This window comes from Sphingobium sp. HDIP04, from assembly GCF_000445085.1.
GTDB lineage: Bacteria > Pseudomonadota > Alphaproteobacteria > Sphingomonadales > Sphingomonadaceae > Sphingobium > Sphingobium indicum.
Map to the genome: position 1 here is coordinate 1 of NZ_ATDO01000050.1, position 56,727 is coordinate 56,727.

54 protein-coding genes and 4 pseudogenes are annotated in these 56,727 nt (G+C 63.7%); 13 read left to right on the forward strand and 45 right to left on the reverse strand.

Annotation, left to right across the window (positions count from 1 at the left end; genetic code table 11):
• Positions 1–109 precede the first annotated feature (109 nt).
• From L286_RS47755 to L286_RS28580, 4 genes are read right to left on the reverse strand one after another with little or no spacing between them, the layout of a single operon-like run.
• Entirely contained in the window at positions 110–568 is a 459-nt protein-coding gene (locus tag L286_RS47755; protein WP_020819456.1) for a hypothetical protein, read from the reverse strand.
• Positions 552–2,360, reverse strand: a complete 1,809-nt coding sequence (locus tag L286_RS28570) for an integrase (RefSeq protein ID WP_025160958.1) — start codon at positions 2,358–2,360, stop codon at positions 552–554. Before L286_RS28570 ends, L286_RS47755 begins: the two co-directional genes overlap by 17 nt.
• A 4-nt stretch (positions 2,361–2,364) precedes the next feature.
• Entirely contained in the window at positions 2,365–4,182 is a 1,818-nt protein-coding gene (locus L286_RS28575) for a site-specific integrase (protein WP_020819454.1), read from the reverse strand.
• A complete protein-coding gene (locus tag L286_RS28580) occupies positions 4,175–5,317 on the reverse strand; it encodes a tyrosine-type recombinase/integrase (RefSeq protein WP_025160957.1) in 1,143 nt (380 codons plus the stop codon). Before L286_RS28580 ends, L286_RS28575 begins: the two co-directional genes overlap by 8 nt.
• A 203-nt stretch (positions 5,318–5,520) precedes the next feature.
• Here L286_RS28580 and L286_RS28585 point away from each other — a divergent pair, with 203 nt between their 5' ends.
• From L286_RS28585 to L286_RS0124240, 3 genes are read left to right on the forward strand one after another with little or no spacing between them, the layout of a single operon-like run.
• The gene (locus L286_RS28585; protein WP_020819452.1) at positions 5,521–6,009 is read left to right on the forward strand and encodes a TIR domain-containing protein; all 489 of its coding nucleotides are present in this window, start codon (positions 5,521–5,523) and stop codon (positions 6,007–6,009) included.
• Positions 6,010–6,014: 5 nt separating this feature from the next.
• Positions 6,015–7,175, forward strand: a complete 1,161-nt coding sequence (locus tag L286_RS47760; protein ID WP_020819451.1) for a toll/interleukin-1 receptor domain-containing protein — start codon at positions 6,015–6,017, stop codon at positions 7,173–7,175.
• Positions 7,176–7,177: 2 nt separating this feature from the next.
• Entirely contained in the window at positions 7,178–7,834 is a 657-nt protein-coding gene (locus L286_RS0124240; RefSeq protein ID WP_025160956.1) for an SLOG domain-containing protein, read from the forward strand.
• A gap of 16 nt (positions 7,835–7,850) precedes the next feature.
• Here L286_RS0124240 and L286_RS0124245 read toward each other — a convergent pair whose 3' ends face one another.
• The 8 genes and pseudogenes from L286_RS0124245 to L286_RS28630 all read right to left on the reverse strand — a co-directional run bounded on the left by L286_RS0124245 (position 7,851) and on the right by L286_RS28630 (position 13,187).
• Positions 7,851–8,405: a toll/interleukin-1 receptor domain-containing protein gene (locus tag L286_RS0124245; protein ID WP_021224402.1), complete on the reverse strand. Its 555-nt coding sequence runs from the start codon at positions 8,403–8,405 to the stop codon at positions 7,851–7,853.
• 46 nt (positions 8,406–8,451) lie between these two features.
• Complete coding sequence (locus L286_RS28600; protein ID WP_020819448.1) at positions 8,452–8,949, reverse strand: TIR domain-containing protein; 498 nt, start codon at positions 8,947–8,949, stop codon at positions 8,452–8,454.
• A 241-nt stretch (positions 8,950–9,190) separates the two neighbouring features.
• Positions 9,191–9,574 (reverse strand): annotated as a pseudogene (locus L286_RS28605) (hypothetical protein); the annotation flags it as partial.
• A 412-nt stretch (positions 9,575–9,986) separates the two neighbouring features.
• Entirely contained in the window at positions 9,987–10,769 is a 783-nt protein-coding gene (arsH, locus tag L286_RS28610) for an arsenical resistance protein ArsH (protein ID WP_021223100.1), read from the reverse strand.
• A complete protein-coding gene (arsB, locus tag L286_RS28615) occupies positions 10,766–11,839 on the reverse strand; it encodes an ACR3 family arsenite efflux transporter (RefSeq protein ID WP_025160954.1) in 1,074 nt (357 codons plus the stop codon). Before arsB ends, arsH begins: the two co-directional genes overlap by 4 nt.
• 13 nt (positions 11,840–11,852) lie before the next feature.
• Positions 11,853–12,299: an arsenate reductase (glutaredoxin) gene (gene arsC / locus L286_RS28620; RefSeq protein WP_020819444.1), complete on the reverse strand. Its 447-nt coding sequence runs from the start codon at positions 12,297–12,299 to the stop codon at positions 11,853–11,855.
• Positions 12,296–12,832: an arsenate reductase ArsC gene (locus L286_RS28625; protein ID WP_020819443.1), complete on the reverse strand. Its 537-nt coding sequence runs from the start codon at positions 12,830–12,832 to the stop codon at positions 12,296–12,298. The genes arsC and L286_RS28625 overlap by 4 nt, the downstream gene beginning before the upstream one ends.
• 10 nt (positions 12,833–12,842) lie before the next feature.
• Positions 12,843–13,187 carry an ArsR/SmtB family transcription factor gene (locus tag L286_RS28630; RefSeq protein WP_025160953.1) on the reverse strand — a complete coding sequence of 115 codons (345 nt, stop codon included), beginning with the start codon at positions 13,185–13,187 and terminating at the stop codon, positions 12,843–12,845.
• 231 nt (positions 13,188–13,418) lie between these two features.
• On the opposite strand from L286_RS28630, the gene L286_RS28635 reads away from it, so the two are divergent.
• From L286_RS28635 to L286_RS28665, 7 genes are all read left to right on the forward strand, one after another.
• Complete coding sequence (locus tag L286_RS28635) at positions 13,419–14,027, forward strand: TetR/AcrR family transcriptional regulator (RefSeq protein WP_020819441.1); 609 nt, start codon at positions 13,419–13,421, stop codon at positions 14,025–14,027.
• Positions 14,024–15,055 (forward strand): secretion protein HlyD, encoded by a 1,032-nt coding sequence (gene hlyD, locus L286_RS28640; protein WP_020819440.1) that lies wholly within the window; start codon positions 14,024–14,026, stop codon positions 15,053–15,055. The genes L286_RS28635 and hlyD overlap by 4 nt, the downstream gene beginning before the upstream one ends.
• Position 15,056: 1 nt before the next feature.
• Positions 15,057–16,829 (forward strand): ATP-binding cassette domain-containing protein, encoded by a 1,773-nt coding sequence (locus tag L286_RS28645; RefSeq protein WP_020819439.1) that lies wholly within the window; start codon positions 15,057–15,059, stop codon positions 16,827–16,829.
• Complete coding sequence (locus L286_RS28650; RefSeq protein WP_021223102.1) at positions 16,826–17,983, forward strand: ABC transporter permease; 1,158 nt, start codon at positions 16,826–16,828, stop codon at positions 17,981–17,983. The genes L286_RS28645 and L286_RS28650 overlap by 4 nt, the downstream gene beginning before the upstream one ends.
• A gap of 111 nt (positions 17,984–18,094) precedes the next feature.
• Positions 18,095–19,114: an ABC transporter permease gene (locus L286_RS28655; protein WP_238559299.1), complete on the forward strand. Its 1,020-nt coding sequence runs from the start codon at positions 18,095–18,097 to the stop codon at positions 19,112–19,114.
• A gap of 98 nt (positions 19,115–19,212) precedes the next feature.
• Positions 19,213–20,637, forward strand: a complete 1,425-nt coding sequence (locus L286_RS28660; protein ID WP_237229880.1) for an efflux transporter outer membrane subunit — start codon at positions 19,213–19,215, stop codon at positions 20,635–20,637.
• Complete coding sequence (locus L286_RS28665) at positions 20,634–21,494, forward strand: class I SAM-dependent methyltransferase (protein ID WP_020819435.1); 861 nt, start codon at positions 20,634–20,636, stop codon at positions 21,492–21,494. Before L286_RS28660 ends, L286_RS28665 begins: the two co-directional genes overlap by 4 nt.
• 7 nt (positions 21,495–21,501) lie before the next feature.
• Here the strand turns inward: L286_RS28665 and L286_RS28670 are convergent, their stop codons facing one another.
• From L286_RS28670 to L286_RS28735, 16 genes are all read right to left on the reverse strand, one after another.
• Positions 21,502–22,749, reverse strand: a complete 1,248-nt coding sequence (locus tag L286_RS28670) for a TolC family protein (protein ID WP_020819434.1) — start codon at positions 22,747–22,749, stop codon at positions 21,502–21,504.
• The gene (locus tag L286_RS28675) at positions 22,746–23,045 is read right to left on the reverse strand and encodes a DUF3240 family protein (protein ID WP_020819433.1); all 300 of its coding nucleotides are present in this window, start codon (positions 23,043–23,045) and stop codon (positions 22,746–22,748) included. Before L286_RS28675 ends, L286_RS28670 begins: the two co-directional genes overlap by 4 nt.
• Positions 23,038–26,109 (reverse strand): efflux RND transporter permease subunit, encoded by a 3,072-nt coding sequence (locus L286_RS28680; RefSeq protein WP_020819432.1) that lies wholly within the window; start codon positions 26,107–26,109, stop codon positions 23,038–23,040. Before L286_RS28680 ends, L286_RS28675 begins: the two co-directional genes overlap by 8 nt.
• Positions 26,110–26,118: 9 nt before the next feature.
• Positions 26,119–27,243: an efflux RND transporter periplasmic adaptor subunit gene (locus L286_RS28685; RefSeq protein ID WP_020819431.1), complete on the reverse strand. Its 1,125-nt coding sequence runs from the start codon at positions 27,241–27,243 to the stop codon at positions 26,119–26,121.
• A 53-nt stretch (positions 27,244–27,296) separates the two neighbouring features.
• Positions 27,297–28,313, reverse strand: coding sequence for a sensor histidine kinase (locus L286_RS28690; RefSeq protein WP_020819430.1), 1,017 nt, complete (start codon positions 28,311–28,313; stop codon positions 27,297–27,299).
• Positions 28,310–28,987: a winged helix-turn-helix domain-containing protein gene (locus L286_RS28695; protein WP_020819429.1), complete on the reverse strand. Its 678-nt coding sequence runs from the start codon at positions 28,985–28,987 to the stop codon at positions 28,310–28,312. The genes L286_RS28690 and L286_RS28695 overlap by 4 nt, the downstream gene beginning before the upstream one ends.
• A gap of 85 nt (positions 28,988–29,072) precedes the next feature.
• Positions 29,073–29,807 carry a cytochrome b/b6 domain-containing protein gene (locus tag L286_RS28700; protein WP_020819428.1) on the reverse strand — a complete coding sequence of 245 codons (735 nt, stop codon included), beginning with the start codon at positions 29,805–29,807 and terminating at the stop codon, positions 29,073–29,075.
• Between the two features lie 71 nt (positions 29,808–29,878).
• Entirely contained in the window at positions 29,879–30,580 is a 702-nt protein-coding gene (locus L286_RS28705; RefSeq protein WP_020819427.1) for a VIT1/CCC1 transporter family protein, read from the reverse strand.
• 78 nt (positions 30,581–30,658) lie between these two features.
• The gene (locus L286_RS0124250) at positions 30,659–30,991 is read right to left on the reverse strand and encodes an energy transducer TonB family protein (RefSeq protein WP_021223103.1); all 333 of its coding nucleotides are present in this window, start codon (positions 30,989–30,991) and stop codon (positions 30,659–30,661) included.
• 372 nt (positions 30,992–31,363) lie between these two features.
• Entirely contained in the window at positions 31,364–33,508 is a 2,145-nt protein-coding gene (locus L286_RS28710) for a TonB-dependent receptor (RefSeq protein ID WP_020819425.1), read from the reverse strand.
• A 63-nt stretch (positions 33,509–33,571) separates the two neighbouring features.
• Positions 33,572–33,967, reverse strand: coding sequence for a hypothetical protein (locus L286_RS28715; RefSeq protein WP_020819424.1), 396 nt, complete (start codon positions 33,965–33,967; stop codon positions 33,572–33,574).
• A gap of 81 nt (positions 33,968–34,048) precedes the next feature.
• Entirely contained in the window at positions 34,049–35,389 is a 1,341-nt protein-coding gene (locus L286_RS28720) for a ferredoxin reductase family protein (RefSeq protein WP_020819423.1), read from the reverse strand.
• 192 nt (positions 35,390–35,581) lie between these two features.
• Positions 35,582–35,848 (reverse strand): hypothetical protein, encoded by a 267-nt coding sequence (locus L286_RS28725; RefSeq protein ID WP_025160949.1) that lies wholly within the window; start codon positions 35,846–35,848, stop codon positions 35,582–35,584.
• Positions 35,849–35,946: 98 nt separating this feature from the next.
• Positions 35,947–36,117 (reverse strand): hypothetical protein, encoded by a 171-nt coding sequence (locus L286_RS48885; protein ID WP_020819421.1) that lies wholly within the window; start codon positions 36,115–36,117, stop codon positions 35,947–35,949.
• A gap of 4 nt (positions 36,118–36,121) precedes the next feature.
• Positions 36,122–36,397, reverse strand: coding sequence for a hypothetical protein (locus tag L286_RS48355; RefSeq protein ID WP_025160948.1), 276 nt, complete (start codon positions 36,395–36,397; stop codon positions 36,122–36,124).
• The gene (locus L286_RS28735; RefSeq protein ID WP_020819419.1) at positions 36,390–36,629 is read right to left on the reverse strand and encodes a hypothetical protein; all 240 of its coding nucleotides are present in this window, start codon (positions 36,627–36,629) and stop codon (positions 36,390–36,392) included. Before L286_RS28735 ends, L286_RS48355 begins: the two co-directional genes overlap by 8 nt.
• Positions 36,630–36,701: 72 nt before the next feature.
• On the opposite strand from L286_RS28735, the gene L286_RS28740 reads away from it, so the two are divergent.
• Positions 36,702–37,700, forward strand: coding sequence for an IS110 family transposase (locus L286_RS28740; protein WP_020819418.1), 999 nt, complete (start codon positions 36,702–36,704; stop codon positions 37,698–37,700).
• A 233-nt stretch (positions 37,701–37,933) separates the two neighbouring features.
• On the opposite strand, the gene L286_RS0124255 is transcribed toward L286_RS28740, so the two are convergent.
• The 3 genes from L286_RS0124255 to L286_RS28750 form a co-directional block, all read right to left on the reverse strand.
• Positions 37,934–39,280, reverse strand: coding sequence for a hypothetical protein (locus L286_RS0124255; protein WP_025160947.1), 1,347 nt, complete (start codon positions 39,278–39,280; stop codon positions 37,934–37,936).
• A 259-nt stretch (positions 39,281–39,539) separates the two neighbouring features.
• Positions 39,540–40,184 carry a hypothetical protein gene (locus tag L286_RS28745; protein ID WP_020819416.1) on the reverse strand — a complete coding sequence of 215 codons (645 nt, stop codon included), beginning with the start codon at positions 40,182–40,184 and terminating at the stop codon, positions 39,540–39,542.
• Between the two features lie 61 nt (positions 40,185–40,245).
• The gene (locus L286_RS28750; protein ID WP_020819415.1) at positions 40,246–41,280 is read right to left on the reverse strand and encodes a deazapurine DNA modification protein DpdA family protein; all 1,035 of its coding nucleotides are present in this window, start codon (positions 41,278–41,280) and stop codon (positions 40,246–40,248) included.
• A 28-nt stretch (positions 41,281–41,308) separates the two neighbouring features.
• Here L286_RS28750 and L286_RS28755 point away from each other — a divergent pair, with 28 nt between their 5' ends.
• Positions 41,309–41,803, forward strand: coding sequence for a hypothetical protein (locus tag L286_RS28755; RefSeq protein ID WP_020819414.1), 495 nt, complete (start codon positions 41,309–41,311; stop codon positions 41,801–41,803).
• 35 nt (positions 41,804–41,838) lie between these two features.
• On the opposite strand, the gene L286_RS28760 is transcribed toward L286_RS28755, so the two are convergent.
• The 6 genes and pseudogenes from L286_RS28760 to L286_RS28785 form a co-directional block, all read right to left on the reverse strand.
• Positions 41,839–42,345, reverse strand: a complete 507-nt coding sequence (locus L286_RS28760) for a thermonuclease family protein (RefSeq protein WP_020819413.1) — start codon at positions 42,343–42,345, stop codon at positions 41,839–41,841.
• Positions 42,346–42,398: 53 nt separating this feature from the next.
• Positions 42,399–42,878, reverse strand: a complete 480-nt coding sequence (locus L286_RS28765; protein ID WP_020819412.1) for a hypothetical protein — start codon at positions 42,876–42,878, stop codon at positions 42,399–42,401.
• Between the two features lie 118 nt (positions 42,879–42,996).
• Positions 42,997–43,203, reverse strand: a complete 207-nt coding sequence (locus tag L286_RS28770) for a hypothetical protein (RefSeq protein ID WP_020819411.1) — start codon at positions 43,201–43,203, stop codon at positions 42,997–42,999.
• A 32-nt stretch (positions 43,204–43,235) separates the two neighbouring features.
• Positions 43,236–43,577 (reverse strand): annotated as a pseudogene (locus tag L286_RS28775) (DUF6927 domain-containing protein); the annotation flags it as partial.
• A gap of 20 nt (positions 43,578–43,597) precedes the next feature.
• Positions 43,598–45,520: a reverse transcriptase domain-containing protein gene (locus L286_RS28780; RefSeq protein ID WP_020819409.1), complete on the reverse strand. Its 1,923-nt coding sequence runs from the start codon at positions 45,518–45,520 to the stop codon at positions 43,598–43,600.
• Positions 45,521–46,132: 612 nt separating this feature from the next.
• Positions 46,133–46,402: pseudogene (locus L286_RS28785) on the reverse strand (DUF6927 domain-containing protein); the annotation flags it as partial.
• Positions 46,403–46,566: 164 nt separating this feature from the next.
• On the opposite strand from L286_RS28785, the gene L286_RS28790 reads away from it, so the two are divergent.
• Positions 46,567–47,493 carry a PLP-dependent cysteine synthase family protein gene (locus L286_RS28790; RefSeq protein ID WP_020819407.1) on the forward strand — a complete coding sequence of 309 codons (927 nt, stop codon included), beginning with the start codon at positions 46,567–46,569 and terminating at the stop codon, positions 47,491–47,493.
• On the opposite strand, the gene L286_RS49740 is transcribed toward L286_RS28790, so the two are convergent.
• The 8 genes and pseudogenes from L286_RS49740 to L286_RS28825 all read right to left on the reverse strand — a co-directional run.
• Positions 47,382–47,786 carry a zincin-like metallopeptidase domain-containing protein gene (locus L286_RS49740; RefSeq protein ID WP_377266453.1) on the reverse strand — a complete coding sequence of 135 codons (405 nt, stop codon included), beginning with the start codon at positions 47,784–47,786 and terminating at the stop codon, positions 47,382–47,384. The genes L286_RS28790 and L286_RS49740 overlap by 112 nt on opposite strands.
• Positions 47,787–48,112: 326 nt before the next feature.
• A complete protein-coding gene (locus L286_RS28800; protein ID WP_020818728.1) occupies positions 48,113–48,976 on the reverse strand; it encodes an ArdC family protein in 864 nt (287 codons plus the stop codon).
• 169 nt (positions 48,977–49,145) lie between these two features.
• Positions 49,146–51,308 (reverse strand): integrase, encoded by a 2,163-nt coding sequence (locus L286_RS28805; RefSeq protein WP_020818727.1) that lies wholly within the window; start codon positions 51,306–51,308, stop codon positions 49,146–49,148.
• The gene (locus L286_RS28810) at positions 51,305–53,092 is read right to left on the reverse strand and encodes a hypothetical protein (RefSeq protein WP_020818726.1); all 1,788 of its coding nucleotides are present in this window, start codon (positions 53,090–53,092) and stop codon (positions 51,305–51,307) included. Before L286_RS28810 ends, L286_RS28805 begins: the two co-directional genes overlap by 4 nt.
• On the reverse strand, positions 53,089–54,438 hold the full coding sequence (locus L286_RS28815; RefSeq protein WP_020818725.1) for a tyrosine-type recombinase/integrase: 1,350 nt from the start codon (positions 54,436–54,438) through the stop codon (positions 53,089–53,091). Before L286_RS28815 ends, L286_RS28810 begins: the two co-directional genes overlap by 4 nt.
• A 157-nt stretch (positions 54,439–54,595) precedes the next feature.
• Positions 54,596–54,724 (reverse strand): annotated as a pseudogene (locus tag L286_RS48360) (zincin-like metallopeptidase domain-containing protein); the annotation flags it as partial.
• A 109-nt stretch (positions 54,725–54,833) separates the two neighbouring features.
• Positions 54,834–55,826, reverse strand: a complete 993-nt coding sequence (locus L286_RS28820; RefSeq protein WP_020818724.1) for a tyrosine-type recombinase/integrase — start codon at positions 55,824–55,826, stop codon at positions 54,834–54,836.
• A partial coding sequence (locus L286_RS28825; RefSeq protein ID WP_021223108.1) for a tyrosine-type recombinase/integrase occupies positions 55,823–56,727 on the reverse strand: 905 nt, incomplete at its 5' end. The genes L286_RS28825 and L286_RS28820, both read right to left, overlap by 4 nt.

Genomic DNA, 56,727 nt, shown 5'->3' on the forward strand with positions numbered 1-56,727 from the left:
CGAGCATTAGGTCTGGACGGGCCTGTCTCCTTTGCCTCACAAAGCCCGCATTTCCAGCGTTCCTCATCCCCCTTTCCTTTCGGGACGCCCGATTAGGGCGTGACCGACGTCAGACAGCGGAAGGATCGTGCGCTTCAGCGCTGGGGCGGATCGGGATTGGTCTACGTATCCGATCGAGTTCCTGCACGAGTTGGGCATTGCGCCGCTCAAGCCTCTCGGCACGTTGCTCGGCGTCGACGGCGCGTTTCAACAGGCTAGCGTTATGTGTCGCGAGGGCGGCGCTTCGAGCTTCGGCATCCCGAAGAGCCGAGCGTGTGCGATCGGCCTCTCTGGCGGTCGTCTCGTTCGCGCCGGCACGCTGCGACTGAAGCGCGCGGAGGCCGTCGAGAACGCCGGCATGATGGGTATATATGATGTTGCGGCCGACCCCGGCTGCCCGTGCGAGCGCAGCGACTGTGGGTTCTGCGGAGGGATTGCCGGCGAGGCCTGCAAGGGCTTCACGCAGGCGCGCATCCGTCTTTGCCCGCCGTCGAGCTTGCGGGCTGGACAGGTCAATTTCGGTCGCCATCGGTATTTCCTTCGTCTAACTGGTCCAGGATACGGCGAGATTCCTGGATGCGGGCTTCTGCAAGCGCACGGCTCTCGGAGTCGAGGTCATCGCGCTGGAGCAAAGCGCTGTTGCGCTCAAGGCGCGCTTCCCAGACCGGCTTATGCTTGCCGGTCACGGCGAAGTTGGCGCAAGTCGAGCAAGTGCTTTGCGTGCGGAGCACCGGGTTCGGCTCGCGCTCGCCGCCGAGGCATGCCGAGGTTTCCCGGCGGTAGAGGCAGTAGCCCCAGTCGCACACGCCGAGGCGCATATCCGTTTCGGCGAGGATATCGGTGATATAGCCATCGACGTCGCCCGATAGCGTGCGCCCGCGGAACGGCGATCGCTCGGAGAGCATGACGCCCGCCTTCCCGGCGACGTTCGGCGCCAGGAGCAGGTCTTCCAGCGCCTTGCGGGTTTCTTCGGCGGCTTGGTCGTCGATCAGCTGGGCAAGCTCGAAGTCGGTGCCCACATAGGCCCGGTCGGTCATCGCGCGGTGGACATGGCCGAGATGGCGTTGCAGCGCCGTCAGGCCGGTGCGGTCGCGCCGCCCGATGAACCGCGAGAACGTCTTGCGACCCTGATAGGTGGTCAGGTGCCAGGTGCCGCCTTGGTGTTCCGGCAAGGCAAGGAACGGCGCAAGTCGTTCGTTCAAGCGGATATTGACCATGGGTGATCGCAGTAGGGCGACGGGCATCATCGTCGGAAGCGGCGAGCGTCCCCGGCCGAGCTGGTGGAGCCAGAGGTTCCTCTTCCCGCTAAGTTCGCGAAGCGGTGCGGAGAGACGTTCGAGGATGTGGATCGCCCGCCGGACCGGCTCGGGCGCAAGCCATCGATGGATGTCCCCATGTTCCGTCAGCGACGTCTTCGTGATCGTGCCGACCAGATAGACGTGTTCCTCACCGTCTCCATCGGCCGCGCGCCGTTCGAGGCAACCCTCCTCAAGCCTGAGTATTTCGGAGGCTCTCGCGCCAACGAGATAGGCGATGACGACGAAGCAGGCGTCGCCAAGCCGATCCAGCATGAACGTCAGGCGGCGCAGCGGCCATTCCGGATTCGGATACAGATCCGCGTAGGGGCATGGCTCAGCCAACATGGCGCGTCTGATATGCCAGTGGAGCCTTCGCCCCTGATGCTGTGGTCGGAACTGCTCATACAGATCTTCGAGACGGTCGCGCAGCGCGAGTATCTGGTCCGCTGGGTCACCGAGCAGTTCCATAGCGCCGCTGATGAGAGGCACGGCGATCTCGTCGGGCGTATAGGGATGGCCGCCATAAGGTTTCCAGTGCCGCTTCCCAACCGAACCGGCGCGAGGCGGCGCCATCAGCGGCGCGTCGTCCAGCTTGTCGCGCTGCATGTGGAACGTGCGGATCGTGCCGAGATAGCCTTCGGCGGTGCTGAGGGAGAGCCGTGAAGCGTTCCTGCCGGGACGAGCGCGCAACATGGCCACGAACCGGTCGACGGCGTCTTGATCGAGATCCTTGAAGCATCGGACGTTCTCGGCTGCCATCCATCGAACGAGGAAGCGGATGTGGCTGAAGTGACCATCGATCGCTTCCTTGCGAAGTGGCCTCCGCCCTTCGGGCGGATCGGCCCGCAGCGAGAGCAGGAACAGTTCGGCGGCGTGCCGGAGCGGCGTCCACCGATCGTCCCGGAACCGGCTCCCGTCCGGCATTTCGAAGCCCCAGTTGAACGTCGTGGCGGCGGGGATGCCTTCGTTTCCGAGCAATGGCGCCGGAAGTTGGGTAGGCGTGGATGTCGGGACGGAGGCCATGAGGCTATTCCAGGTCCGGCAGCGGCGGCAAGGCGGGTATGTGCCGTTCCGCGTCCGGCATCATTTCGGGCGGGAACGCCGGCAGCAGGTCTTGTGTCAGCACCCGAAGGCTGGGGGCATAGAAGAGGCTGAACCGGATCGGGTCGATGCGTTCCCGCGCCGCTTCAAGATGCATGGTGGCCTGGACAATGCGCGCCAGATGATCCGGGTCGATCGGGACGATCAGGCCTGGACAGGCAAGGCAGCCTCCCAGTTTCGGGCACACGCGGCCAGGCTGTGCCTGCCCGCCGTCGACCGGTCGAAGGCAGTCGTGGCCGAACAGCGCCGTCACCCGCGCGCTGGTATCTGGCCCTTGATGTTGCGAGTCATGGGCGGGCGTCTCGCCGGTGACCCATGTGATCATCAGCGACTGGAGCCGAGCGATCGTATCGCGTTCGAGGCGGCGGACGGCCTCGCCATCGACATAGATGTCGGTGGTGGCGACATTCGCATGATTGAGGACCGCTTTGGCCGCCATGATATCGCCCTGCGACGCTGTGTAATGGGCGCTTGCCATGCTGCTGCGGAACAGCTTGGGCGAGAAGTCGGGAAGCAGGGAACGGGACTTGCCGGGATGCGCTTCGTTCCAGGAAGCGATCGCGCCATTGTGCCGCTCGTAGAAGCGCAACATTGCCGATCGCAACGTGGCCTGCACGATATGACCGGCGCGATGCTCACGCTCGAGGCGTCCTGTCGTCATGAGGAAGCGGTGGAGGAACAGTCGGTCGCGTTTGGACGGCTCCACATGCGGCAATAGGGGTGCCGTCATCGCAAGCAGTTTTTCGATCAGGCGCGGCGCCGCATAGGGTCGGCGATTGTCGAACGAGCGCCGTTGCATGCGTTTCACCTTACCGCCGGCGCGGGGTTTCACCCACTCGACCATGACGCGATGCCGCTCGAGCGGATGCGGCACGAGGCAGTCCCGCTTGATCTGGCGCAGCGGACCGGCGTTGGCCGCCGTCTGGATCAGCAGCACGATATAGAACGCAACCAGCGTGTCGGTCGTGAGGTGGAGATAACCCTCGAGCTCGCGGAACCCGCCTACCTCGGCGATCCTCTGCCGATCGGGCTTATTAAGGTCCAAGCCTCGGTCGGTCGGCATGATGCCGTGGCCGCGGCGATGGAGCTTCCAGATCCAGCGATCCCGTTCGACGGTCCGCCCACCATGGAGCGGCACATTCGGAAGACCAACGATGGCTTGCCCGTGCTGGAACTTGTCCCACGCAGTGTCGATCTCGGCATAGCAGACTGCCAGCAGGGCGCGCATTGCGGCAGGTGTCAGCCGGTCTTGCGGTAGCCGCTGGACGCCGGCCAGCGGGATCGCATTGTTGGGAACGGCGAAGCCCGGTGCGAACAAGCCTGGATTGTCCGCGATCGCGCGCTTGAGGACCGGCCGGATCATACCGAGCTGACCGGATTGTGAGCGGACGCCGCGCCTGCGCCCGTTGGTGGGCATCGCCAGCCAGGTGATGAACCGGCGGATCGTTGCCGTGTCGAGGTCTGCCGCGCGCCTGACACGCGCGTCTTCGCGCAGGAACCTCCCGAACACGCGCAGCGCGAACCAGTGCGCGGTGCGGGTCGCGGCGCTGGATGCTACATCATGATCGCGGAAAGCCCGGGCGATGGCGGCGCTGATATCGTCCGGCATTCCGAACAGCGCCGGGCTGAAGCTTTGGACGATCTTGCCCCATTCGTCGCGGAACTGGATTTCGGCGACCTGCGCCGGATGGTTCGCCGGTGCCGGATCGAGTCTCAGCGTCCGATCGAGGCGGCCCCTAGCCATCGGCGGGGATCAGCTCGCCATAAAGATAGGCGAGGCTTTCGCTCAGATCGCGCTCGTGCAGTTCGACGCAGCGCAGATAAATCGCGGTGGTCGTGATCGAAGCATGGCCCAGCAGCACCTGCACGACCTTGAGCGGGTTGAGATCGGGATTGGTGCGGGCCTGGATCTGAAGGCGGGCCAGCATCGCCATCGCGAAGGTGTGCCGCAGGCAGTGCAATGTACCCAGAAGTCTCGCAGCCGCGAAAGCTTCCGCGAGCTGCGCCGTCAGGAGTTTTCGCGTCATAGCCCGGCCATGCTCGTTCAGCAGGAGATTGGGCGGCGCGCGATAGCCCCGGTCGGAACGGCGGACACGGCGGACGATCCGGGCGCGATCCTCTCCCACATACCAGTCCGTATGATCGAGCAGCCGAATCGGCGGATAGACTGTCCTTGGCCGGTCTCCCTTGGTGATATGGATCGGCACGCCGACAAGTGGATCGCTGTCGAGGTCGAGTGGCCAGCTATCCGGGATTTGGTCGATGGCGAGCGCGCAAAGCTCCTTGCGGCGCAGTCCCGCCCCAAGCGCCCATTGCGCGGCAAGTCGGGCGGTAGGCCTCAGATGCGCGAACAGCCGTGCCAGTTCGTCGGCGCGCAGAGGTCGCGGCAGTTTTTCCGGGCGTGAGACGATCAGCTCGTTGACCTGGCGCCGCTGCAAGCCTGGGCGATAAGCGCCGTCGAGCATCAGCGTCATCTTTTCGGTCAACCGGAACGGGCAGTGGTCGATCAGGCCCTTATCGAGCGCCCAGCCATAGAACCGGCAGACGGTCGAGACGCGCGCGTTGATCGTGGTCCGGGCATAGGGCTTCCCGGTGTGTGCGCTGGGGTTCTCCAGCATCCGGTTGCGATAGGCAGCGATGACGCGTTCGTCGGCTTCGCGCCATTCGATCCCCGATTGTTCGAGCGAGTCGAACCAATCGTGGAGATGCTCGCCGTAGGTCCGCACAGTTTCCGTAGCGTGGGCGCGGCCGCTTAGCTCTGCATGCTCCATGAGCCAGACGAAGGCCGGCTCGATGATCGCCATGTCGGCGTCGAACAGAATCGGGAAGCCGGCGGGGACATTGGGCACGCCAGAGGCAGCCCGAATCACTGATACCACGGGCCATCTCCCTCGCCCGCACAGGTGCAATTTCGAAAGTAGAGCAACATGCTCGATTTGGCCGAAGCATTTCGATGGAATGGGCGCTTTCCTCGCCATGCCGAAGGGTGTCGCTGCGACCAGCTACCCCAAGCACTCACCGTGCCTGCTGACACCTGGCGCCCGCCTTGATATGAGTGAACGAGGATCAAGGGGGGGAAGCGGTGGCGCGTCGGGTATTCTTTAGCTTTCACTATGACCGTGACGTTCGACGGGTCGTGCAAGTCCGCAATTCCTGGGTGGTTCGTCCAGGTGGCGAAGCGCAGCCTTTCTATGACAAGGCAGAGTTCGAAGAGGCAAAAAGACGCGCGGGCGGCATAGAAAAATGGATCGAGGAGCAGCTCAAAGGCACGTCCGTGACGGTGGTGCTTTTTGGCGCGGAGACGTATGACCGCGAATGGGTCCGGCACGAGATCAAGAGAAGCTACGAGCTTGGGAAAGGCCTATTGGCCATCGACATCCATAGCGTAAAAGATCCGCAACTCGGGACTGATCGACAGGGGACCAACCCTCTCAGCTATTTTACAATAAAGCAGAATGGTCGAGATATTCCGCTGTCAAACCTATACGGGACGTATGATTGGGTTCGGGATAACGGCTATGCCAACATGCCGGCTTGGATCGAAACTGCAGCAAAAGCGGCCGGTCGCTGACATCAATGAGTATTTATGAACTCGCCATACTTGGCGCCGCAACGCCAGAGGAGCGCGCGACACTGACAGCGACGCTCACCGATATCGTTTCCGACTTTGGATTGACGTTGGGGGACGATATAGTTGTGCATAATGCGGAAACGCTGGGTGGGCGGCACAAGCCAGCAGCATTCGCAGGTGCATATTTTGGAGGAAATGCCCAACAAGATCTCGAAGCGGCCCAGGACCTGATCCGAGCGAGCGCGCCCATCATTCCCACGATTGCCGCTGGCGCAGACTTCAATGCTCAGATCCCCCAGTGTCTCCAGCCCATCAATGGGCTAACGCGGCGCGCTGACGATCCAAATATGACTGAACTCGCGTCGACAATGCTGGAATGTGTGGGTTTACTTCGTCGACAGCGACGGGTTTTTGTGAGCTATCGGCGGGTGGAATCCCGAGCAGCTGCGTTGCAACTTCACGATCTCCTTGCGTCCCGCGGATTCGACGTATTCTTGGACACGCACGACATTAGGCCCGGCGATCCGTTCCAAGATGTGCTTTGGCATAGGCTCGTTGATTCTGATGTTATGGTTATGCTCGACACGCCTACCTATTTCGATAGCCGCTGGACGCGACAGGAAATAGGAAGAGCACGCGCGAAAGAGATCCAGGTCCTTCGTGTAATTTGGCCTGAGCATACGCCAAACAAGCTGACCGATCTTGCAGAGACTATATATCTTGACCCAAAGGAACTCGAAGGGCCGGATGGCCCAATAGTAGCCCAAACGGCAGATACAATCGTCCTGGAGGTCGAGCGGCTAAGAAGCCGCAGCATCGCATCTCGATATATGTCGATTACCGGCAAGCTTCGCGCTGACGTCGAAAAAATTGGTGCGTCAGTGGAAGGCGTCGGTGCACATCGGGCCGTCGCCGTGCGGTTGCTGGACGGCGAAAAGATCTGGGCATATCCGATCGTCGGAATCCCCACGGCTGAAATTTTGAACGACGTGGCCGATAAGGCGCGACGAGCGGAACAGCAGGAGATACCGGTACTGGTCTACGATCATATCGGCATCCGTGATGCATGGAATGCTCATCTCCGATGGCTTGGGGATCATATTCGCGCGGTCCGTACGATTAAAGTTTCCGAAGCCGGATGGGCTCTTGCGGCATGGGAGAATTGACCATGACTGAGGCCATTTTTCTTTCGGCGGGCGTGCCAGATCCAAAGCGAGGCCCACAATATGCAGCGACTGCTGACACCGTCGCGATTACAGCCGCAGTCTCCGCTTTGGTGCACGTTACACTAGGGCGCAGGCTGCTTGTCTGGGGTGGTCAACCCGCAATCACACCGATGATCTGGGTGGTCTCGCAAGACATCGGAATAAATTACGGACACTGGGTCCGGCTCTACCAGTCTCGCCATTTCAAGGATGAGTATCCCGAGGATAATGAGCGGTTCAACAACGTGGTTTATACGGAAGAGATCGAAAGGGATCGGGAGAAGAGCTTGCTGAACATGCGTGAACGCATGTTTTCCGAACACAAGTTCAAAGCAGCAGTTTTTATTGGAGGCATGGGAGGAATTATACAAGAATATGAGATGTTTCGACGCCTGCAACCCGAGGCTGCAGTGATACCGGTAATCTCCACGGGCGGCGCGACGCTTGACGTAGGAGCGCAAGTTGAGTCTTTAGCGCCCGACCTAACGGAAGACCGGGACTATGTTGCGTTATTTCACCGCCACCTTGACGTTTCCGTCCGAGAGGAGCGCTTCGAAAGCCCGGCCCTCCAACCAGCTGTCGTTGAGGAGCGATTTTGGCAGCCCCCTGCCACTGCTTAAACGGGGTGGGAACTCATCAGTCGCCAGCAAGCCATTCGCTAAGCTCCGTAGCTGTGTTCCTTTTCTCGTCAAGGACCATCCAGACGCGCTTTTGATGACCCTGTAGATCCCCCCAGACGATGCGGCGGTATAATCCCAGATACTCCCACGACGCCCATGCCTGCTCATGCGCGCTGTCGGATGCCGGGAACAGCGCGATCTTCGTCAACCCTTTATAACCATCGGCCACGCCCAACTCCCAGGGCACCCAACGGCTGTCCTTGCTATTCTTGCTTGCAAGAAGGACAAAGCGCTTGGTCTGGCGAATACGGCTCTTTAGCAGCCCCGCCGTTTCCTCCGTCGTGTATGGGGGCATTTCCGGGTCGATTTCATCGACATAGACCCTAGCTCCGTGCCCTTCCAACACACGAATAGCGCCAACGACCAGATCATCATCTTTGCTCGAGTGTGAAAGAAATGTGGTGCCTGAGAGGCTACGGGAAGCAGCAGACTTTCTGAGGCTTGCCTGTTCGCTAACATTTAACTTATCAGCGAAATTCCGAAGCTCGGATTTTGTAATGTATTCGATCATAATCGAAACTCTATTATCGGATATAGACCGAACTCACGGAGCTACCTCAGTTATTTGAGCGGATCGCTATCGCGTCCTCAATCCAACTCTCGATTCCGTTCTTGATCGAATCATAGACTGCCTTGCTATCTGAGCCGGAAGGGGTGACCAGCTTCGCTATAGATGATAGCTTTTTCCCGGTATTTCCATAGCCCACTTCGTCAAACGGATTGCTACCAGCCGTGCACGAATTCCCGTCGTGGCCGAGAAGTTTGTTTATCCGAATACCGACCACTCCTTTGCCGGCATCCCAGCCTTTAACGATCTCGCGGATTACCCAAGGCCGGTTCGCTGTTTCAGAGCCGACAAGCACCACCACACAGCTCTTGCCGTACATGTTGTCATCGATCCATTTTTCGATCGAGGCCTTGCCCTTCCGCTTGACCTCTTCCCACGCATTCGCGGTGCAAAGAGACTGCCCTTCAAGAGCACCGATGTTGCGCACTTGCTGGGTGCGCCAAAAATCGTTCGCGAAGTGGAAACTGAAGAAAACGCGCCGCGCCATAAGGCCCCCTTTTGTTCTCCGGCCTTCTACAAGCCCAGCCTTCGTTTCGCCAGAGAAATCGATTCTGAAGCGATCTGCTCGAGGATGGAGTACGGTAGTTGAGGCCCAGCGGGTTCATCCGGCAATCAGGCGTCGCTGCGCGACGCGAGTGACGGGCCGACCACCGCCAGCTCTTTGGGTTAGCGCGGCGGTCGGCCCGTCACTCATCGCGAGCAAAAGAGACAGTCGCCGAAGCCGGACCTAACGAGCACGAATGGCGCCCCAGCGAAATGCTCGGCAAGGTGGCGTTCGTCAGAACGTTGGACAGCAGATCGAAATAGGGCGGCCAATGCTTGAAACGGCGCGGTGTGTAGCGCACCGTCACATAGGGAATTCCTCGCGCCGCCATCCAGGCGGCGATCATCTTCTGATAGGCATAAGTTTCCGGCTTCTCGACGCCAGGATCCCCGGTGATCACGAGGTCAGGCGGCGTGCCCCGGCTTTCAAGTTCGAGAAGAAGCGCGGTGCTGTCGACACCGATGCCATAGGCCAGGACGACGGGCTGCGGCGCATCGACGCGAATATAATCGAGCAGGCGCGCGGGAGCGGAGCCGGCCTCGGCCGGGATTGAGGTGAGATCGCACATGGGGATATCCAAATGGGCTTGAGCAGAGCTTTGGCTCGATCACTCCTTCCCACTCCCCTCTCATCTGGACGGCTCCGGCATCGATCCACGTCCATGAGATATTGTTGCGCGCCGTTGGCCGCGGCAGCCTGATTTCGCTATTGGCACCGCCGGCGCACAACAGGCGTCATCGGCGGCGTTTTGCGGAAAAGTGCGCTCAGCCTCGAACCATTCCCATAATCCGTCGCATCGCCGCTGATGTAGAAAGCCGCCCACGCCCCATCCTGGGCACCGGCGATCCAGCTCCTTTCGGACTCGGCATAGCAGCAAGCCGTCACGCCCTCGTCCAGACCCGGTCAGTCGAAGGCACTCAAACGGCCATAAATGTCTGCCAGTTCGTTCTGGATACCGAGACGCGCGGGGCCATTGGGCATCATGCCTTCTGTCGTGGCGGAACCAGAGTCCCATCGATCGAGGCGAGGATTTCCGCCGGAGCAATGACCGGTCGATCCGTTTCGACCCGCTCCGAATAGCGATCGACCAGTTGATCGACATGCGGGCGGAGCAGGACAGTGAAACGCACCAGTTCCTCCATCACGTCGACGATCCGGTCGTAATAGCTCGACGGCTTCATCCGCCCGGCCTCGTCGAACTCGGTGAAGGCTTTGGCGACGCTCGACTGGTTGGGGATGGTGAACATCCGCATCCAGCGGCCGAGGACGCGCAAGCTGTTCACGCTGTTGAACGATTGTGAACCTGCGGAGACCTGCATGACGGCAAGGGCGCGACCCTGCGTCGGGCGCATGCCCTTCAAAGCCAGCGGCAGGTGATCGATCTGCGATTTCATGATCCCGGTGATCTGGCCGTGCCGTTCCGGGCTGCACCAGACCTGGCCCTCGGACCAGAGCGCATGCGCCCGCAGTTCGTGAACCGCCGGATGATCGTCATCCTGGACCTGATCGGGCATCGGCAAATCGGAGGGATCGAAAATCCGCGTTTCGCAGCCGAAGAACTGGAGCAGACGCGCCGCCTCTTCCACCACAAGCCGCGAATAGGACCGTTCGCGCAAGGATCCGTAGAGCAGCAGGATGCGCGGCGGCGGATTGAGATCCCCCAGGCCCAGGGCTGGACGCCGATGAACATAGTCAGGCTTGAGCGCTGGAAGACGGTCGGGATCGGCAAGCGTCCGCAATCGGCTGTGGTTCGTCTCGTTCATGCCCGGACCTCCGCCGGCACGCTGTCGGGGAACCAGCGCCGCCCGAACCAGAAGGCGGCGTTGACCAGCAGGATCAGCACCGGAACCTCGACCAGCGGCCCGATCACCGCAGCGAAGGCGACCGGGGAAGCCAGTCCAAAGGCGGCGATGGCGACCGCAATCGCCAGTTCGAAATTGTTGCCCGCGGCCGTGAACGCCACCGCCGTCGTGCGCGGATAGTCGCTCTCGATCAGCTTGCCCATGAAGAAGCTGATGCTGAATTGAACCACGAAGTAGATGGTGAGCGGGATGGCGATCCGCAGTATGTCACCCGGCAGTGTCACGATCTCATTGCCCTTGAGGCTGAACATGGCGACGATGGTGAACAGCAGCGCGACGAGCGTGATCGGGCCGATCCTGGGCAGAAAGCAGGTTTCATACCATTCATTCCCCCTAGCCTTGACCAGCCATTTGCGGGAGAGAAATCCAGCCAGAAAGGGAATGCCGAGATAGATCAGCACCGCCTCGGCGATGGTCCAGAAGCTGACATTGATAACGCTGCCCTCCAGCCCGAGCAGCGGCGGCAAAAAGGCGAGGAAGAACCAGGCGTAAACGCTGAAGAACAGGATCTGGAAGATTGAATTGAACGCGACCAGCGCAGCCACATACTGGTTGTCGCCCTTGGCGAGATGGTTCCAGACGATGACCATGGCAATGCAACGGGCGAGGCCGATAAGGATCAGGCCTGTCATATATTCCGGCTTGTCGCTGAGGAAGATGACGGCGAGCGCAAACATCAGCACCGGGCCGATGATCCAGTTCTGGATCAACGAGATCGCCAGCACCCGCTTGTCTTCGAACACGCGCGGCAGTTCCTCATAGCGCACCCGCGCGAGCGGCGGATACATCATCAGGATCAGGCCGATGGCGATGGGCAGGTTGGTGGTCCCCCAGGACAGGCTGTCGATCGCCCTTGGCAATCCTTCGAAGGTCGATCCCAGACCCACGCCGAGCGCCATGGCGAGGAAAATCCACAAGGTGAGATACCGATCGAGAAACGACAGGCGTTCACGCCTGGGCTGTGCGGTCATCTTGATCCCTCGTTCAACCGGTGACACGCCTGCCGGCGGCATCGATCACCTGTTCGCCGTCTTCCTTGGCGAAGGCGCTGCGCTGGTCAGCCGGTAGGAGGTCGAGGACCTCCTCGGACGGACGGCAAAGCTTCACGCCCAGCGGCGAGACGACCAGCGGCCGATTGATGAGGATCGGATGTTCCATCATCGCATCGATCAACTGCGCATCAGTGAGATCCGGATTGTCGAGTCCCAGTTCGGCAAAGGGCGTGCCCTTCTCGCGCAGCAGGGCGCGCGGGGTGACGCTGGCGCGGACGATGAGGCTTGCCAGCAAGGCACGCGAAGGCGGAGTCTTGAGGTACTCGATGACATGCGGTTCGATGCCGGCATTGCGGATCATGGCCAGCGCATTGCGCGAGGTTCCGCATTCAGGATTGTGGTAGATGACGATGTCGACAGGCGTCTCCGGGTGGGTCATTCGCATGCTCCTGCCCTGACGCTGGCGCCCTCGCTCTGGCCGATTTCCCTGAGTTTGCGCCGCATCGCCATCTCGTCGAGGCTGGCGAGCGGGAGCGCGAGGAACAGCGAAATACGGTTCTGCAAGTAGCGCAGGGCCTGCATGAAGGCCTCGCGCTGATCATCGCCTTCGACGGCGGCCGGATCCTCGATGCCCCAGTGCGCCGTCATCGGATGGCCGATCCACACGGGACATGTTTCGCCTGCGGCGTTATCGCAGACGGTGAAGATGAAATCGAATTGCGGCGCGTCCGGCACGGCGAACTCGTCCCAGCTTTTCGAACGCATGCCCGCTGTGTCGAACCCAAGCCCGTTCAAAACCGAGAGCGCCATCGGATGGACTTCGCCCCTGGGCTGGCTGCCGGCGCTCCAGGCGCGGAAACGCCCTTCCCCCAGCTTGTTCATGATGGCTTCGCCCAAGATCGAGCGGGCGCTGTTACCGGTGCACAGGAAGAGCACGTTGTAGGTCTTGCCGGGGCCGATCGTGTCGGACATGGGAGTAACCTCAGGCCTTGCAGTCGAGCTCGCCGAACAGATCGGCGCACATTTCAGGGACGCCCTGGCAGCAGTCCTCCATCAGGAAGGCCAGCAGCCGGCGCATCCCCTCATAATCGGCGCGATAGTGGATGAGCCGGCTTTCCCGCTCGGACTCCACGAGTCCCGCCCGTTCAAGAATACCCAGATGATGCGACATGGTGGACGGAGGCACATTGGCGGCCTGCGCGATGGCGCCGGCGATCAGTCCATCGGGCCCTGCCTTCACCAACATACGAAAGACAGACAGGCGCGTGTCATGCGCCAGCGCGCCAAGCGCCTCGACGGCCGAGTCCTGCGGATTGAACTCCTTCATGGTCGATTCCATCCTTCCAAACTCATCGAATAATAGTAGGCGCCTGCGCGGTCAATCTACATTTCGAGAAGTATAGAATCATATACCACTATGGAGATGGCCGATGGTCTGAGTGACCATGATGCACTCATGCGGATGGGCCGACAGCCTCGATCCAGGCGGAACCATCTTGCGCCAGACGCTCATGACAGATAGATAGTAATAGATTACTATCTTTTGAAGGCGCAAGCTATGAACGGGCGGTCCAGACATCTTCCCGCTGACGAGCGACGGGCGGCGACCGTGGAGGCGGTGGTCGGCCTGGCCGCGGAACAGAACCCGAGCGACATCACCACGACGGCCATCGCCCAGCGGATGGGTCTGACCCAGGGCGCGCTCTTCCGCCACTTCCCGACCAAGGACGCCATCCTGCAGGCGGTGATGTCCTGGGTGACCGAGCGCTTGCTCGGCCGCGTGGACAAGGCGGTCGAGGAAGCCGCCTCTCCGGCTGCCGCGCTTGAAGCGGTTTTCATGACGCATATCGATTTCGTGTCTGATCACCCGGGTGTACCGCGAATGCTGTTCGGGGAGTTGCAGCGACCGGGCGAGACGCTTCCCAAGCGCATGGCCCAGACCCTGATCCGCCATTATGGCGAACGGCTGCATACCCTGCTCGACGCCGGAAAGGCACGGGGCGAACTGCATGCGGACCTCGATCCGGAAGCCGCGGCCACCCTGTTCATCGGCACGGTCCAGGGCCTGGTCATGCAATCCATGCTGGCGGACGATGTGACCCGCATCCGCAGCGATGCGCCCGGCGTGTTCGCCATCTATCTGCGCGGCGTCGGAGCATCATCATGAAGAACATCCGCCTGTCCGGCACGACAAAGCGGATCCTGATCATTGCGGCCGTCATCGTGATCATCGGTGCTGGATGGCTGTGGATGCAGCGGGGCAGCCGCGACGGCGACGCCCTCAATCTGTACGGCAATGTCGACATCCGGGAGGTGCAATTGGCCTTCCGCCAGTCCGGCCGCGTCGCGCAGATGCTGTTCGATGAAGGCGATCATGTCGAGCCGGGCGCACATATGGCGACTCTCGACGCGCAGCCGTTCGAGGAAGCGCTCGCGGCCGCCGACGCCGCCGTAGCGGCCGCACAGGCAGACCTCGACAAACTGCGCCGCGGGCTGCGGCCGCAGGAGATTGCGCAGGCGCAGGAGGCCCTCAATCAGGCCCTGGCCGTCGCCAGGGACACGGAGCGTAATTTTGATCGGCAGAGCCAGTTGCTCGCGTCGGGAGCCGCCAGTCAAAAGACGGTCGATGCCGCGCGCACTGCGCGCGATCAGGCCGCCGCCAGTGTCAAGGCGGCCCGGGCCGCGCATTCGCAAGCCGCCGAAGGCTTCCGCAAGGAAGACATCGCGGCGGGGCAAGCGCGCCTCGCCGCCGCACAGGCAGCACGGGCTCAAGCCGCCACCGCGCTCGCCGACACGGTTCTGCTTGCACCCGGCACCGGCACGATCATCGCACGGGTGCGCGAACCCGGCAGCATGGCTGTCAGCCAAAGCCCGGTCTATAGCCTCAGCCTTGATGCTCCGGTTTATGTGCGGGCTTATGTCGGCGAACCGGATCTGGGGCGTATCGCGCCCGGAATGCGGGTGCGCGTTCGCAGCGATTCCTCCGACAAACTCTATCAAGGCCAGATCGGGTTCATTTCGCCTCGCGCCGAGTTCACGCCCAAAACGGTAGAAACGACCGATCTGCGCACGGATCTGGTCTATCGTCTGCGGATCGTGGTCACCAATGCCGATGCCGCGCTGCGTCAGGGCATGCCGGTAACGATCGAGGTCGTAGTCGGACAAACCTCCGGCGCGCGCGCCAAAGGCCGCTGACGTGCCGCCCGCCACCGCGCCACAGGAGCAAAATGGCGATGTCGCGGTCGTCATCGACAGGTTGAGCAAGCATTTCGGCAGTGCGCCTGCGTTACAGGATCTCAGCGCGCAGATAAGCTATGGCCGACTGACCGGGCTGGTCGGGCCGGACGGCGCGGGCAAGACCACCTTGATGCGTATCCTGACAGGACTGCTGGTGCCGAACAGCGGCCACGCCAGGGTAGCGGGCTTCGATGTGGTGGACGACAATGACGCCATCCATGTCGCGACCGGCTACATGCCGCAACGCTTTGGCCTCTACGAAGACCTGTCGGTCATGGAGAATATGCGGCTCTATGCGCAGTTGCGCGGTATGGCCGCCGATGGACACGCCGACCTGTTCGCCCAACTGCTCGACTTCACACGTCTTGCCCCCTTTACCGGACGCCTGGCGGGCAAGCTCTCCGGCGGCATGAAGCAGAAGCTGGGTCTCGCCTGCGCATTGATGGCCCGGCCTGCTGTCCTGCTGCTCGATGAACCGGGTGTCGGTGTCGATCCGGTCAGCCGTCAGGATCTGTGGCGCATGGTGCAGGCGCTGACCGACGAAGGGATGGCCGTAGTCTGGTCGACCGCCTATCTCGACGAAGCCGAACGCTGCGACAGCGTGCTGCTGCTCAACGAAGGGCGGCTCGCCTATGACGGACCGCCCGGAGAGCTGACCGCGCGCCTTACAAGCCGGAGCTTTCGGCTGGAACAGGTCGGCGAGCGGCGGCGGGCCGTGCTAGCCGAAGTGCTCAGCCTGGACAGTGTCGGCGACGGGGTGATCCAGGGCGCCGGCGTCCGCGTGGTGCTGCGCGCCGATGCGGGAACCGAGCAAATTAGCGCGCTCGCCGATCGGGTCGGCGCACAACTGAAAGCGGTGCCTGCCCGCTTCGAGGATGCTTTCATTGATCTTCTGGGCGGCGGTCCGGGCGGCACATCGGCGCTTGCCGAAGGGATGCCGCCGGTCGAACTGGCTTCAGACGTTGCCGTCTCCTGCCGCGATCTGACCAAGCGTTTCGGCGATTTCACCGCCACCGACATGGTGAGCTTCGAGGTCCGCAAGGGCGAGATATTCGGTCTGCTCGGGCCGAACGGCGCCGGCAAATCGACCACCTTCAAGATGCTGTGCGGCCTGCTCAAACCCACCAGCGGCGAAGCGCAGGTGGTGGGGCTGGACCTGCGCCGGGCGACCGGTGCTGCCAAAGGCCAGCTTGGCTATATGGCGCAGAAATTCTCGCTCTATGGTTTGCTGTCCGTGCGGCAGAACCTGGAGTTCTCCGCGGGCGTCTATGGCCTGAAAGGCGCCGCGCGGCAGGCGCGGATCGACGAGATGATCGACATCTTCGGGCTGCAACCCTGGCTGTCGGCGGCGCCGGAGTCCCTGCCGCTCGGGGTCAGGCAACGTCTGGCGCTGGCCTGCGCGGTGATGCACCGCCCGCCCGTGCTGTTCCTGGATGAACCGACTTCGGGCGTCGATCCCATCACGCGCCGCGAATTCTGGACCCATATCAACGGCCTTGCCCGCAAGGGGGTGACGGTGATGGTCACCACCCATTTCATGGACGAGGCGGAATATTGCGACCGGGTGGCGATGCTCTATCGCGCCCGGCTGATCGCGCTCGACACGCCGGACGCCCTCAAACGCAGCGCGGTAAGCGATCTCCGTCCGGACCCGACCATGGAAGACGCCTTCATTCATCTGGTCGAAGCCGAGGACCGCGCTGACGAAGCCCGCAGCGGAGTTGCCGCATGAACGGCGCGGGCGGATCGCGAACGGACCTTCAAGCCATGCGCCGCTTCGATCCGAAGCGCCTTTGGGCGCTGGTGTTCAAGGAAAGCCTGCAGGCGATGCGCGACCCGTCCACGCTGCTGATCGCCTTCGCCCTTCCGGTCGTGCTGCTGCTGCTGTTTTCCTATGCGGTATCACTCGATGTGCGCGCGGTGCGCATCGGCGTCGTGCAGGAATCCGAATCTGCTTCGGCGCAATCGCTGGCCGCCGCCTTCGCCGGCACCCGTTATCTGGACGTCACCTTCGCCCATGACCGGCGCGAAGTCGCCGACCAGGTCGTCTCGGGCGATTTGCGCGGATTTGTGGTGATCCCGCAGGATTTCGAGCAGCGCCTGGCCGATCGCGGCACGCGGCCTCTGGTGCAGATCATCGCCGACGGTTCGCAGCCCAATACCGCCAACTATGTCACCAACTATGCGCAGGGCGTGGTGCAGACCTGGCGGGGCGGGCTTGATGGCGAGACGCCACGCGCAGCCGTCACGATGGAGCCGCGCTACTGGTTCAACGCCGAACTGGAAAGCCGCCGCGCGCTGGTGCCCGGCGCGATCGCCATCGTCATGACCATCATCGGCACCATGCTGACCGCGCTGGTGGTGGCGCGCGAATGGGAGCGCGGCACGATGGAAGCGGTGCTCTCCACGCCCGCATCGGTCGCGGAGATCCTGATCGGCAAGCTCCTGCCCTATTTTGCGCTCGGCATGCTGGCCACGCTCGGTGCGACCGCGCTGGCGGTCTTCGTGTTCGGCGTGCCGCTGCGCGGATCGCTGGCGGCGCTCCTGCTGCTTTCGGCCACCTTCATGGTGCCGGCGCTGGGCCAAGGGCTGCTGATTTCGTCTGTCACCCGCAACCAGTTCCTGGCCGCGCAGATCGCCTTGTTCTCCGGTTTTCTGCCGGCCTTCATGCTGTCGGGCTTTCTCTATGAGATCGACGCGATGCCCGCGCCGATCCGGGCCATCACCTGGGCGATACCGGCGCGCTATTTCGTCTCTTCGCTAAAAACCGTCTTTCTGGCCGGCGACATCTGGGCCGTCTTCGTGCCGAACCTGCTGGCGATGGGCGCCATCGGCGTCCTGTTTTTCCTCCTGGCCAAGCGCGCCACGCGCAAGAATCTGGAGTGACGAGCCATGACGCGGCACAATGGCTATCTCTCTTTCACCCGGCTGCGAGCCCAGTTCGTCAAGGAAGTGCTGAGCATCCTGCGCGATCCGCGCAGCCGCATGGTGGTGTTCATGCCGCCGCTGCTGCAACTGCTGGTGTTCGCCTTCGCCGCGACGCTCGAAGTGCGCAACGTCGATATTGCCGTGCATAATCAGGATGCGGGCCGCTGGTCGCATGAACTGATCGCGCGGCTCGATCGGGCCGACTTCATTACCCAGGTCTATCGCGTGACCGACGGTCAGGAACTGGGACGCCTGATCGACCAGGGCAAGGTGATCGCGGCGCTCGACATCCAGCCGGACTTTTCGCGCGCAATCGCTGCCGGAGACAGCGGCCGTATCCAGCTGTTGATCGACGGCCGGCGCAGCAATTCGGGACAGATCACCGCCAGTTATCTCTCCGCCATCGCCGCCGAAGTCGGCGCGGAGGCCAACCCCGGCACAGGTCCTGCGACGCCAGTGGCGGTACGCAACTGGTTCAATCCCAATCTGACGTATCGCTGGTTCATCGTCCCGGGCCTCTCCGGCATCCTGGCGTTCTTCAGCGCACTGCTCATAACCTCGCTGTCGATCGCCCGTGAACGCGAACTGGGAACCTTCGACCAGTTGCTGGTCTCACCAACCTCCACGCCGGAAATCATCCTGTCCAAATCCTTGCCGGCGCTGGTCATCGGCACCATGCTCGGACTTCTGATGATGGCCGCGGCCGCGGGACCGTTCCGGATTCCGTTCAACGGGTCGTTCGCGCTGCTGTTTGTCAGCCTGGTCCTGTTCATCCTGTCGGTGGTGGGCATCGGTCTGATGATTTCGGCGATCAGCGCGACCCAGCAACAGGCCATCCTGGGCGCCTTCGCCATCGGCGTGCCATCCGTCCTGATGTCGGGATTTGCCACGCCGGTCGAGAACATGCCCATGCTGCTGCAATGGCTGGCGCAGGCGATTCCACTCACCCATTTCCTGGTCATCGTCGAGGGCAGCTTTCTCAAAGCCATGGCGCCGGGCGACATATTTGCCAGCCTCTGGCCATTGGCGATGATCGCCCTGGTGTCGCTCACCATGGCCACCATCTTCGTTCGAGGACGCCTGCAATGAGATCGCCCCGCCACAGTCATGCGCCGTCATTGTCTGATACGGGCGGACGTTCCCCGCGATGGTCGCGCTACGCAATATTGATAGCTGGCTGCAGTTCGTTGACGGCCTGTATGGTCGGCCCCAACTACCGGGCGCCACCTGCCGTTGACACGGGTAGTGGCTGGAGCCGGCCGGTTGGGGAAGCGTCGGCGCCAACGGACCTGGACCGCTGGTGGAGGGCCCTGGGCGATCCCGAACTGGAGAGGCTGGTCGATACCGCACTGGCGCAAAATCTCGATATCCGTCAAGCCACCGCACGGATCGACGAGGCGCGCGCGCTGCGAGACCGCGCCGCTGGCCGGCAACTGCCCACGGTTTCTGCTGGCGCCAGTGTGAACCAGCGTCGGCAAAGCGAGAACGGCCCGCTGCCCGTTGGGTCCATTCCCGGCCTCGATGCGTCTCAGACGATCTACGATGCCGGCTTCGACGCGGCCTGGGAACTCGACCTGTTCGGCGCGAACCGGCGGGCGCTGGAAGGCGCGAACGCCCGCTTGCAGGCAAGTGAAGCGGAGGCGCAGGGCGTGCGTATGCGGATCGCGGCCGAAGTCGCACGCGCATGGTTCGAGGCGACCGGCGCCAGAGAAGAATTACGCGCGCAGCGGGCGACGGTGGCGACGCTGCACCAGACGCTGGAACTCATGCGCGGTCGCGCGGCGCTCGGCGATGTTGCCGGTGCCGACGTGGACGCAACCCATGAACGCTGGGCCGCCGCCAACGCCCTGCTGCCGGGCATAGAGGCGCGGCAGCGTGCGGCAGTGCTCGGCCTTGGTGTCCTGCTCGGCTCACCGCCGGAACGTGAACTCAAGCTGCTCGATGCAACTGCATCGTCTCTCATACTGCCGGCGCTGCCCGTGGGGGAACGGGCCGATATATTGCGGCGTCGCCCCGATGTTCTGGCTGCCGAACGGCGCCTCGCCGCCAGCACCGCCGATATCGGCGTGGCGACCACCGAACTGTTTCCCAAGCTCTCTATCGCAGCGGGCGGCGGATTTCAGGCGCTTAGCACGGGCGACTGGTTCGACACCTCCAGCACCCGCTACTCCATCCTGCCGCTCATTTCCTGGCGCTTGTTCGACGGCGGCCGCGTGCGCGCGGAGATACGCGCGCGGGAGGCCGTTCAGCGGCAGGCCGCGCTGGGCTATGAACAGGCCGTCCTGGCCGCATTGGGCGACGCGGAGCGCGCCTTGAGCGACTATGACGCCGGACGCGATGCGCTCGCGCGGCGTCAAACGGCGCTGGACGCTGCGCGTCGAAGTGTCGGCCACGCCGAGGCCCGTTTTGCCGCCGGCGATATCGCGGGGATTGAACTGCTTGCGGCCGAGCGCCTCCTGCACGAAGCTGAAACCGCCTGTGCCCGCGCGCATGCCACAACGGCGGTGCAACTGGTGGCGTTGTACAAGGCGATCGGTGGGGGCTGGGACTTGCCCGATGCGCCGACTTCCAAACACGTTTCAATTGGTGCCACAGTGGGAGAAGGGCAATGAATGACGCTGACGGGAACAGCAAGGAACCGGCCGCGCACGACTGGGCGGGGGAAGCGGGCACACGCTGGCTCGCCCAGCTCGACCGTTTCGAGAGCATGATCGAACCGATCGGCGCAGCGCTGCTCGCGCGAGCAGCCTATGTTGCCGGGGAGAAGGTGGTCGATATCGGCTGCGGCGGCGGCTGGACGACGAGGCGGATCGCCGAAAGGACGGGCAACACGGGATTGGCGCTCGGCCTCGACATATCGCCCGAACTGGTGGCGGCGGCAACGGATCGGGCGCAGCGCGCCGGTCTTGCCAACATCCGCTTCGAACAAGGCGACGCCGCGACGGCCATGCCCGAAGAAGCCCCCTTCGACCGGCTGCATTCCCGCTTCGGCACGATGTTCTTTCCCGAACCCTATGCCGCATTCGCCAATCTGCGCCGGATGCTGCGTGCCGGTGGACGGCTCGACATCGCGGTGTGGGCGCCGATCGCCGACAATCCGTGGCAGCGCAATGTCATGGCCGCGATCCGCCGGCATATCGACCTGCCCACGCCGCAGCCGCGCGAGCCCGGCCCCTTCGCGCTGGGCGAGCAGGATTATGTCACCGATCTTCTGCAAAGCGCCGGCTTCTGTGACATATCGTTCGACGCCTGGACGGGCGAGCAGCGCGTCGGCGGACCCGGCAGCGATCCCGAGAGCGCCACCCGCTTCGTGCTCGACGGCATGCAGGTCGGCGATCTCGTCCGGGCGAGCGGGGACGACACACGCGCAGCCGTTCACCGCAGCCTGGTCGAACTGTTCGAGCGCAATTGCGATAATGAAGGTGTTCGCATGGGCGCGAAAGCCTGGCTGGTGAGCGCCCGCGCGTGACCTGGCGTCAACCGCCATCCTCATCGTGAACCACCCACAGGCTATGCGAATCGATTTCCAGCTTGAGCAGGGCGCGGGCCGCTTCCGATCGCGCCATGATCTCGGACCGGCGCGCTTCACCCGCCTGACGGCGGGCATAGAGCAGGTCGGCAAGGTCGATCTGGCCGAGCTGGTAGCCACGTTCGGTTCGGGCCAGCGCACTAGCGGCGCTTTGCGCTGACAGATCCGTGTTTTTCCACGCCTCCAGCCGCAATGTGGCGCTGGACAGATCGGCATCCGCGATGGCCCTCACGGTCCGCTGGACGGACATATGCTCAAGCTGCGCGGCATTGCCTTCCGCGGAAGCCCGGTCCGCCGCCGCGCGTCTGTGACCGCCGCCCAGCGGCATCGACATGACCACCCCCGCGCCCTGCTCCATGCCGCTCCGCTCACTGAACAGCCGGACGCCGAAGGACGGATCGGCAATCCGGTCCGCGCGAACACGCTGCGCAACGACCGCCAGCCGCTGCGCCTCGCGCTCGGCGGCGCGGATTTCATGGCTGCGTTCGATCACCAGATCCCGCATCGCCGCAAGTCTCTGGGCCGGAACCATCGCGACGGACGTTTCCGGCGGCTCGATGGGCAGCGGTATTTCTGGAAAATTCGCGGCAAGCGCCACACGCGCCTGTTCGCGCGCCGCGAGCGAGTTCGCGGCCTGGGCCTGGGCCTGAGCCATTGCCGCCATGGCCTGATCAACATCGAGCGCCGCCGCATCGCGCAGCGCCACGCGCCGGCGCAGCGCGGACAGCTCCTTTTCCAGCCAGCGCACCGTATCGAGGTCGTTGCGATACAGCGCGCCGGCGACCAGCCAGTCGTTCCAATAGCCGGAGAGCAGCAAAGCCGTCTGATGCCGGGCATCCTCCATCCGGTTTTCCGCGACCTCTATGCCCAGGGCGCCCGCCTCGCGATCGAGCGCCGCCTTGCCCGGCAGGCGGAACGGTCGGGCGATCGTGGCGTCGAACTCGTCATAGCCGCCTTCCCTGTCCACGCTGCGGCGAACATAGCTGCCGGTAACGGCAATCTCATGGGTCCCCTTCGCCAGCATGTCGCGGTCGGCACGGGCGGCGTCCACCCGTGCCCGCGCGGCCGCCACGGCCGGATGATTGTCCAGCGCTTCGGCAACCTTTTCGCTCGGCGGCAAATCGGCGCGCTGGGCAAGCGCCCCAGCGGGTGTGAGCAATGCGACAAGCGCCCCGAGGATGATCGGCGATCTCATGCGATCCTCCCCCGGGCTGACACCGGGACTACGTGCCAGCGCACTGGCAGCGACCGCTTCGATTGGGTGACCGCGTCAACCAGTGTCCCCAGAGCGTCCTCATCGACAATCAGTTCCAGCGCGTTGCGGCGCAGAAGGCCCGACACCCGTTCCGCCGTGCTGGCGTCGCCGAAGTCCCAGCCGCGCACCGCCTGCTCGGCGATATGGATCGGCGCGTCGCAGGCGGCGCGGAGTGCGTCAGTCACGCTATCGGCGTCATGCGAGGCGCAATGGAAGGTCAGCAGGATGTCAGCCATTGTCGGTTTCTCCCGCGCTTTCGCCGAAACGCTCGAACAGGATCGGCAGCAGAATGAGCGTCAGCAGGGTGGAGGTGATGAGGCCGCCGATCACGACGATGGCGAGGGGGCGCTGGATCTCCGATCCCGGGCCGGTCGCGAACAGCAGCGGCACAAGGCCGAAGGCCGTGATGCTGGCGGTCATCAGGACGGGACGCCGGCGCCGTTCGGCGCCGAGGCGCACCGTCTCGGTCATGCTCCGCCCATCGGCGCGGAGCTGGCGGAAATAGGTGACCATGACCAGTCCGTTGAGCACCGCGATGCCGAGCAGGGCGATAAAGCCCACCGAGGCGGGAACCGACAGATATTCTCCCGAAGCCCAGAGCGAGACGATCCCGCCGACCATGGCGAAGGGGATGTTGACAAGGATGAGCACCGAGGCGCGCATCGAGCGCAGCGTCGCCAGCAGAACGAAGAAGATCAGGAGCAGCGCGATCGGGATCACGACCGCCAGCCGGGCCGAGGCGCGCTGCTGGTTTTCGAACTGCCCGCCCCAGACGATGCTGTAGCCGGCGGGCAGTTTGACCTTCGCGCCGACCTCGGCCTTCGCTTCATCGACATAGCCGACCAGATCGCGCCCGGAGACGAACGCCTGCACCAGCGCGAAGCGCGACCCGTTCTCATGGTCAAGCTTGACCGGCCCCTCTGTCCGCTCGATCCGCGCCATGTCGCTGACCCGGGCGACAATTCCGGCGGGCGTGTGCAATTGCAGATCGGTAAAGCGGGCGGGATCGGCGCGCAGCGTCTCATCGCCGCGAATGACGATCGGCACGCGCTTCTGGCCATCGGCGACGACGCCGACATGGACGCCTTCGATCTGCGCGCGCAACGCATCCTGTATCTGGTCGACCGGCATGCCGAAGCGCCCGGCGGCGGCGCGGTCGATGTCGAGCTGGAGATAGTCTACGCTGTCATTGGCGACGGTCAGCACTTCGGATGCGCCATCGACGTTTGACAGAATCTCCTGCACCTGACCCGCGAGATCGCCCAGCGTCGCCAGATCCGGCCCGAAAATCTTGACGGCAAGATCGCCGCGCGCACCGGTCAGCATTTCGGAAACCCGCATCTCGATCGGCTGGGTGAAACTCGGCTCGATGCCGGGCAGGCCTGCCATCGCCTTGCGCATATCCTCGACGATGAGATCCTTGTCGCCGCGCCATTCGGAGCGCGGCTTCAGGCGGACGAAGCTGTCGGTCTCATTGGGGCTCATCGGATCAAGTCCGATTTCGTCCGATCCGACGCGCGCGATCACGTCCTGCACTTCCGGCACGCGCATCAATGCGCGCTGCGCGGCCATGTCGCCCTGAACCGACTGGTCAAGATCGATGGAGGGCAGCTTGGTGAGCTGGACGATGATAGAGCCTTCATCCATCGTCGGCATGAAGGTCTTGCCGACCGCGCCATAGGCGATGCCGGCGATGACCAGCCCTGCCGCCGATAGTCCATAAACCAGCCGCTTGCGCGCGAAGGCGCCATCGAGGAGACCCCGGTAGCGGGGACCAAGCTGGCGCATCAGCCACGGCTCACCATGATGGCCGCTTTTCAGGCCGAAGGATGCAAGCACCGGAACGAGCGTGAGCGCGAGCAGGAGCGAGCCGGCCAGCGCAAAGACGATGGTGAGCGCAACCGGCGCGAACAATTTGCCTTCAAGGCCCTGCAGCGACAGCAGCGGCAGGAACACCAGTGCGATGATGGCGATACCGGCCGAGACCGGCACGATGACTTCACTTGCCGCCTGATAGACGAGGTTGAGGCGCGGGGTTCCCTCCTCGTGTGCCCGGCCGAGCCGTTCGACGATATTTTCCACCACCACGATCGACCCGTCGACCAGCAGGCCGATGGCGATGGCAAGACCGCCAAGGCTCATGAGATTGGCCGAAAGGCCCATGCCCTGCATGAAGAGGAAGGTGATGAGCGCCGCCAGCGGCAGAGTGGCGGCGACAATCGCCGCCGCACGCCAGTCGCCAAGGAACAGGATGAGCAGCACGACGACAAGGACGGCCGCTTCGAGCAAGGCTTTCTCGACCGTGCCGACGGCGCGCGCGATCAGGTCGGAGCGGTCGTAAAAAACATCGACATGGGTGCCTGTGGGCAATGTGCTTTCGATTTCCGCAAGGCGGGTGCGGACACCATCCACCACCTGCCGCGCATCGGCGCCGCGCAGGGCGATCACCAGCCCCTGAACCGCTTCGGCCTGACCGTTTTTGCTGACCGCGCCATAGCGCGTCAGGCTGCCGGTTCCGACCGTCGCCAGATCGCCCAGCCGAACGATGCGGTCGTTGCGGCTTTGAACCACCAGTTGCTGTAGATCCTCGACCGACCGGATTGCGCCGACCGCGCGCACGATCAGCGATTCCTCGCCGCTTTTCAGCCGTCCCGCGCCATCGTTACGGTTGCCGCTTTCAATCGCCGTCTGGATGTCCGCGATCGAGAGGCCTGCCGCCGCAAGCGCAACGGGATCGGGGCGGACTTCGAAGGTTCGCACAAAGCCGCCCAGCGCGTTCACATCGGCGACGCCCGGCACGGTGCGAAGCGCGGGGCGGATGGTCCAGTCGAGCAGTTCACGCTTTTGCTGAAGCGAGAGCGGTCCCTCGATTGTGAACATGTAAATGTCCGAAAGCGGTGTGGAAATCGGGGCAAGGCCGCCGCTGACCGACGCGGGCAGATCGGGCAACACGCTCGACAGGCGTTCGGCAACCTGCTGACGCGCCCAATAGATGTCGGTGCCGTCGACAAAATCTATGGTGATGTCGGCAATGGCATATTTGGCGGTGGATCGCAGGATGGCCTGATCGGGAATACCGAGCATTTCCATCTCGATCGGCGTGATGACGCGGCTCTCCACCTCCTCGGGGGTCATGCCCGGCGCCTTCAGGATGACTTTCACCTGCGTCTGGGCGATGTTCGGATAGGCATCGACCGGCAGCGTCACGAAGGCCCAGGCGCCAAGCCCTGCAACCGCGAGGGCGAGCGCGAGAACGAGCAGACGCCAGGACAGCGAGGCGGCGACTAGCGAACGCAACATGGCCCGGACCTATCGCGACAAGGCGAGCGCCTTGAGTGCGCTCGTGCCGGAAATGACCACCTGCTCGCCCGGCCTGACGCCTGAAAGCAGCACGGTTTGTCCCTCGACGGAACCGCCCCCAGATCCACCCAGCGTTACGTCGCGGATCGCATATCCGCCGCCAGTGGCGACGAAGACGATAGTCTTGTCCCCGATCATGGCGATCGCACCAGAAGGCACGCTGACGGCACCGGCCGGGGCTGGGCCGGACAGCGACATGCTGGTCGCGCGGCCGGCGATGATGCCCGGCCCGGCAGGAATCTCGGCCTTGAGAACGACCGAGCGGGTGGCAGGGTCTATCGTCGACCCCACGGCCGTGACCCGGCCGGCGATGTCGGGCTCGATCAATACGGTCATGCCCGGGCGGGCCGTGCCGACGAGCCGTTCGGGCAACTGGCCGACAACCTCATAGCGGTTGGCGGCGTCGATCACGTAAGGCGCGGTGGTTCCGTCCACCGGATTGCCCGTCTGGACGCTGGCGGTCGTGACGCGCCCCGCGATCGGCGCGGTCAGCGTATAAGTGCCGCTCGCGCCCACGCCATTGACCATTTTGAGGATGCGCGCCTTTTCGGCGACATCCGCGCCCGCTTCGGCCGCCAGCGCATTGGCTTCATCGGCGCGCGCGCCAGCGATGATGCCTTCGCGGGCAAGCTGCGAGAGCCGGGCCGCGTTCGACCGCGCCACGCCCGCCCGCGCATTGGCGCGGGTGAGGTCGGCCCCCATGGTCAACACATCGCGGCTGGAAATGATCGCAAGCGGCTGGCCCTGCCGGACCGTATCACCTTCGACCACCAGCGTCCGCATGACCACGCCGGGAAACGTTGCGGCCACCGCCACGCGCGCGTTGGCGGGCGGCTGGATCACCGCCGGAATGACGGCGATGGGCGCTTCAATCGCGGCGATGGCGGGCACAAGGCGGATACCGAGCTGCGCGGCCTGTTTGCGATCAACCGGCAATATGCCCGGCGCCGCTTTCCCGGCTTCAGCGGGTTGGAGGCTGGGCTCAGGGGCCGTGCCGGATCCGGCAAACCACCAGACACCAAGCACCAGCACAATGACGGCAACGCCGGCAAGGAGATAGTTCCGCTTCGACATGGGCTTCGCCTAGTGCGCGAAACTGACGAGACCCTGACGAGGCCAAAATGCGATCAGGCGCCGGGGAAGTGCAATGACAATTCCCGCGCGACAGGATCGGTGGTCAGCTCTCCACCGTGCGCCGCCATGATCCGGTCAACGATCGCCAGACCAAGCCCGGCGCCGTTGGTGCTGGCATGGTCCGCCCGGCTATGCCGCCGCACAAGTTCGCGAAGCCGATCGGTCGACAGGCCCTCTCCGCCGTCACCCACCGCGATCACCGGATCTGGGCCAACCCTTATGGTCACCGTGCTCCCGGTTGGCGTCACCCGGACAGCATTCTCGATGAGGTTCCGCAAGGCGGCGGCGATCGCTTCGCGCCGGCCCCGCGCCACGGGATGCCCGCTACCTGCATCGAGCGTGATGGCTTTCCCTTCCGCGATGATGCCTGGCGCCAGAAGGCTGACGACATCGCGGGCGATCTCGACAAGGGACACGGATTCCAGCGGGAATTGCGCGGCGGATGCGGCGTCAATTTGGGCCAGCAGCATGAGCTGGTCGATCAGGCGACGCATCGCGGCGACGTCATGCTTCAGGCGCGCGGAGTCGTCATGGTCGAGCCGGTCAAATTCGAGCGACAGCACCGCGAGCGGCGTGCGCAGTTCATGCGCGACATCGGCGGCAAAGGCTTCCTGGCGCATGGCGGCGTCGTCAAGCCGGCCGAGCAGATCATTGACGGCATCCGTGAACGGCAGGGCTTCGGCCGGCAGATGGGACGTGTCTATGCGAAAGCCGCGTTCGTGCCCACGCGCGGCCTCGATCGCGGTTGCGGCTTCCTCAAGGGAGCCAAAAGCCTGTCGGATCACGCGCCGCACGACGAAGGCGACGGGCACCATCAGCACGACCAGTGGAAGCGCGACATGCTCCAGCATCTCGCGCACGGCCTTGATCAGCGCGTCCTGCGCCGTCAGATCGTCGAATGTCAGGCTGTAGAAAAAGACGACCGCTGCAAGCAACAAGATGGTGCCGACAAGGCCGACGAGAGCAAGCCCTCGCGCAAGTTTGCGCGACACGGAGCGCCGATAGGTCACGCCGCGACATCCTTCAGCATATAGCCGACGCCGCGGATGGTGTGGAGCGCGCCAGTGGCACCAGCCTCGTCCAGCTTCCGGCGCAAGCGGGAGACCGCCGCTTCCACGGCATTGGGCGTCACCGGCTCGTTGAAATTGTAGAGCGCATCCTCGATCGTCTCGCGGCGGACGACGGTTCCCGCCCGCCGTAGCAGCAATTCCAGGAGGTCGGCCTCCCTGCGGGACAGATCGATGGCGTAGTCCCCGCAGTGCGCCGTGCGCGCCGCCGTGTCGAACCGCAGGCAGCCCGCTTCCAGCACAGGTTGCGCGCGCGGGCCGGGGCGGCGGAGCAACGCGCGAATGCGCGCGGCCAGTTCATCGATCTCGACAGGCTTGACGACATAATCGTCGGCGCCGGCGTCAAGCCCCGTGACCCGGTCCTCCAGCGCGCCGCGCGCGGTCTGGATGATCGCGGGCGGCATTTGCCGATACTGGCGACGGTTCGCCAGCCAGGCGACGCCATCGCCGTCCGGCAGGCCGAGATCGAGTATGATCGCGTCATAGACCGCGCCACCCAGTGCGCTGTCCGCATCGGACAGGGTCGTGGCGATGTCGCACGAAAAGCCCCGGCGCTGAAGGCCGTCCGCAACCAGCTTCGCCAGCCGGTCATTATCCTCTATGACAAGAACGCGCATCTATGCCGGCTTTCCTAGCACGATCCCGCCTCAATTCCCGCCCTGCAATCTGACCAGTCCCGCGCGGGGATCGAAAGAGGCCGTCTCAATCCCGGTCATTATCCTCGCCTTGAACGGCTGTTCCACCTTCGATTTCATGCCCTTGCTTTGCCTCGCCGTGCGACTGCGCACTGAACGCCGCGGAATCGTAGCGCAGGATGCCAAACACCGTCATCCCGATCACCAGGACGGCCAGCAGCACCGCGACGACGGCCGGCCGACGGGCATCGTGGGCGCCAGGGTGCAGAGCGACGCTCTTGCGGCCAGTAACCATGGCGCGCGCGAGATTTTCGCGGGTGAAGACGGACATCAGGACCACCGCTGCGACATGAACGCCGATGAGCGCCAGCAGGCCATAGGCAATCGCCTCATGAAGATCCTCGTCGGCCTGCCCCGCGTCGACCTGGATGCCGGTCCACAGCACCGCGCCGGTTGCAATGAGCATGGCCAGAACAGCGAGCGCCCCCAGCGGATTGTGCCCGATCGTGCGTTGTGGATGACCCGTCACAAGTTCCCGGACGTGGGACAGAAGGCGTGACGGTCGCACGAAATTGGCAAAACGCGCATGCTCGCCGCCGATAAACCCCCAGACAAGACGAAAGACAAGCAGGACAGCGGCGGTCCAGCCTGCCGCCATGTGCCAGTCCGCGATTCCGCTGTCTCCTTCCGAGGACAAAAAGGCAATCGTGATCGCCGCGACCAGCAGCCAGTGGAAAAGCCTGAGCGGGGCATCCCAAACCCTGAAACTATCACTGTAGCTCGTTTTTGCCATGAGCATCATTTGTCTCCTTGGCCTTTGGCCATAAGAGAGATTGCTGACGGCGCGCTGACGAACGCGGGGCAGCGATCACGTCAGACAGCCGCTCCGAACAGGCTGCCCACGCCTGCCGTCAACGCCATCGCCAGGGCGCCCCAGAACGTGACGCGGACGATCGACCGCATGACAGGGGCCCCGCCCGCCTTCGCGCCAAGCGCCCCGAGCAGCACGAGGCACAGAAGCGAAACGGCGACGACGAGCGGTATCAATTGCTGTCCCGGCGCGGCGGCAACCACCGCCAGCGGCATGATCGCCCCGGCGCTGAACGTCGCGGCGGATGTGAATGCCGCCTGCAACGGCCGCGCCGTGGATATGTCGGAAATTCCCAGCTCATCGCGGGCATGCGCCCCAAGCGCATCGTCCGCCATGAGCTGGTCGGCAACCTTGAGCGCAAGATCGGGGTCCAGGCCGCGCGCCATATAGATGTCCGCCAGTTCCTGCCGCTCGAGCCCGGGCTGCGTTGTCAGTTCCGCCGTTTCGCGGGCGAGGTCCGCCTTCTCGGTATCGGCCTGCGAGCTGACCGAGACATATTCGCCGGCGGCCATCGACATGGCGCCGGCGACAAGCGCCGCGATGCCGGCAACGAGGATGCCTGATCGGTCCGTTCCCGAAGCGGCGACGCCGACAATGAGGCTTCCTGTGGAAACGATACCGTCATTGGCGCCAAGGACCGCCGCGCGGAGCCAGCCGATACGTGATACCGCATGTCGTTCGGGGTGAGCGTGCAAGCGGGTCATGGGTCCTCCAGCCAAGGGTCGGCACAAGACCATGACCGCATTTGCTGACCAGCTCCTGACGCAATGTGATTTCCGGCGCTAATTGAAATGGAAAGGCAGGACGCAATCGAGCGTTCCCACGCCGAGACTTTCAGGCGGGCGCGGAAAGGGCGCCGCCAGGCGAACCGTGCGAAGGGCGAGCCGGTCAAGCTGCGCATTGCCGCTGGATTGCGCGAGCGAGATCTCGCGCAAGGCGCCGTCAGCACCGATGGAAAAATTAATCAGCGCCTCACCCTCAAGATGAAGGCCCGCCGGGCGTCTGGCGGCAATCCATTCCCACAACCGCCGAAGATAGGCCGCACGCGCAGTGCTGAGCGTTGATGACGCAGCCTGCGGCGAAGCAGGTTGGGGATGCGGCATGTCGACGTTCATGCGGGCAGGCAAGGGCGACGGTGCGACAGGTAGCGTCAAGGCAGCCTGATCGGAGGCAGGCCGGTCGGGCGACGCCTGCGGCCCTTGCCGCGCGCGTGTCGCTGGCGTTGTACTGGGGGGCGTCAGCTGATTTGCCGGTCTGGGGGCGGCTTTCGGCCGGCGGGCAGACGGCTGTTCGGTTTCGAGCGAAGGCAGCGTCATGATCGTGACCGTGCGGGGTTCCTCCCGCCTTTCGGGGATTAGACGCGGACTGTGGCTCCACAGGCCATAGGCCGCAAGAACACCCGCATGCAGGGCAAGCGACACGAGGAACCCGAAAGCCCTCGTATCGCTCGCCTGGGCCAGCCGGTATGCTGGACTGGCGGCCATGCCTCAGAATTTCGCAGTCAGGCCGATGTTGAAGGAGCGGCCACGACCAGGCACCGGCCGCAAGTCGCCGGTCGCCTTGTAATCGCCGAGCGACATGCCGCCCAGCGGCAGATCATAGCCCTTGTCGAACAGGTTCTGGACATCCAGGCCCAGCCGGTAATTGCCCCAGGCATAGCCGGTCCGAAGATTGACGAGCGCATAGTCGTCCGTTCGGGGTTCGTTGCGCGTGGCGTCGACCCGGTTCTTGTCCGCCACGACCGTCAGTTCGACCGCGCTCTCCCAGCCCCCGAGCCGATGCTCCAGCGCAAACGTCGCGTTGAACGGCATCTGATGGTAGAGCGACCCGCCGTCGTCCAGATTGCGCCCGCGCAACCAGCTTGCCGTTGCGGTCAGTTTCGCCGTGCCGGCCGATGACGACTGCCACAGCGCAAGCGAACCCGAGACATCGACGCCATATAGCTCGGCTTCGCGGTTGGCGAACCGAAGCTGCACGAACCCCGTCGGCGTGCCCATCATATTGGTGAAATCGGCCAGCTTCACGACATCGATATAATCATGGACGCGCGTGTAATAGGGTGCGATCCTGAGCGTCCAGCCATTGGCGCCGGCGCCTTTCAGACTGACCGCGGCACTTATCGTATCAGCCCTTTCGGGCTTCAGGGTGGGATCGCCGACATAGCCGTTGCCATCACCGAACCAGCCGATCATCCGGCTCGACATCGAACCGCGTCCCCAGCTGTAGCGCTCATAGACGCCCGGTGAACGGCTCTTGCGCGCATAGCCCAATTCGAGCGTCGCCTGATCGCTCGGCGCATAGCGGACAAGGGCCGTGGCGCTCCAGTTGCTGTCATGCCGTTTGCGATCCGCGGCGTTGAACGCGGTGGCCGCCATCGCGTCGGCCATATTCATCATCGAGGTGGAATAGGGCTGGACCTCGCCGGTGTTCATCCAGACCTGATCGTTGCGCACGCCGACCAGCGTGGTGAGCTGCGGCGTCCACTTCGCCTCCCATTCGGCAAAGGTGCCAAGCCGGTCGCGCTTCGCGCCGTTCACATTGATATAGGTGTTGGGCCCCATCATCATGTGGCCCGCGACCGCCGGCCAGTAATCATTGAGCCATTGGTGGTGGAATTCGCTCCCGAGACGCAGCGTGTCGCGATTGGACAGCATAATGTCGCCCTTGAGCGTATAGCCGGCGCTATGAACCTCGGTGTTCATGGGCATGCCGCCGGTCGCGGTGCCGCCCTTGTCCGCCAGGAAGTTCATCCGATGATCGGTGTCGCGATAGAAGGCGCGCAGGTCCAGATCGCCCCAGTCGAAGGCGCCCTTCCAGTGACCGTTCAGATACCAACTCTTGTTGGATGTCATGTCCATATACTGGTTGGGAAAGCCCTCGTACGGCGAGAAATGGTAGCCGCCCTTCAGTTCGAACAGCCCGATATCGGTCTGCGCGGCCAGGCTCAGCGCATGGTCCGTCTTCTTGTATTCAGTCGAACGGACGGTGCCGTCACGGCCGCCGCCCTTGTAATTGTCGGACTGGGTGAAGGAACCGGCATAGCTGAGGCTGAGCCGGTCGCTTGCCGCCGTGATCGAAAGTGCGCCGCCGAAGCCGTCGCCGTTACTGCGGTAGAAGGTGGACAGTTCGCCCGTCAGCAATCGTTTGCCCGCCTTGGCGAAGCGCGGTGTCAGGGTTTCCACCGAAATCGCGCCGCCGATGCTGTCACCGCCCATGCTGACCGGCGTCACGCCCGTGATGACGCTGATCGCGTCGATCGTCTGCGGATCGGTGTAGGACAAAGGCGGGTTCATCGCATTCGTGCAGGCGATGTCGATCGGCACGCCGTCGACCAATATGGTCAGCCGCTGGCTTTCGAGGCCCCGGATCACCGGCAGGCTGGAAAAGCCACCGGCGCCGAAGCTGCTGCCCCCCGGCAGGCGGCCGATCAGCGCCGCCGTATCGCTTGTTCCCGATTGCAGGGGTGCGACCTTGTCACGCAAAAGGATCTCGGACGACACGGGACCGGCAGGGCGATCCTCGGAATCGATCCCGATGGACGGAAGAACCTGTGTATCCTGCGCAAAGGCACTCGCGGCCGACAGGCCATAGAATATTGCAGCCGCGCTCGCGGCTTTGGAAATGACAGACATGGATGGATCCTGATCCGGGCGCGCGGCGGTCCGCGCGCCGTTGAAAACGAACGGCGAAAGGGATCAGGCGGCTGTTGGCGGTCCTATTGGCGGAGGCCGCAGAAATGGCGAGGCACCGGGCAGGGCGAAAGATAGGCCAAGAAAGCCCATCGCCAGGATGAAGGCAATGGCGAGCGCCAGCAGGATCGGGTCGGCGGCGGCGAGCGCCGGCGACGACAGACCCGAGAAAGCGCAAGGCATGTCGGCCTGCTTGTGATCCGCGGGATCATGATCGCCGGACCTGCCCGGAAGCTCCATCATGACCGTTTGCGGACCCTGGCCCGAGCAGAGCTGGACCAATATCGTACCCGAAGAGACGGTCGGCATGAACCCGGCCGGCACCAGCACCTTCAGCATGAGCGCGGCCCCGGCCAGCCAGATGGCCAGCCAGCGATGCCGGGCAAGGAAGGAGCGGATCATGGTCACGGGAGCGGTCTTTAGAAATCGGTCCTGCTGATGTCGAGGTGACAAGTCGGATTTTTTCGCATACATCGCCTTGACTTAGCGCATCGCGAACAGCTCCTGATGGAAACGTTTCGCTACCGGAAAGCCCAGCGCGGCAAAGTCCCGGCGCAGCGTTTCACCAAATCCAAGGGGGCCGCAAAACCAGAGGCTCGCCTCCCGCCATTCCGGCACGGCGGCGCGTATTCGCTCGCCATCGAGGCGGCCATCGCGTGCATCGACCAGAACATGCAGGCGAATATGGGCAGCCGCCGCATCCGCTTGCAGCTTGCCCAGAGCCTCCTCGTCGACTTCGGCCGTGCAGTGGAAGAGATCAATCTCCGCGCGCGCGCCTTCGGGACTCTGGGCCAGATACTTCATGCGGGCGATGAACGGCGTGATACCGATCCCGCCACCGATCCAGATCTGACGGGCGCTATCATCGTCGAATGTGAAGCATCCATAAGGCCCCTCGATCCTGATCTCCTGGCCGACATGGAGTTTTTCGGGCAGGCGCCGCGTATGATCCCCCAGTCCCTTGGTGATGAAGGTGATCCGCCGCTCATCCTCGCGCCAGGCGGACGCGATGGTATAGGGATGCGGCCCTTCGGCCGGGTCCGACACGGCAAAGGCGAACTGGCCGGGTCGGTGGCCGGGCCACCCCTCCCCCATGTCGACGATGGTCTCGAGCGCCCGCACGCCCGGATAATGGTGGATGGCGGCAATCCTGCCCGGCACCTGCCGGTCCCGGCCTGCGCGGCGCGACAGAATGAGGATCGCCGCCCCGGTGCCGCAAGCAAGCAGCGCCGCCAGCGTGAGGCCGTACGGAGACAGCCAGTAGCTGAACGTCGTCAGGATCACGGCATGAAAGACCAGCACGAGATAGGCCAGCGCCAGAAGCCGATGCGTTCGATAGAAGAAGCGGTAGGGAATGCGCTGGATGAGCGCGACGGCGATCAGCGCAACCACGGCATAAAAGGCCCACTCGCCCAGACCCTCCGCCGTGTGGCGGAGACTGGCGAACAGGGCCTCGACAGGATTGCTTGCGGGCGGTTGCGGGCCACGCGACGGTCGTTCGAGCCAGCCCCACCCCACGGCCCATTTCGGACCCTTCGCCCACAGCCAGTGCGCGATGGCCGTGACCAGTGCCGCGATGCCGAGCCATTTGTGGAGACGATACATCTTGTCCAGTCCGCCCAGCCCATGTTCGGGCCAGCGGGGGCGGATGGCGAGCATCATCGCGACGCTCATGCAGGCGATCGCCAGCGCGCCGCTATACTGCACCGCCGCGCTGCGGATCGCGAAAAAGCCGGACGACCGGAATATGGACAGGTCCGCAAGAAGCCACAACATGGTGACCAAGGCGGCCAGGCCCCAGAATGTCAGTCGCAGGTTGCGCATTTCGATCCTTGTCCGGCCCTTGCGTCAATTGTTCCCTTCGCCCTGTAGCGATCGGCCCAGCTGTGGGATTGATTTCGGACAAGAAGGCAGAACCCCTTGCTCGGCGCATGCGAACATCGCCGACAAGTCTGACGAAAGCCTGACGAGCATTACCCAAATTCGATAGTGTCAGGCCTCGCAGCGTGACATATTTCACGAAATGGGTGCACCATCGGCAGCATAGGTCCGGCTCCGGTCGTATTCGTGGTCGCCCGCTTCGTCGACAAGATAGCCGGACACTTCTTCGGCGTAGTCCGCTTCAAGCACTCCTGTAGCACTCGGAATCAGACGAACACCGAAACCGTTGGCAAAGAGAAGGCGATCTGCCTCCTTCATTGCTGCAAACTGGTCATGTGCGGTCACGCCCAGTTTGACGCGCACGGTGGCATAGACGTGAACGAAATGGGTTGGCGCAGACATGCTGATCTCCCTTTGAGGCATTGGAATGATCGCGGGTGACAGGCCCAGATGCCTTGGCGCACGGCCGACATCGTCAGCCCCGATCGAGGCCGAAGTCATCAGCGGGGTTCGATGACGTCCCGCAATATAGTGCTGAGGGCATCATTGATCGCGTAAAGCACACCGCTATGGGCAGTGTCGCCCATGCCGTCGAGATAGAGATCCGGGATTAGATTGTTGACTGCATGCGTCGCATCATCAACGAGTTGATCGAATTCGTCCTCGGTCATGGGGCTATTCCTGACCAGGAGATGCGGACAGGCTCTCAACCTGTATCCGGAAGGTGGCGCCATCATTGAGCGTCAACCCGATCTCGACACCGTCTTCATTTTCACAGCTGGAGAGGATTTCCACGTCAGCACGGGTTCCATGCACAGCCGAGACGATATGATGGTGGTGATCCCCTGACGGCCGCCCTCCCACGTCGCATGCCTGCATGTGGGTCTCGAGCAACTCGCACAGCACTGCGGCGACTGTGCATGCTTTCGTCATGGACGATCCGTCAGTCATCTGCGTGCTCCATCCTGTCGTCAAAGAAGGTGCCGTCGTTGCCGAGCGCGGTGAGTTCAGCCTGCAGGGCATGGGGTGGGACATCGTCGGCGGATGTGATGGCGAAGGCGCCAACCATGTCACCGAAGTCCATTTCCTCGCCGATACGGGCGAGGCTCATGGTCGAGAGGCGATCCTCATCGCTGTCATGCATCAACAGCGTGACGCCAATAGTCACCTTTCGGATTTTCATCTTATGGGATGGACGCCTCCCGCAAGCGGGCCGAGCATGTTGCCACAGCGACCGGGAAGAGGAGTTCATCACATGCAAATGCTAGCGATCGATTTGGGCAAGCAGTCTTTTCACATCTACGGGATCACTTGCGAAGGTGAGGTAATCTCGCGGAAGGTTAGCAGGGCAAAGCTGGTCGATGCGGTGACCAGATTGCAACCGCAGTCGGTCGCGATGGAAGCCTGCGCCAGTTCACACCACTGGGGCCGCGTCTTCGAGGCGCTGAGTTATGCCGTTCGCCTGATCCATCCGCGTTTCGTCAAGCCATTCGTGAAGGGATCGAAGAATGATGCGGTTGATGCCGAAGCCATTTTCGAAGCTGCCAACAGGCCAACCATGCGGTTCGTGCCGCTGAAGAGCGTCGAACAGCAGGATCTGCAAGCTCTGCACCGAACGCGTGACAGACTGATCGTGCAGCGCACCGCGTTGATCAATCACACTCGTGGTCTTTTGGCCGAGTATGGCGTCGTCATGCCGGCAGGTGCGTCCCGGTTCCGGCTGCAGGTCGACAAGATGATCGAAATTGCCGAACTATCGCACTTGGCGAAGGACCTGTTCCTGAAGCTCGTCGAGGAGTATCGCGACTTGGATGCCAGAGTATCCACTCTGGATGACATGCTGGTTGATATCTGCCGGAGAGACGATCGTTGCAAACGTCTGACTACGCTGCCGGGGGTAGGACCGATTGTCGCAACCTCCCTCATCGCCGCAATTGACGATGGCCGACACTTCGCATCCGGCCGAGCCCTTTCTGCCTGGATTGGACTGGTTCCGCGACAATACACGACCGGCGGAAAGCCAAGGCTCGGTGGTATCGGGAACAGAGCCAATCATTACCTGAGGCGCCAGCTGATACATGGTGCACGGTCTGCGTTGCTGCGGATCGCCAAGCATGACGACCGGCGTTCAAAATGGGCGCAGGAACTGCAATCAAGGGCAGGCCACAACAAGACACTCGTCGCCATGGCAAACAAGACTGCTCGCATGGCCTGGGCGATGTTGCGAAGCGGCGAAAGTTACAAAATGGCGTGACCGTTCGGGCAGCGGGCCGCAATCTGATCAGAGGTTACAAATGCGAGGTGAAGACTTGATGGTGTAACGGCACGGACCGCCGCTTCACAGCCTGTAAGGAACGATGGCCCTCGAGGCCGCTCATCTTAAAAGGCACTGAACCGCGCGGATTCCCATCATGGCCAGGGGCGAAAACACCTCAATCAACAGGCCGGATAGATTCACGCATCCAATGCCGGAGCAACATCGAGAAACTACCTTGCGCGGGAGGCGTCCATAGAATCGTTCCTTCCCTGGATTGACGTGTTTGCTGGCCTTGGCCATGCCAGCCGCGTTGCACCGCCGAATGCCCGCAGGCGCGCTGCCATCGTGCTGCGCAGACGGGCGCGATTTGCGATGACGGTTTCCCATGCCAATGGCTCGCCTCGCGCCGTGACGAAGCCCGCGGCAGGCTTACCGTCGGCGGTTTCGATGACGATGCGGTGGCCGCGCGGGGGAAGCTTGCCGGCATAACGGGCCGTAAATTCTCCGAGCCGGCCCGTCAGGCCATTGACGGCCTTGCCCCAACGAATGTGGCCTGCCCCGACCGTCTGGCCCGCGAGAAACCCACGGTCGAGCCAGATACGAAAGTGCGTCCGTTGCTGGAGCGCGGTGTTCCGCGTTCGTTCCATTGTCCGGCAAAGCGGAAGCGCTGCAGCATGTGCATCGAGCAAAGCCAGATAATACCCTTGGGCAGCGACAAGGATGTCATCAAAGTCGCGATCACCGAGCAGCGCCCGCAAGCAGGCCTGGAGTGCGCGATCGGACGCGAGTACCTCCAGTGCTTCGGGACCACCGAGGGGCAGCGCCGTATCGGCTCTATCGAGAGGGTGAAAACCGGCTCCGGAAATGACGACGATGGTCGCCTCCCCGCAGCCCGAGCAGGAATCGAGAGCCGGACGAAGCAGGGCCGTTTTTGCCGGCGCGGCGACCAGTCCGGCTTCGGGCGCACCGATCAGGAGGAGGCGACGATGCCAGCGTGCCGGCCGCGGCACGTCAGTCGGCTTGAGCCATTCGCTGGGACGAGGCCGCGCGGGCAAAATGGCCGAAGACGTTGGTGTGCGATCCACCATCAAGGCGCGGCGCGCGGTGTCGAAGAGGTCATCGCGGTTGCCGCCACCATCGCAAAAGCCGTGATCATAGGCTTCGGCGCCCGCATCGAGTGGGCCAGGCTTGCGGCATTCGGGATCCCAGCCCGCATGCGCGGCATACCAGCCATCGGCATAGCGGACCGATCGATCCCAGTCATGGCCATGGAGATCGCGCGCGCGCAGAATGGCACGATCGCGATCATCCCCCCGTCCCTCGGCGACTCGTCTTGCGGTGAAGGCGAAATTGCGGGCCTGTCGTTCCGCCTCGACCATGTGCGCCATCGCTTCCATCACCGGCCGCAGTGCCGTGACACGCTCGCGCATACGTGCCATGCGCTGATCGAGTGGGGAATCGTTCGCAAGGTCCGGGAAGCGGCGCCAGGCATCAGCGAGCGCCGCTGCTTGTACCGGGCTTCGACCATGGGCAATCCATGCGTCGGTGTCAGCGGGGTCAAACGGCTCTGACATCATCGGTCTCCTTCGATGCGAATCCCAGGAGACGTGGCGGCGATGGTCGGAGGGGACAGCGTACCGCTCCGACAGTTTCTCGATCACACCCACAACTGGCATACGCGCGCGCAAGCCCGCGCCCGAAATCGGAATGCACCGAGATCAACGCTTGCCGTTCGAACGAACTTTCCGTGAAAGGTATATAGAGGCGATAGGAATAGCCCGACTCCTGGACGCCGATCCTGACGCGGACGAAAAGAATGCGCATGATCGCCTTCGTTCAGGCGACGAGACGGGGAACAACGGGCTGCGATGTGGACAAGCGAAGCTCCCGCCGGATTCGTGCGGCGAAGCGGCCCGGGTCGACAAGTTCGCGGATTGACGCCCAACAATTACGGTCTCCAAGATGATCGTCGCGGCCCTGCACCTTGCGAAAGCACACTTCCCGATCGGGACCGGAGAGGCCGAGCGAGAGTTGCACCCAGACATCCTCGCCGTGCAGCGTCACTTCGCCTGACACGGCGGGACCACCCTTGTTGGACCGGATATCGAAACTGCCCTCGTCGAGCGCGAGGGCGTCGGCCAGGCGGCGCATGGCGGCGCGCCCCTCCGAATGAAACAGGCGCTTGGCGGGCTCGTCATGGGCAACGCCGCGATAGGCGAGCGTCTTCAGAACCGGCCGGTTCCGCAGCTCGGCGATCCGCGCGATGCAGTCGCGCCGCAGATCCGCGTCCGGTGCACGCGTTTCGCACACCGTCCCCAGATGGCGCGCAAGCAGAATAACCGCCGGATCACGTTCGAGATCGATGCCGGCGTTGCGGCAATCGGTGATGGCGGCGTGGATCGCATGCAGCGCCGTGCCGATCGTGATCAGCGCGCTGGGATCGAGAGCCTGACTGTAGCGGAAGGCGAGATCATAATTCATGAGAGTCTCCGGGTCTCGAGCGGTTCGGCCGCTCACACCTCCGTTCCCCCTCTCCTCACCTTCAGTCCGCTGATGCTGCGCCGTAGATGTCCGCTGCCCATTGCTCGGTCCACAGGGCCGTCATCTCGTCATGGTCGAGATCGCCGGTTTCGATGAGATCGCGTATCTCGCGGCGCGCCTGTGCGATCACCCGCTCCCAGGGGTCTGCCGGTTCGGGAGGTGGCGGCACCTCAGGTTGCACCGGCAACTGTCGCGAAGGCCGATCAAGGCGAGCATGCTGTCTGAGCAACCACTGCGTCATATGGTCCGCCACCAAGCGGTCGGTCTTGGCTTGACCACAACGTCGCGCGGCGATGCGCGCGCTGACCCCATAGGCCTGGCTGTCGATCGAGGCGATACGATGGGCGAAGGCGGTGAGATAGGGGATGGCGGCGCCCTTGACGCCGAAGAGATGCAGACGGGTCTGCCTTGGCAGCACCTGGTCGAGACGATCAACGACGGCGATCAGTCCATCCGCGCCATGGACAGGGCGCCGGCACATGCTGCCGACACCGACAAGCCCGGCGCGCTCGATCATATGCGCGAGCGCCACTGCACAGCGTTCATAATCACCGGGATGACGTCCCTGAATGACCGGCATGAAGGTCGCATCGATCCCGGCATTTTCAGCGCGCAGCCGGCATTCGATGTTGGCCCGGATGGTACGGGACATGCGGTCGAGCACCTCGTTGCGATCGCTGGCCACTTCCTGCTCGACGCAATAGTCGAGGCTTGCCCACCAGCGGAATGGATAGGCTGCGGCCAGGCCGACATAATCATCGACCGTCCAGGGATAGCGCCCATAGGTGACCATTGCGCTGAACCCCGCGCTGTCGAGGCTGAGGCTGCGAAGACCATGCGCATTCATGAGTGGCCGCGTCGTCCAGCCGGCCCATTCGCGCCAACCTCGCTTCGTCGACCAGCGCGACAGGGCATTGGCGGAAATCAGGACGGGCTGCTGAAGCTGTCGGGCGCGCCGCAGGAGCACCCCATCAGCAAGGTGCGGCAGTCCCACCATGACAGCGATCGAGCGTGACTTGACCGGATAATTGTTCATGTTATGTTCCATTCAAGGGAGATTTTTAATGACCGAGCAGGCCGCCCGCTATTTTGAACCGTTCGATCTCGATGTGACGCTGCGCGATGCCGCGCTTGACGATCAAAACCGCCCCACCCGCCGCATGCTGGCCAATGCGGCGATCGGTATGCATGTCGAGGATGCCTATTATTCGGTGCGCGAACTGCGCGAGGCGATGTCCTGGGTCCATGAGGGTGAGACGGGCGGCAAGCGCAAGCTCGCGTCCATCCTGAGCAATCCGGCAGGCGACGATTTCCAGCGCTGCATCTATTTCTGCCTCGCTGGCCGCGGCATCGTCGAGATGCTCGACGATCTGATGTGGCTCGAAGAGCTGCTCGAAGCGCGCGGCCGCGTCGCGGGCAGCATCCACCGCCGGAAAATCAGGGCACGTCCGCTGGTCTCGCCTTATGTAGCTGACGAACCGGATGGCCCTGTCGTCGCCTCAACCGAGAACTTCAGGCAAGGCCGTTCCTGGTGGGCCGATCCCGGCCTCACTGCCTGACGGGACCGCGCGGTACGCCGCTCCAGCCTTGGAGATCACCGCTCACAAGCGAGGCGGTCGCCGCGCCGCCACCGAGCCGGCTCGATCCACTGGCCAGCGAACGCGCCAGCCTTGTTTCGCTGCGCGGCGGCAAAGGCTTCGGTATATTGCTTCGCACGCGCCGGATCGGTTTTCAGGAATTGGGGTTGGGGAATGGCGAGACCCGCGCGGATCAGCGTCTCTCCGAGATCGCGGCCTTTCACGGTCACAGTCGCCACCGGCCGACCATAGCTCGAGCGGTTGGTGAGCCGGATTTGGGCGTCGGCTTCGCCCAGAATCCGCGCGGCATGATCCTGAGCCGCCTTGCCACATTCCCAGCACGACCGCGCCCGTTCACAGAGCTGACGGCGCTCGAACGCATCGACACCAAGGAGACGGAAATCGGCTGCAATCGTGTCGCCATCGAGCGCGCGAGCGGATGCGGTAAACCCCGGCTCATTGACGGGAGCACCCCGGACGTCGCATGCGGAGACAAGGAATAGGAAACACAGAAAACGATACATTCGATGTCTATGACAAAGGGCGCTGATCTTTTCCATTGCGTCGAACACGAAGTTCAGTCCCCAGGAAACCAGTCGAACGTCAAGGTGCGCGCGCCGGCCCGGCTTTCGAGTTCAAGGACGTCGGCAATGGTCCAGATCTTGCGGGATTCGCGCGCCAGGTCCGCGTAACCACCGTAGGTGCAGCCGCCATGCACGATGAACTGGGCGTGGATGTTCTGGGTCGCCGCTTCGGAGAGAAAGAAGCCCGCAACGCCCTTGATATATTGTGGCGGGAGAACGCCCAGCATAGCGTCGTAGAAACGCTGCGTGATCCGGCTGAGAGGAAATGACGCCAATGTTTCGGCGCGCGTGCGTTCGAAATAGGCGTTGGTGGACTCGACAACAGCGTCGGGATGGCGATCGCGGTGACGCGCGAGCAGCGCGGCTGCGTCCTCCCTGCTGTGTGCGTAGTCGAGGGGGAATTTCGAAGACCGCGCGGTAATGTAAAAGTTAGTGTCCATGGCGGATCCTTCCAGCTTGGAGAACACCGTCATTCATCCCCCTTCCCTCTTGCCATGGGTCGCGAGCGGCGGGATCATGGGCCTGGCTGCGTTGCAGCGGCGGTCAGCATGCGGATGGGCTTTGCTCCGGAAGACATGAATGGAGAGGGCTTCAGGCGACCATCTCGAGGACGATCAGGCCCGACGACGCAGGGTCGGTAGAGATGCGGAAAGGCTGCAGCGGATCGGTAGTGCGCAGGATGCTTACCTTACCCTGCGAATGATCGAAAATCCGGCTGGCGACGCGCAGGGCATTCTCGCGGCTGCAGAGCAACTGGCGTTTGGGAGACAGACAACGCCTGTCGATGGCCGTCGTCATGACCTGATCCCTTTCTCCTCGAGGATTGACGCTCATGCAAACAGCGTCTTGTGGATCTTGGTGACCGGTACGACCACCCAGGCGCGCGTCATGAGGCGACTGATCCGGTAGAAGCAGCCATTCTGCGGATCGCGAAGCACGAGCCTCCGGCCGCGCTTGCAGACGACGAACTCCTGCGCGACATTACCGTCGGTGAAGGTCACCGGCTCGGGAAGCCGGATGCGATCCCCGTCCGCGAGTTTGCGCGCGCGGTGCGCAAGGTTCGCCCGGCAACGTGCGCGCCAATCGAGCGCATATTCATGCTCGGTCGGGCTCAGCAGATCGAGGATCGCCGCGGGGCAGTCGGCCTCGCATGGCCCCATATTTTCGGTCAGTCGGGTAGGATTGGTGCTGCTCATGGAGTCAGCCCTGATCCCCCCGCCGAACCGCACGTGCAGCTTTCACCGCATGCGGCTCTCCACTGTGACGAACCATCACTTTGCCGTAGATCGGGCAGGCGGCCTCTGTGAGTATCCCAGTGGCATTGCTCGCACAGGACCACCGTCCTGCGGGCGCGTGCCACCTTCATTCTCACGACAAAACCGCGGTGCGAAACATCGGCCATCCCCCGGATATGGTGCACCTGACACGGAACATCGGATCGACCGCAAGCCTCGCATTGCTTGGCATTCTGACGATCAACCCAGTCCGTACGTGAGTGGGTGAACACCTGCGTCCAAGGCTGGATATCAATCCTGGACGAGGTGGCCGGATCACGTTTCAGATGAGCCAGTTTCCAGACTTTGACCGATCGGGGCTGGCCATCGACGTCGTAGCCGATGGTGAATTCCTGCCCCGTCCTCATGCGGGCCAAGACCGCTCGCACATTGGTTTTGTGCTTGCTGGCCAAGGTCTTGAACAAGCTCCACCGCTGGAGAAACTCAAGCCTGTTCAGCTTGAAGCTCACATCCTTGGCGAGAGCATAGTAGTTCGCAAAACCCCGCAATTCGGCGTTGTAAGCTAGGACGATCTCAACGTCGCTGCAGCTGAGCAGCAGGCTACGATGACGCGGCTTCAACACCGACAGATCACCATAACCTTTTGCAGAAGCGAACGCGTGGACCTTCTCCCAAGGGACATGCAGCTGCATCACTTCCGACGGCGGCCTACGAAGGAAGCTGACGGAACCTTGTCGGCTCCGGACAACCCGTTGGCGTGTCGTATATGTGCGGACCTCATATCCAAGGAAGGCGGCTCCATCGCTCGCCTTGCGGATACCGCTTTTCTCCTCGGACACCGTGAGCGCCAGCGCCTCGGTCAGGAATGCCCTGACTTCGGCGAACACGCTTCGTGCATCCTCCTTGCTACCGATAACCCCAATCATGAAGTCGTCCGCGTAGCGACAGTAACGAAGTCGGCGATAACCGGGGTCCATCGCGTCTCTCGACGGGATGGACCGCTTTTGCGGCAGTAAGGTTTGGATTTTGGCCAAGGAGGCCGCAACCTTCACCTCGTCGACATTGTCTTTGGCCCGCAGCATGGTGACGCGCTTCCGTTGTTTCTGGATGCGCCCAGCCAGTCGCCCATATTCCGGGTTCGTGGCACGGACCTTCCCCCTCTCGAAAGCCGCGATCCGTTCCGCCATGAACATATCGAGTTCATGGAGGTAGATGTTGGCCAAGATTGGAGAGACGATACCGCCCTGCGGAGTGCCGCTGTAGGTCCGGGTGTGAACCCGGTCTTCCATAACACCCGCCTTAAGCATGCTGCCGATCAAGCCGATGAATTTCTCGTCATCGATCCTTTTCCGCAACAGCCGCAGGAGGATGTCGTGGTCGATGTTCTCGAAGAACCCCGCGACATCCACATCTACGAGCCATTTCACCCCCGTCCATACGGCTTTGACGTGTTCAAGCGCCGTATGACACGACCGGCCCGGCCGGAATCCATGGGAGGCGTTCGAGAACACCGGTTCATAGATCCGTTCGAGCAGTTGCCGCGCCACTTCCTGAACGAGGCGGTCGTCGCGCGTGGGAATGCCCAGCGGACGCCGTTTGCCCTTGCCTTTCGGGATAAACACCCGACGCACTGGTTTGGGATCATAGGTCCCTGCCGTCACGCTGGCGATAATCGGGTCGAGGTCTTCCGGTCCGAAGTCCGCGAAGGTCTCGCCGTCAATACCCGGCGTCATCGCACCCTTGTTGGATCCGATCTTCTGGAGCCCCTCCTCCCAAAGGAGGCGAGACCCCATCAGACGATAGAGTCCATTCACCCTTTTGCCCGACGCAACGAGCGCCGGAATGGCCTCCAACCGGCCTTTCACAGTTTCTGGCAGCATCAGCACACCCCATGATCGGTGGTTGAAGAATCACAGCTGCCGCCCTTCCCCCGGTCTTCCCCGCTTTCGGCCCGATCGCTCGAGACCTTATACAGTTGCACCGCCGCCTCCGAAGAGGTCGATGTCCCGGGCATTACCCCGGGCATTTGAGTAATATGGCGGCTCCGTACCCATGCAGGCCGGCAGAAGCCGCCTGTTTAGGGCATCCCGTAGTTACGCTGAATGGAGATGCGGCGCGGTTAGGTGTCCCGTTCGTCCACTAAACCCCTCGACGAGAGGCGCACCGGATGGGCTGAGAAACAGGCGGCCAAGACATGAGACCGCTGTCATCATCCGGACCTGGCGTGACAGTCGCTTTCGCCAGTATCGCTATATAGATTGCTGCAGACTGGGATTTAAGCAGTGTAGCCTTCACCATACGCACCTTGCCCTGACCGTCATCGCCTCCATTTGCGACTAAGACGCATCTGGCCTTTTCCGAACATGCTATTGTTCCCCGTCCCTTTCGGGATTTCAGACCTTGTGAGGCCCGAGGTTAGTCCGGCGAGCAGAGGCATTCTCAACTTACCTCATCATCACTGATACTCCATTTCAGCGCCGCAACGGCGCACTATCCTTGTACCCGAACTGGTGGCCATCGCGCGAGCGTGGATTCCAGCGCACCAGGCACACTACCGCGAAAACGTTGCCGGCAATGCCGTCCACGATTTCCTGGGCTGCGGCGTAATAGGTCCGATTTCCCGGACAGGAGGACGCGAGCACCCTGAGGCCGCGTTTCGTGCCGTCCTCGAGCGTGTTTTCGTAGGTAAGCTGCGCGTCGAGATAGGATTTGGCGGTCTTGTGGCCGCCCATCGACGTAAAGGGCATGAAGAGCCATCCCATGATGAGTCCTTTCTTGAGGAAGGAAACCGGCCGCTGGCCGTTTCCGGTTTGAGGATCGTCGGGCCGCGAGCGCTGGTCAGCAGGCGAACGCCCGCGTATCAAAGTCGCAGTATTTTCATGTCGTGCGGATGTGACCTTCCGCACCCGTCATTGTCGGAGAAGTCATGCTCGCCGCGTCGGCCATTGAGATAATCGGCGGCACGCCTTTGATCGCACTGGATCGCATCTACACGGGTCCTGGTCGCATCATCGCCAAGGCCGAGTTCCTGCTGCCCGGGGGAAGTGTGAAGGACCGTGCCGCCAAGGCGATCCTGCTTGCCGCAAGAGAGGATGGCCGGCTGAAGCCGGGAATGCCGGTCGTGGAAATGACGAGCGGAAACATGGGCGCCGGACTGGCGGTGGCATGCGCCGCGCTCGGCCATCCCCTCGTCGTCACGATGTCGGCAGGCAACAGTCCGGCGCGAGCGAAGATGCTCGAAGGACTCGGCGCCGAAGTGGTGCTCATCGCCCAGGTGGATGGAAGCCCGGGCCAGGTGACGGGTTCCGATGTCAATGCTGCCGCACAGGCGGCTTGCGCGATCGCCCGGGCGCGTGACGGTTTCTACGTCGATCAGTTCAACGCTGCAGAGGGGATCGCAGCGCACGAGACCACGACAGGCCCGGAGATCCTGGCGCAGTTCGGTGGCCCGGTCGACGGATGGGTTGCAGCGGTCGGCACGGGCTGCACCTTCGTGGGCGTTGCAAAGGCGTTGAAGCGCGCCAATCCCGGTACGGTCTGCGCCGCTGTCGAACCGCTGAACGCGCGGCCGCTGGCCGGAGAACCGGTGCTCGACGCCCGGCATAAACTCCAGGGCATCGGTTATGGCACGGTTCCGCCGCACTGGGATCCGTCGCTGATGGATATGAGTGTCGGCATCAGCGATGATGAAGCTGAAGAGTGGCGGCGTACTCTGGCCCATCGCGAGGGCCTGTACGTCGGCTATTCTGCCGCTGCGAACGTCTGCGCCGCGGCAAAGCTGCTGGCATCGGGGCGGTTGACGGCTGATGCCGTCGTGGCAACGGTGCTTTGTGATACCGGCCTGAAATACTGAACCTCGGCGTGGGGGTGGCCCCGATGGACGTGCATCCGGTCGGCTGCCGGCTGCGCCTTGCTCGCCGCGCCGAAGCTTTTGAGATACGCGAAAGCCTGTTCAGCCTTGGCGGCAGCGTGGATGATCGCGGTCTTGTCGCCGCGGAGGATACCGAGCCAATGCGCCACATAGCTCGCATGACTGTCATGGAGGACGTTGGGCAGACCAAGGTCAGCACAGCAGAGCCCCGCCCCGATCTCGGCGCAATATCCTGACAGTCCAGCGAAAAATGGCGGTTGAAAGGTGAAAACCATCGGTGCCTCCTGCACTGCCTAAAAACCCCATGGCTCCCCCGAGGCGGGGGTGGGCGGCGAGAACGACCGGAGAGGCCCGCGCAAGCGGGGGGCCGCACCCGGAGGGGCGAAATGCAATGGAGCAGCGCGGCGAAGCCGGGCTTGCGGCGCGCCGTGGCGGGCCTAGCAGGGAGCGCCGACCAGACCCGCATCGAGGGAGGCCCAGAAATCAGCGCCGCCGCGCCAGCGGCGTCCGCTGGTGAGCGGGCGAAGCCCGCGCATCGCCGTGCGCGACGAAGCGGCCGAGCCCGCGAGGGATCGGCCGCTCGGCTTTGGTCGCTGCTGGATCATGGCTGACGGGCGTGCATCCAGTCGGCCGCTGCCTGCGCCTTGCTCGCCGCGGTGAAGATCGCGCGGGGCTCGTCCTTGAGCAGTTGCAGCCAGGAGGCGATATAGGCCGCGTGATCGGGTCGCGGTTCGTGCGCGATCCCAAGATCGGCGAGCAGGAACGATGCGGTCAGTTCGGCGGTCGCTTCCTCCATGGCGAGCGCGTGCCTGGTCCACTTGGCGCTGAAATCCCGGTCGAGCCGGTGAGCTGCGCCACTGGCATGAGCCGCCTCGTGAATATGGGTGGCGTAGAAGCCGTGGGCATCGTGGAAGGCGCTGAAATCCGGCATGTGGATGCGGTCTTCGGCGATGTGATAATAGGCGCTGGCCGAGCCGTAGACGGTATCGATGCCGAGGGCGGCGATGAAGGCTTCGGCGGCGGCGAGGCGTTCGCTCTCGGGCAGGTCCGGCCCCGGTTCGGGCGCATAGCCATCGACCTGATCGGCGTTGAACAGGCTGAACGCCTTGGCGAAAAGCCGGCGGTGGTCGTCATCGTCGCCGGCGTCGTCATCCTTCGCGCGAAACTCCTTCCAGAGGACGCCGAGGCTGGCCTGCTCGCCCTTGCGGACCTGCGCGCCGAGCGTCTGCCACTGGCGATAGGTGCCCCAGACGCCGCTCGCATAGCCGCTGCCATAGGCGGCTGCCCAGAGCGAGACCGTATTTATGCCGCGATAGGGCTTGCCGCTGGCGACGTTCGTCGGGCGGGTGACGTCGGCGCCAGAATGATGCCATGGCATGCGCCAGGTGCCGGTGCCGGCTTCGATGGCGTCGACGATCGCTTGCGTGACGCGAGCATAGACGTCGACACGTGGTGAGGCTGACATGATCTGTTCTCCGTTCTCGCGCCGGGGACCATCCCCGGCGGCGGAGGCCCGTTCGCGCCGGGCACAGGGGGGCTCGCGCACCCGTCAGGGCCGCAGCGAAGCGAAGGACGGCGAAGCCGTTGCGCGGGCGCGCCGACCGGCGCAGGACTCCGCCAACAGCCGGGGTGGTCTACGGCGTGGGAGGATCGATCCCGGCAATCACCGCGGTCAGGCGATCAAGCTCGCGCTGGAGAGCCTGACGCTGAAGATCGGAGATGCGCCGTTCGCGTAGATGCGCCCTGGCATCGGCCGCCGCGCGTTCCCAGGCCGGCCTGTGGCGGGCGGTGATGCAGGCGTTGGGACAGCGGGTCGGCTCGCACAGGGCGGTGAGCGGCTGCGCGGGATCAGGGGTCGTCACGCGCTTGAGGCAGAGCGCGGTCGCGGGATCAAAGAAGCAATCCGCGAGCGGGCCGACATGGAAGGTGCGCGCGACGCTGGCGAGCATGACGCGCAGGCGGGCGCGATCGGCGATCATGGCGGGCAAAGGCCCTTGTCTGACGGCGGCATCGTCGAGCGTCCGCGCGATGCGCGGTCCCGCTGGGCCGCCGAGCGATGCGCCGCCCTGACGGCGGTCGAAATAGTCCAGCAGATCGTCAATCTGACCGAGCCGGCGCTGCGCTTCGACCTCGGCGCGAAACCCCGATGCGCTGGTCCCGGCATAGCCCTCGAAAGCGGCGACCGAGGCGTGCTTGTACTGGATCATGCCGGCGATGGTGCCGAACGGGCGGTTGGCGATGTGCCACGCGATCGTGCGCCGGAACTGCCGTGTCGTGATGCGCCACGGCTTGCCGTCGGGACCGCGCGGGATGACCGGCATATCGGGGTTGCCGAAGGCGGTGTTGAGGTGGTCGCGGAAGGCGTTGAGCTGGCGGACCACCTCGCTCGACAGATGCGTCTTGGAGACGGCGCTCGCGCGCAGTACCGGCCAGAGCGTATCGCTGCCGCTGGCGCGCGCCGGTCCTGCCGACAGGCGTTCGAGCACCGTGATCGCATCGGCGACCGGCTCGATCGTCACCCAGCTCGCCACTTCGTCCACCGCCGCCCGGCGCTTGTAGATGGTCGATCGGATGCGATGCCGTTCGATCAGGCCGTCCTCGCTGCGCGCGATAGAGACACACCCGCGCCGCATCGCCTGCACCTCGCAGTCGCGCATGCCGGTCAGATAGGCGCACACGATATAAGCGGCGGCCTGGAGCATCCGTTCCTCGTGTGCGAGAGTCTTCGCGTCGAAGCGCTCGCGCCATGGCCGACCGCTATCGGGATCGATCGAGATCGGCGTGTCCATGCCGCCGACCTCCACCCCCAGCTCGGCCGCCACTGCATCGATCAGCCTCGCTTCGCCGCCGGTCAGCATGAGATGTGCGTGCGGTTCCGCCTGCACGTCGATCCCGACATGGAGATGTAAGAGATGGGCGTTGATCGGTGGGGTCACGCTGCCGGTGTTGGGGTCGACGCGCAGCTTGCCGTTATGAGCGGTGGCCCAGATCGGTGCGCCGCGCCCCTCGCGGCGTCGGCGATCGAAATAGGCCTTCAGGCGGGTGCGGCGACGTTGCCGGCGATCAGGGTCCGAGAGGCCGGCGTCGGCGGTGACAAGGCGATCCCGGCGCGCTTCGAGCCGATCAAGCTCGCGGCGGGCGGCGAGAATATCGTCAGCGAAGACGGTGACGTAGCGCAACGACCAGGCGAGCAGCGCGGCGATGACCTCTTCCGGGAACCGTGGGGTGCGGTTCTCCCGGACATGGCGGTAGCCCGCAACGCGGGCGGGCGCCTGTCCGGCCCAGGGCTCGAATACAAGGCCTCCGTCAGCGAGGTGGTCACGATAGTAATAGAGATCGGAGACCACTTCGAGGAGGTGACCGACGATGACGGGTCGTCGGGCAGGATCGTCACGGAGATGACGGGCATAGGCATCGACCAATGGCTGATCGATACGGGAAACGTCGAGCCGTCCGAGCCGCTCACGGGCGAAGGCGAAGAACCGGCGGGCACGGTTGAATGCCTGGCGGATGCAGGCGGGCGGTAACTTCGTCCGATAGCCGGGGAGATCGGCGTTGAGGCGGGCGTAGAGATAGGCGCGCATCGCCGCCTGGACATCGGCATGTTCGAGCACGTCGAAATGCACGGTGACGTGGCAGCGCCGGGCGTTCTCGCGGAATACGGCGGGACCGAGATCCCAGCTCGCGTCGCCGACGCGCGACAGATCTTCGCGGGCGTGACCGGCCTTGAGCGGCGCGCTCGCCAGCACGGCGCGATCGTCGAAGGCGGGCGCCTGGACATGGGCTGGCATGGTCATGTGCGTGCCTCCGGCGGCAGATAAAGCCGTTCGCCTTCCATCTGCCGGCGCGCATCGGCGATGACGGCATCGGAGAATGCCGGCAGGACCTGGGCGGTGATGCGGGCATGGACGCGGCCGAACTTGGCCGCCCAATCGTTCGCGGGCAGGCTCAGCCTCTGCTCTTCGACGAATGCGAGGAAAGCGAGGATCGCGGGGAGCTTGCGCGCGGTGATGACGGCGTTGGGACAATCGAGGCAACCCCAGAAGGGCTGCGCGCAGGGTGATCCGGCATCGGCGAAGGGACTGCTATGGAAGCCCGCGCAGGCGGCGAGCCAGACATCCTGTTCGCCGTCGAGCAACGGACCGACGGTATCGGGCGGCATCAGCGGCGCGGCCTGATCGGGCGATTGGCGCAACGCCTTCTCGGCGGTGGGCGGCAGCACGGTCGGCGTCGCGGTGGCGACCGCTTCGCGAAAGGCGTCAGCGAGGGTCTTCTCGTGCAGGGACCGAAGCGACGGCAGATCGGCATAGTGGCGCCCCGCAACCTCGCGCGAATGACCGACTGCGAAGCGGGCCATGTGCCCCTCAGTCTTCGTGTACCACAGCGCCTTGTGGGTCTTGCGGAGCCGGGAGAGCAGCAGGTGGAGCGGCTTGCCGTCGTCATCGACAATAGCATGCTGTGCTATCCAGGCAGCGATCCGCTCCTTCGGATGAGCGATACCCGCCCGCAGGCCGCCAACGTTGTGATAAACCCAAAGACGATCATCGGTCAGATGCTCGCGGGCTGGCGCGGTGACGTCGATCAGGCGACGGATGAGGCCGCCAGGCGTGCCACCACCGCCGTCGCGGACGCGCATGCTCTTGTGCTCGGCGCCGCGGGCGCGGCGCTTGAGATAGCGCAGTTCCACCGTGCCGGCATGGGGGTTGGTGAGACAATCCACGGTCAGCGCCTTCAGGCACTCGGGCTCGAGCCCGGTATCGAGCGTGAGCAGCACGAGCAGCGCCGGCAGATCGCGCGCAAGCAGGTGATGGCGGCCATGCAGATCGTCGATGAGCGTGCTGATCGGCAATCCGCGTCGCATGCGCATGAAATAGAGGCTCTTCAGCGCGGGCTGGTCTGCGACGATAAAGCCCTGCCGCGCGATGATCGCTTCGACCTCGGCGCGCACGCTGGCGATGACCGGGTCGCCCTCATCGGTGCGGTCGTCGGCACCGAGACGGCGGAACATCGCTTCGACGTCGGTCCTCGCGGCGTCGCGCAACGCGCGGGCAACGAAGGGGCTATAAGCATCGCGCGGGGTCGAGCGGCCCGCCGACGTGGCCAGTGTGTAGCGCAGCCGCTCATGCAGGTCAGGCGCGATCCGATCGGGCCGGTCTGCCTCGATCGCGCGCAATGTGTTGACGATCTTGCCGACCGTTATGTGCCGGTGGATCGCGCCCATCCCGCGGCGGTCGAGCGCGGAGGCGAACCCATCGATATGGGCTGCGCGCAGGTCGCCGACGCCAGCCACGTTCAGCGCTTCGTCGCCAAGCCAGGCGAAGAACAGGCGGTAGGCATTTACATACTGCTTGATGACGCTCGCCGCACCGATCGGTCCTCCGAGCGCGGCCGACCGTCGCAATGCGCCAGCAAAGGCGATGGCGAGCGGACGAGGATCGAGTGCGGCCATATCGATCAGGACCGTCCCGCCATGCCGCGCCTCGATGGTGAACTTGAGGCCGAGCACGGGATCAGGCTGCACGGGCTCCGGCGTGATCGGCACGAAGGCGACGGGCCGGCCCTTGCGGGGACGACCGCTCATGCGCCCTGCGGTCCCGGCAGCAGCGCAAGCAGCTCCTCGACCGCCGCATCCACCGTATCGGCGCGGGTCGCAATATGGTCGAGGTAGATATAGGTGGTGGTGAGGCTCGCGTGGCCGAGCAGGCGTTGCACCTGTTGCAGCGGGTCCCCGAGGATCAGCCGGTAGCTCTCCATCGGCCCCGCCGGCAATGCCGCTTCGCGCAGTCGCTGCTGGATCAGCAAGGCAAGCATATGGACTGCGAACGTGTGGCGAAGCTGGTGCGGGTTGATCGACAGCGGGAAGCCGTTCTCCGCGCACCGGTTGCCAGCACGGGTGAAGATCACCTCCCACGAGTTGGGCCGAACAGGCTGCCCGACCTCGGTCAGCCACAGCGCCGCCGGCTCGCGGGGCGGTCCATCCTCGTCGCAGAGGATCAGGCGGCATCGTTCCTCCGGGGTGCAGATATCGCGCATGCGGTCGAGACCGGCGCGGGTGACAGGGATCGGTCGTTCGAGCTTGGTCGCGCCGTCTCGCGCGGCGAACTTGGCGACGCCCGCGGCGCGCTCGACGGCGACGTAGGCGGCAATCTGACGAAGCAGCCGACGCGGGAGCAGGACGCTGCGTCCCCGGTCGCCCTTGGTCAGCGGTGGCGGGAGAGGCAGCCAAAGTTGTTGTGCATCGCTGTCCTCGCGGTCGATCGCCGCGAGCTCGGCGGCGAGTAGACCCGACGCCTCTTCGAGGCGCAGGCCGGTGGTGACGAGAAGATCGGCGAACAGCGCGTTGCGCAGCCCGTTCCGGTCGCGCGCGCCGGGGCGCTCGGTGCCGTCAGGGGTAAGGCCGCGCAGGCCGACCTCGCGGAAAATGCGGTAGTCGTCCATCGTGACGAACCGCACATCCGATCGCCTGGCAACACGTTCATAAGCGTCATTGCGCGCCGCGATCATGCCGCGACGGCCACCATGCGCCGGTCGCCACACGGCGCGGCGGCTGAACGGCGCGTCAGTGATCAGCCCGTGCTGCTCACCCCATCGGTAAAGGCGATCGAGACTGGCGACGGCACGGTTCCAGCTTGCGGCCGTTATCCGGTGATCGGCCTCGTCGCGGCGTCGCTCACGATGATAGGCGTCGACATCGTCGCGGGTCGCAGCCCACACGGTCTTGCCGCAGGCATCGAGAAAGCGAAGCCAGACTACGACATCATAGGCATAGGCGCGCAGCGAATGGCGCGAGCGGACGCCCGACAACGGCAGGTCGAGAAAGAAGCGATCCAGATCGGGATCATAGAGCGCGTCGCCGCGCAGGATCAGCGGCACATGCGCATCGAGGCCCCTGGCCTCGCGGCGCTCGCAAACAGTAATGATCGACACCGGCGCGAAGCCCTCCCCCCGGACCCCCCACCCGGAAGCTGACCTTCACACCGTTGCGCACTATGGCCTGGCAGCAATCAGGCTGGCCTCCGCCAGCTCTTGGGTCAGCGCTACGGCCAGCCTGATTACTGCCTACCGTGGGCGTCCATCGCCGACCTTACTGCAAAGTTGCGAGCGGCGCAGACTGTCCAGATAAGGCGACCAGTTCTTCGAACGCATAGGCCTTGTCGCCGAAGCGCTTGCCGAAGGTCCGTGCGAGTCGGCTGGAATGGCCCGACCAGTGGGTCTTATGCCGATATCGGCATAAAGGGCATAATGCCGTAACCCTGATTATGCCGCATGGCGTTGGCTAGGACTTGTTTTTCGGCCATCCGCCATGCGGCACCTCGGCATAATCAGAGCCCTTCGAGGAACGCGAGGAGCTGATCGTCGGGTTTGAACCGACCTGTCGGCACGTCCGGAGCAGCGACGCGCGCCAGTGCCTTTTCCTTTAAGCGCATGTCGGCGTGGATGTAGACCTGCGTGGTCTCGACCGATTCATGACCCAGCCACAGTGCGATCACGGCCTGATCGACACCATGGTGGAGCAAGTCCATCGCGGTGCTGTGGCGCAAGGTATGCGGCGTGACCCGCTTTGCGCCGATGCTCGGACAGGTGCGCGCTGCCGCCAGGCAATGCTTGCGTACCAAATGTTCGAGCGCATCGCGGCTTAGCCGTTCGCCACGGATCGACGGGAACAGTGGTCGATCGCTGTTGCCATGCTCCCCAATCCATACCTTCAGGATCTTGGCGGTTTCCCGCCTGATCGGTGTGGACCGTTCTTTTCGTCCCTTTCCTACGCATCGGACGTGGGCGCCGGTGCCGAGCACAACATCCCGGTATCGCAAGCTGATCAGCTCTGATGCCCTGAGGCCCGTTTGCAGCGCGAGCAGCAACAAGGCGTGATCGCGCTTTCCGGCCCATGTCGAGCGATCCGGCACGGCCAGCAGTGCCGCGATTTCGTCTGCGGTCAGGAACGTGACCGCGCGCTTAACATAGCGTTTGTTAGGCATGGCAAGGATGCGCTGGCAGTTCAGCATCCATGTTGGATCGGCCATCGCCACATAGCGGAAGAACGAACGGATCGCCGCGAGCCTGGTGTTACGGCTACGTGCACAGTTGCCCCGTGCTGTTTCGGTGTGGACCAGAAAGTCGGCAACCAGATCGACGTCGATATCTTCGACCGTGATAGCGACTGGTCGTTTGCCAAGGCGCGAACCGGCATAGCGCAGCAACAGGCGGAACGTGTCGCGATAGCTCGCGATGGTATGATGGCTTGCTTCCATCTGGACGCACAGTCTGTCGGTGAAGAAGCGTTGGATCAGCGCTGGCAAAGTCATGGAGGTCATCGCTGCGCCTCCCAACCAATGCGCGTGGCGCGTGCCATCGCCAGCTCGAGCAGTTCGGGCACCGCCTCAATGTACCAGAACGTATGGTCGGGGCTGGCATGGCCAAGCCAGGTCGTCAGCCTGATCATCTCCCGCGCCGGATCCTTGCCCATACGATACCAGTCGATCATGGTGCGAACTGCGAAGGTGTGGCGAAGGTCGTGTATGCGTGGTCCTTTGCCGTGCCGCTTGAACCGTGAGTATTCCCGCAACCCGATCGCTCGACTTACTCGTGCGAAGCTGGCTCGTGCCGACCATTCGCTGAGCCGGTCCCCATTACATCTGACAAAGAGGGGGGTGGATGCTCGACCAAGCAGCCGATTACGTTCTGTGGTGTAGGTGATCAACCGGTCTACGACAGTCGGGTCGAGTGGCAGCAGGCGCTCCTTTCCCAGCTTTCCGTGCCTGACACTCAGCACACCGGTTGCAACATCGAGGTCGCTCGTGTCGAGCGCCAGCGCTTCGCTGATCCTGAGCCCCGTTACCGCGATGAGGCCGAAGAATGTCGAACACGTCAGCCCCCGCATTCCGTAGGTGGAAGGCAGTTCGCTGGCGGCTGCGATAATGTCACCGATTTCGACTTTGCTGTAGATGTATGGCCGTTTGCGGATTGTGCGATCCGGCAACAACCCGCGCGGCGGCGCTTCATGCGCCAAGTCGACACTGCTCAACCAAAGAGCGAACAACCGTACCATACCGAGCCGAGCGGACCGGGTGGACGACCCGGCAGCAGGCTGACTTGCGTCCCAGCGCAGGAACAGGTCAGCGTCGATATGCTGCGCACCCGCATCGTCGGCAAAGCGGATAAAGCGGCGTAGCACCCGTTCGGAAGTCCTGAGATCATAGCCGAGGCTACGGCGAA

Excerpts from the sequence above, each read along its gene's own strand:
- L286_RS28665 (WP_020819435.1), top strand. The coding sequence starts at position 20,634 with ATGAATGACGCTGACGGGAACAGCAAGGAACCGGCCGCGCACGACTGG.
- L286_RS28705 (WP_020819427.1), bottom strand. The coding sequence starts at position 30,580 with ATGACCCGCTTGCACGCTCACCCCGAACGACATGCGGTATCACGTATC.
- L286_RS28780 (WP_020819409.1), bottom strand. The coding sequence starts at position 45,520 with ATGCTGCCAGAAACTGTGAAAGGCCGGTTGGAGGCCATTCCGGCGCTC.
- L286_RS28575 (WP_020819454.1), bottom strand. The coding sequence starts at position 4,182 with ATGGCTAGGGGCCGCCTCGATCGGACGCTGAGACTCGATCCGGCACCG.
- L286_RS28790 (WP_020819407.1), top strand. The coding sequence starts at position 46,567 with ATGCTCGCCGCGTCGGCCATTGAGATAATCGGCGGCACGCCTTTGATC.
- L286_RS28570 (WP_025160958.1), bottom strand. The coding sequence starts at position 2,360 with ATGGCCTCCGTCCCGACATCCACGCCTACCCAACTTCCGGCGCCATTG.
- L286_RS0124240 (WP_025160956.1), top strand. The coding sequence starts at position 7,178 with ATGACTGAGGCCATTTTTCTTTCGGCGGGCGTGCCAGATCCAAAGCGA.
- L286_RS48355 (WP_025160948.1), bottom strand. The coding sequence starts at position 36,397 with ATGACTGACGGATCGTCCATGACGAAAGCATGCACAGTCGCCGCAGTG.
- L286_RS28680 (WP_020819432.1), bottom strand. The coding sequence starts at position 26,109 with ATGTTGCGTTCGCTAGTCGCCGCCTCGCTGTCCTGGCGTCTGCTCGTT.
- L286_RS28675 (WP_020819433.1), bottom strand. The coding sequence starts at position 23,045 with ATGGCTGACATCCTGCTGACCTTCCATTGCGCCTCGCATGACGCCGAT.
- arsB (WP_025160954.1), bottom strand. The coding sequence starts at position 11,839 with ATGACCGCACAGCCCAGGCGTGAACGCCTGTCGTTTCTCGATCGGTAT.
- L286_RS47760 (WP_020819451.1), top strand. The coding sequence starts at position 6,015 with ATGAGTATTTATGAACTCGCCATACTTGGCGCCGCAACGCCAGAGGAG.
- L286_RS28750 (WP_020819415.1), bottom strand. The coding sequence starts at position 41,280 with ATGAACAATTATCCGGTCAAGTCACGCTCGATCGCTGTCATGGTGGGA.
- L286_RS28745 (WP_020819416.1), bottom strand. The coding sequence starts at position 40,184 with ATGAATTATGATCTCGCCTTCCGCTACAGTCAGGCTCTCGATCCCAGC.
- L286_RS28630 (WP_025160953.1), bottom strand. The coding sequence starts at position 13,187 with ATGAAGGAGTTCAATCCGCAGGACTCGGCCGTCGAGGCGCTTGGCGCG.
- L286_RS28655 (WP_238559299.1), top strand. The coding sequence starts at position 18,095 with ATGCCGCCGCTGCTGCAACTGCTGGTGTTCGCCTTCGCCGCGACGCTC.
- L286_RS28810 (WP_020818726.1), bottom strand. The coding sequence starts at position 53,092 with ATGAGCGGTCGTCCCCGCAAGGGCCGGCCCGTCGCCTTCGTGCCGATC.
- L286_RS28700 (WP_020819428.1), bottom strand. The coding sequence starts at position 29,807 with ATGATGCTCATGGCAAAAACGAGCTACAGTGATAGTTTCAGGGTTTGG.
- hlyD (WP_020819440.1), top strand. The coding sequence starts at position 14,024 with ATGAAGAACATCCGCCTGTCCGGCACGACAAAGCGGATCCTGATCATT.
- L286_RS28635 (WP_020819441.1), top strand. The coding sequence starts at position 13,419 with ATGAACGGGCGGTCCAGACATCTTCCCGCTGACGAGCGACGGGCGGCG.
- L286_RS49740 (WP_377266453.1), bottom strand. The coding sequence starts at position 47,786 with ATGGTTTTCACCTTTCAACCGCCATTTTTCGCTGGACTGTCAGGATAT.
- L286_RS28820 (WP_020818724.1), bottom strand. The coding sequence starts at position 55,826 with ATGACCTCCATGACTTTGCCAGCGCTGATCCAACGCTTCTTCACCGAC.
- L286_RS0124255 (WP_025160947.1), bottom strand. The coding sequence starts at position 39,280 with ATGATGTCAGAGCCGTTTGACCCCGCTGACACCGACGCATGGATTGCC.
- L286_RS28740 (WP_020819418.1), top strand. The coding sequence starts at position 36,702 with ATGCAAATGCTAGCGATCGATTTGGGCAAGCAGTCTTTTCACATCTAC.
- L286_RS28650 (WP_021223102.1), top strand. The coding sequence starts at position 16,826 with ATGAACGGCGCGGGCGGATCGCGAACGGACCTTCAAGCCATGCGCCGC.
- L286_RS28670 (WP_020819434.1), bottom strand. The coding sequence starts at position 22,749 with ATGAGATCGCCGATCATCCTCGGGGCGCTTGTCGCATTGCTCACACCC.
- L286_RS28770 (WP_020819411.1), bottom strand. The coding sequence starts at position 43,203 with ATGACGACGGCCATCGACAGGCGTTGTCTGTCTCCCAAACGCCAGTTG.
- L286_RS28735 (WP_020819419.1), bottom strand. The coding sequence starts at position 36,629 with ATGAAAATCCGAAAGGTGACTATTGGCGTCACGCTGTTGATGCATGAC.
- L286_RS28755 (WP_020819414.1), top strand. The coding sequence starts at position 41,309 with ATGACCGAGCAGGCCGCCCGCTATTTTGAACCGTTCGATCTCGATGTG.
- L286_RS28715 (WP_020819424.1), bottom strand. The coding sequence starts at position 33,967 with ATGATCCGCTCCTTCCTTGCCCGGCATCGCTGGCTGGCCATCTGGCTG.
- arsH (WP_021223100.1), bottom strand. The coding sequence starts at position 10,769 with ATGAACGAGACGAACCACAGCCGATTGCGGACGCTTGCCGATCCCGAC.
- L286_RS28710 (WP_020819425.1), bottom strand. The coding sequence starts at position 33,508 with ATGTCTGTCATTTCCAAAGCCGCGAGCGCGGCTGCAATATTCTATGGC.
- L286_RS28600 (WP_020819448.1), bottom strand. The coding sequence starts at position 8,949 with ATGGCGCGGCGCGTTTTCTTCAGTTTCCACTTCGCGAACGATTTTTGG.
- L286_RS28625 (WP_020819443.1), bottom strand. The coding sequence starts at position 12,832 with ATGTCCGACACGATCGGCCCCGGCAAGACCTACAACGTGCTCTTCCTG.
- L286_RS28805 (WP_020818727.1), bottom strand. The coding sequence starts at position 51,308 with ATGACCATGCCAGCCCATGTCCAGGCGCCCGCCTTCGACGATCGCGCC.
- L286_RS28720 (WP_020819423.1), bottom strand. The coding sequence starts at position 35,389 with ATGCGCAACCTGCGACTGACATTCTGGGGCCTGGCCGCCTTGGTCACC.
- L286_RS47755 (WP_020819456.1), bottom strand. The coding sequence starts at position 568 with ATGGCGACCGAAATTGACCTGTCCAGCCCGCAAGCTCGACGGCGGGCA.
- arsC (WP_020819444.1), bottom strand. The coding sequence starts at position 12,299 with ATGACCCACCCGGAGACGCCTGTCGACATCGTCATCTACCACAATCCT.
- L286_RS28800 (WP_020818728.1), bottom strand. The coding sequence starts at position 48,976 with ATGTCAGCCTCACCACGTGTCGACGTCTATGCTCGCGTCACGCAAGCG.
- L286_RS28760 (WP_020819413.1), bottom strand. The coding sequence starts at position 42,345 with ATGTATCGTTTTCTGTGTTTCCTATTCCTTGTCTCCGCATGCGACGTC.
- L286_RS48885 (WP_020819421.1), bottom strand. The coding sequence starts at position 36,117 with ATGACCGAGGACGAATTCGATCAACTCGTTGATGATGCGACGCATGCA.
- L286_RS28695 (WP_020819429.1), bottom strand. The coding sequence starts at position 28,987 with ATGCGCGTTCTTGTCATAGAGGATAATGACCGGCTGGCGAAGCTGGTT.
- L286_RS28765 (WP_020819412.1), bottom strand. The coding sequence starts at position 42,878 with ATGACGGTGTTCTCCAAGCTGGAAGGATCCGCCATGGACACTAACTTT.
- L286_RS28685 (WP_020819431.1), bottom strand. The coding sequence starts at position 27,243 with ATGTCGAAGCGGAACTATCTCCTTGCCGGCGTTGCCGTCATTGTGCTG.
- L286_RS0124250 (WP_021223103.1), bottom strand. The coding sequence starts at position 30,991 with ATGAACGTCGACATGCCGCATCCCCAACCTGCTTCGCCGCAGGCTGCG.
- L286_RS0124245 (WP_021224402.1), bottom strand. The coding sequence starts at position 8,405 with ATGATCGAATACATTACAAAATCCGAGCTTCGGAATTTCGCTGATAAG.
- L286_RS28725 (WP_025160949.1), bottom strand. The coding sequence starts at position 35,848 with ATGTCTGCGCCAACCCATTTCGTTCACGTCTATGCCACCGTGCGCGTC.